The organism is Paenibacillus solani (assembly GCF_001277345.1).
GTDB lineage: Bacteria > Bacillota > Bacilli > Paenibacillales > Paenibacillaceae > Paenibacillus_AQ > Paenibacillus_AQ solani.
The window spans coordinates 181,826-239,496 of record NZ_LIUT01000008.1 but is presented as its reverse complement, the minus strand read 5'-3'; the positions used below and the strand labels follow the sequence as shown (position 1 = coordinate 239,496).

The 57,671-nt window shown below is 45.1% G+C and carries 59 protein-coding genes (2 of these 59 running past the window's edge); 20 read left to right on the top strand and 39 right to left on the bottom strand.

Going from position 1 to position 57,671, the window contains the following annotated elements; genetic code table 11:
• Both AM231_RS28440 and AM231_RS28435 read left to right on the top strand, forming a co-directional pair.
• Positions 1-162: the 3' portion of a sigma-70 family RNA polymerase sigma factor gene (locus AM231_RS28440; protein ID WP_082341799.1), read on the top strand. 120 nt of this gene lie to the left of the window's left edge; only the last 162 of its 282 coding nucleotides appear in the window; the start codon falls outside the window, past its left edge; its stop codon occupies positions 160-162.
• A 15-nt stretch (positions 163-177) separates the two neighbouring features.
• On the top strand, positions 178-375 hold the full coding sequence (locus AM231_RS28435; protein WP_106406126.1) for a sigma factor-like helix-turn-helix DNA-binding protein: 198 nt from the start codon (positions 178-180) through the stop codon (positions 373-375).
• Positions 376-571: 196 nt separating this feature from the next.
• Here the strand turns inward: AM231_RS28435 and AM231_RS25210 are convergent, their stop codons facing one another.
• Together AM231_RS25210 and AM231_RS25205 are read right to left on the bottom strand one after the other, a co-directional pair.
• Positions 572-1,456: an alpha/beta fold hydrolase gene (locus AM231_RS25210; protein WP_054405133.1), complete on the bottom strand. Its 885-nt coding sequence runs from the start codon at positions 1,454-1,456 to the stop codon at positions 572-574.
• Positions 1,457-1,745: 289 nt separating this feature from the next.
• Positions 1,746-2,639 (bottom strand): TraB/GumN family protein, encoded by an 894-nt coding sequence (locus AM231_RS25205; protein ID WP_341271630.1) that lies wholly within the window; start codon positions 2,637-2,639, stop codon positions 1,746-1,748.
• Positions 2,640-2,943: 304 nt separating this feature from the next.
• Here AM231_RS25205 and AM231_RS25200 point away from each other — a divergent pair, with 304 nt between their 5' ends.
• Both AM231_RS25200 and AM231_RS25195 read left to right on the top strand, forming a co-directional pair.
• The gene (locus AM231_RS25200) at positions 2,944-3,477 is read left to right on the top strand and encodes a sigma-70 family RNA polymerase sigma factor (RefSeq protein ID WP_242615306.1); all 534 of its coding nucleotides are present in this window, start codon (positions 2,944-2,946) and stop codon (positions 3,475-3,477) included.
• Entirely contained in the window at positions 3,467-4,789 is a 1,323-nt protein-coding gene (locus AM231_RS25195) for a hypothetical protein (protein ID WP_054405131.1), read from the top strand. The genes AM231_RS25200 and AM231_RS25195 overlap by 11 nt, the downstream gene beginning before the upstream one ends.
• Before the next feature lie 246 nt (positions 4,790-5,035).
• Here AM231_RS25195 and AM231_RS25190 read toward each other — a convergent pair whose 3' ends face one another.
• A complete protein-coding gene (locus AM231_RS25190) occupies positions 5,036-5,524 on the bottom strand; it encodes an imm68 putative immunity domain-containing protein (RefSeq protein WP_054405130.1) in 489 nt (162 codons plus the stop codon).
• A gap of 139 nt (positions 5,525-5,663) precedes the next feature.
• Positions 5,664-7,337, bottom strand: coding sequence for a DUF6138 family protein (locus AM231_RS25185; protein WP_054405129.1), 1,674 nt, complete (start codon positions 7,335-7,337; stop codon positions 5,664-5,666).
• Between the two features lie 204 nt (positions 7,338-7,541).
• On the opposite strand from AM231_RS25185, the gene AM231_RS25180 reads away from it, so the two are divergent.
• On the top strand, positions 7,542-7,988 hold the full coding sequence (locus AM231_RS25180) for a DUF1579 family protein (RefSeq protein WP_054405128.1): 447 nt from the start codon (positions 7,542-7,544) through the stop codon (positions 7,986-7,988).
• Between the two features lie 71 nt (positions 7,989-8,059).
• On the opposite strand, the gene AM231_RS25175 is transcribed toward AM231_RS25180, so the two are convergent.
• Complete coding sequence (locus tag AM231_RS25175) at positions 8,060-10,192, bottom strand: sensor domain-containing diguanylate cyclase (RefSeq protein WP_054405127.1); 2,133 nt, start codon at positions 10,190-10,192, stop codon at positions 8,060-8,062.
• Positions 10,193-10,521: 329 nt separating this feature from the next.
• On the opposite strand from AM231_RS25175, the gene AM231_RS25170 reads away from it, so the two are divergent.
• A complete protein-coding gene (locus AM231_RS25170; RefSeq protein ID WP_054405126.1) occupies positions 10,522-11,631 on the top strand; it encodes a PRK06851 family protein in 1,110 nt (369 codons plus the stop codon).
• A 14-nt stretch (positions 11,632-11,645) separates the two neighbouring features.
• On the opposite strand, the gene AM231_RS25165 is transcribed toward AM231_RS25170, so the two are convergent.
• The 7 genes from AM231_RS25165 to AM231_RS25140 form a co-directional block, all read right to left on the bottom strand.
• Complete coding sequence (locus AM231_RS25165) at positions 11,646-11,867, bottom strand: hypothetical protein (protein WP_131724797.1); 222 nt, start codon at positions 11,865-11,867, stop codon at positions 11,646-11,648.
• Positions 11,868-12,150: 283 nt separating this feature from the next.
• On the bottom strand, positions 12,151-12,306 hold the full coding sequence (locus tag AM231_RS29310; RefSeq protein ID WP_165593470.1) for a hypothetical protein: 156 nt from the start codon (positions 12,304-12,306) through the stop codon (positions 12,151-12,153).
• Positions 12,307-12,443: 137 nt separating this feature from the next.
• Positions 12,444-13,070: a type 1 glutamine amidotransferase family protein gene (locus AM231_RS25160; RefSeq protein WP_054405124.1), complete on the bottom strand. Its 627-nt coding sequence runs from the start codon at positions 13,068-13,070 to the stop codon at positions 12,444-12,446.
• Between the two features lie 110 nt (positions 13,071-13,180).
• Complete coding sequence (locus AM231_RS25155; RefSeq protein ID WP_054405123.1) at positions 13,181-14,143, bottom strand: helix-turn-helix transcriptional regulator; 963 nt, start codon at positions 14,141-14,143, stop codon at positions 13,181-13,183.
• Positions 14,144-14,651: 508 nt separating this feature from the next.
• Complete coding sequence (gene splB / locus AM231_RS25150) at positions 14,652-15,680, bottom strand: spore photoproduct lyase (protein ID WP_054405122.1); 1,029 nt, start codon at positions 15,678-15,680, stop codon at positions 14,652-14,654.
• On the bottom strand, positions 15,673-15,921 hold the full coding sequence (locus tag AM231_RS25145) for a transcriptional regulator SplA domain-containing protein (protein ID WP_053490808.1): 249 nt from the start codon (positions 15,919-15,921) through the stop codon (positions 15,673-15,675). Before AM231_RS25145 ends, splB begins: the two co-directional genes overlap by 8 nt.
• Before the next feature lie 82 nt (positions 15,922-16,003).
• Positions 16,004-16,888, bottom strand: a complete 885-nt coding sequence (locus AM231_RS25140; RefSeq protein ID WP_054405121.1) for a LysR family transcriptional regulator — start codon at positions 16,886-16,888, stop codon at positions 16,004-16,006.
• A gap of 135 nt (positions 16,889-17,023) precedes the next feature.
• On the opposite strand from AM231_RS25140, the gene AM231_RS25135 reads away from it, so the two are divergent.
• Positions 17,024-18,214, top strand: coding sequence for a coenzyme F420-0:L-glutamate ligase (locus tag AM231_RS25135; RefSeq protein ID WP_054405120.1), 1,191 nt, complete (start codon positions 17,024-17,026; stop codon positions 18,212-18,214).
• A 289-nt stretch (positions 18,215-18,503) separates the two neighbouring features.
• On the opposite strand, the gene AM231_RS25130 is transcribed toward AM231_RS25135, so the two are convergent.
• The 3 genes from AM231_RS25130 to AM231_RS25120 form a co-directional block, all read right to left on the bottom strand.
• Positions 18,504-19,520 carry a carbohydrate-binding protein gene (locus tag AM231_RS25130; protein WP_054405119.1) on the bottom strand — a complete coding sequence of 339 codons (1,017 nt, stop codon included), beginning with the start codon at positions 19,518-19,520 and terminating at the stop codon, positions 18,504-18,506.
• Positions 19,521-20,034: 514 nt separating this feature from the next.
• Positions 20,035-20,646 carry a hypothetical protein gene (locus AM231_RS25125; RefSeq protein WP_106406124.1) on the bottom strand — a complete coding sequence of 204 codons (612 nt, stop codon included), beginning with the start codon at positions 20,644-20,646 and terminating at the stop codon, positions 20,035-20,037.
• Positions 20,647-21,132: 486 nt separating this feature from the next.
• Complete coding sequence (locus tag AM231_RS25120; RefSeq protein WP_054405118.1) at positions 21,133-22,326, bottom strand: MFS transporter; 1,194 nt, start codon at positions 22,324-22,326, stop codon at positions 21,133-21,135.
• Positions 22,327-22,506: 180 nt separating this feature from the next.
• Here AM231_RS25120 and AM231_RS25115 point away from each other — a divergent pair, with 180 nt between their 5' ends.
• Positions 22,507-23,106: a TetR/AcrR family transcriptional regulator gene (locus AM231_RS25115; RefSeq protein WP_054405117.1), complete on the top strand. Its 600-nt coding sequence runs from the start codon at positions 22,507-22,509 to the stop codon at positions 23,104-23,106.
• Positions 23,107-23,337: 231 nt separating this feature from the next.
• Here AM231_RS25115 and AM231_RS25110 read toward each other — a convergent pair whose 3' ends face one another.
• The 5 genes from AM231_RS25110 to AM231_RS25090 form a co-directional block, all read right to left on the bottom strand.
• Positions 23,338-23,754, bottom strand: a complete 417-nt coding sequence (locus tag AM231_RS25110) for a hypothetical protein (RefSeq protein WP_054405116.1) — start codon at positions 23,752-23,754, stop codon at positions 23,338-23,340.
• Between the two features lie 175 nt (positions 23,755-23,929).
• Entirely contained in the window at positions 23,930-24,508 is a 579-nt protein-coding gene (locus tag AM231_RS25105; protein WP_054405115.1) for a TMEM175 family protein, read from the bottom strand.
• A 152-nt stretch (positions 24,509-24,660) separates the two neighbouring features.
• Positions 24,661-26,022 (bottom strand): sodium-dependent transporter, encoded by a 1,362-nt coding sequence (locus tag AM231_RS25100; RefSeq protein ID WP_054405114.1) that lies wholly within the window; start codon positions 26,020-26,022, stop codon positions 24,661-24,663.
• 444 nt (positions 26,023-26,466) lie between these two features.
• Positions 26,467-27,102, bottom strand: coding sequence for a hypothetical protein (locus tag AM231_RS25095; RefSeq protein WP_054405113.1), 636 nt, complete (start codon positions 27,100-27,102; stop codon positions 26,467-26,469).
• Positions 27,103-27,144: 42 nt separating this feature from the next.
• Positions 27,145-27,504 carry a MerR family DNA-binding transcriptional regulator gene (locus tag AM231_RS25090; RefSeq protein WP_054405112.1) on the bottom strand — a complete coding sequence of 120 codons (360 nt, stop codon included), beginning with the start codon at positions 27,502-27,504 and terminating at the stop codon, positions 27,145-27,147.
• Between the two features lie 118 nt (positions 27,505-27,622).
• Here AM231_RS25090 and AM231_RS25085 point away from each other — a divergent pair, with 118 nt between their 5' ends.
• Positions 27,623-28,261 (top strand): nitroreductase family protein, encoded by a 639-nt coding sequence (locus tag AM231_RS25085; protein ID WP_054405111.1) that lies wholly within the window; start codon positions 27,623-27,625, stop codon positions 28,259-28,261.
• Between the two features lie 199 nt (positions 28,262-28,460).
• Here AM231_RS25085 and AM231_RS25080 read toward each other — a convergent pair whose 3' ends face one another.
• Positions 28,461-28,682 carry a hypothetical protein gene (locus AM231_RS25080; RefSeq protein WP_054405110.1) on the bottom strand — a complete coding sequence of 74 codons (222 nt, stop codon included), beginning with the start codon at positions 28,680-28,682 and terminating at the stop codon, positions 28,461-28,463.
• Positions 28,683-28,962: 280 nt separating this feature from the next.
• A complete protein-coding gene (locus AM231_RS25075; protein ID WP_054405109.1) occupies positions 28,963-29,535 on the bottom strand; it encodes a TetR/AcrR family transcriptional regulator in 573 nt (190 codons plus the stop codon).
• A gap of 199 nt (positions 29,536-29,734) precedes the next feature.
• On the opposite strand from AM231_RS25075, the gene AM231_RS25070 reads away from it, so the two are divergent.
• The 4 genes from AM231_RS25070 to AM231_RS25055 all read left to right on the top strand — a co-directional run bounded on the left by AM231_RS25070 (position 29,735) and on the right by AM231_RS25055 (position 34,043).
• Positions 29,735-30,670 (top strand): ketopantoate reductase family protein, encoded by a 936-nt coding sequence (locus AM231_RS25070; protein ID WP_054405108.1) that lies wholly within the window; start codon positions 29,735-29,737, stop codon positions 30,668-30,670.
• 710 nt (positions 30,671-31,380) lie between these two features.
• Positions 31,381-31,662, top strand: a complete 282-nt coding sequence (locus AM231_RS25065; protein WP_054405107.1) for an ArsR/SmtB family transcription factor — start codon at positions 31,381-31,383, stop codon at positions 31,660-31,662.
• A 58-nt stretch (positions 31,663-31,720) separates the two neighbouring features.
• Complete coding sequence (locus AM231_RS25060; protein ID WP_423212951.1) at positions 31,721-32,770, top strand: LLM class flavin-dependent oxidoreductase; 1,050 nt, start codon at positions 31,721-31,723, stop codon at positions 32,768-32,770.
• 88 nt (positions 32,771-32,858) lie between these two features.
• A complete protein-coding gene (locus tag AM231_RS25055) occupies positions 32,859-34,043 on the top strand; it encodes an MFS transporter (protein ID WP_054405105.1) in 1,185 nt (394 codons plus the stop codon).
• A 290-nt stretch (positions 34,044-34,333) separates the two neighbouring features.
• On the opposite strand, the gene rlmH is transcribed toward AM231_RS25055, so the two are convergent.
• From rlmH to AM231_RS25040, 3 genes are all read right to left on the bottom strand, one after another.
• Positions 34,334-34,813: a 23S rRNA (pseudouridine(1915)-N(3))-methyltransferase RlmH gene (rlmH, locus tag AM231_RS25050; RefSeq protein WP_054405508.1), complete on the bottom strand. Its 480-nt coding sequence runs from the start codon at positions 34,811-34,813 to the stop codon at positions 34,334-34,336.
• Between the two features lie 210 nt (positions 34,814-35,023).
• Positions 35,024-36,148 carry a cytochrome P450 gene (locus tag AM231_RS25045; RefSeq protein ID WP_242615305.1) on the bottom strand — a complete coding sequence of 375 codons (1,125 nt, stop codon included), beginning with the start codon at positions 36,146-36,148 and terminating at the stop codon, positions 35,024-35,026.
• A gap of 75 nt (positions 36,149-36,223) precedes the next feature.
• Positions 36,224-36,805, bottom strand: coding sequence for a TetR/AcrR family transcriptional regulator (locus AM231_RS25040; RefSeq protein WP_242615304.1), 582 nt, complete (start codon positions 36,803-36,805; stop codon positions 36,224-36,226).
• A 292-nt stretch (positions 36,806-37,097) separates the two neighbouring features.
• Here AM231_RS25040 and AM231_RS28430 point away from each other — a divergent pair, with 292 nt between their 5' ends.
• The 3 genes from AM231_RS28430 (at position 37,098) to AM231_RS25030 (ending at position 38,170) form a co-directional block, all read left to right on the top strand.
• Complete coding sequence (locus AM231_RS28430) at positions 37,098-37,271, top strand: DUF3934 family protein (RefSeq protein ID WP_082341798.1); 174 nt, start codon at positions 37,098-37,100, stop codon at positions 37,269-37,271.
• Positions 37,272-37,321: 50 nt separating this feature from the next.
• Entirely contained in the window at positions 37,322-37,765 is a 444-nt protein-coding gene (locus AM231_RS25035; protein WP_054405103.1) for a HEAT repeat domain-containing protein, read from the top strand.
• Between the two features lie 111 nt (positions 37,766-37,876).
• Positions 37,877-38,170: a hypothetical protein gene (locus AM231_RS25030; protein ID WP_054405102.1), complete on the top strand. Its 294-nt coding sequence runs from the start codon at positions 37,877-37,879 to the stop codon at positions 38,168-38,170.
• A 95-nt stretch (positions 38,171-38,265) separates the two neighbouring features.
• Here AM231_RS25030 and AM231_RS25025 read toward each other — a convergent pair whose 3' ends face one another.
• The 7 genes from AM231_RS25025 to AM231_RS25000 form a co-directional block, all read right to left on the bottom strand.
• A complete protein-coding gene (locus tag AM231_RS25025; RefSeq protein ID WP_054405101.1) occupies positions 38,266-39,306 on the bottom strand; it encodes a GTPase in 1,041 nt (346 codons plus the stop codon).
• Between the two features lie 186 nt (positions 39,307-39,492).
• The gene (locus AM231_RS28425; protein WP_007129186.1) at positions 39,493-39,660 is read right to left on the bottom strand and encodes a CxxH/CxxC protein; all 168 of its coding nucleotides are present in this window, start codon (positions 39,658-39,660) and stop codon (positions 39,493-39,495) included.
• Positions 39,661-40,114: 454 nt separating this feature from the next.
• A complete protein-coding gene (locus tag AM231_RS25020; RefSeq protein WP_054405506.1) occupies positions 40,115-41,479 on the bottom strand; it encodes a S1C family serine protease in 1,365 nt (454 codons plus the stop codon).
• An 886-nt stretch (positions 41,480-42,365) separates the two neighbouring features.
• Positions 42,366-43,313: a nucleoside hydrolase gene (locus AM231_RS25015; RefSeq protein ID WP_054405100.1), complete on the bottom strand. Its 948-nt coding sequence runs from the start codon at positions 43,311-43,313 to the stop codon at positions 42,366-42,368.
• Between the two features lie 33 nt (positions 43,314-43,346).
• On the bottom strand, positions 43,347-44,180 hold the full coding sequence (locus AM231_RS25010; protein ID WP_054405099.1) for a carbohydrate ABC transporter permease: 834 nt from the start codon (positions 44,178-44,180) through the stop codon (positions 43,347-43,349).
• Positions 44,177-45,058 (bottom strand): carbohydrate ABC transporter permease, encoded by an 882-nt coding sequence (locus AM231_RS25005; protein WP_054405098.1) that lies wholly within the window; start codon positions 45,056-45,058, stop codon positions 44,177-44,179. Before AM231_RS25005 ends, AM231_RS25010 begins: the two co-directional genes overlap by 4 nt.
• 98 nt (positions 45,059-45,156) lie before the next feature.
• Positions 45,157-46,365 (bottom strand): ABC transporter substrate-binding protein, encoded by a 1,209-nt coding sequence (locus AM231_RS25000; RefSeq protein ID WP_242615303.1) that lies wholly within the window; start codon positions 46,363-46,365, stop codon positions 45,157-45,159.
• A gap of 392 nt (positions 46,366-46,757) precedes the next feature.
• Here AM231_RS25000 and AM231_RS24995 point away from each other — a divergent pair, with 392 nt between their 5' ends.
• Both AM231_RS24995 and AM231_RS24990 read left to right on the top strand, forming a co-directional pair.
• Positions 46,758-47,513 carry a helix-turn-helix domain-containing protein gene (locus AM231_RS24995; RefSeq protein WP_054405096.1) on the top strand — a complete coding sequence of 252 codons (756 nt, stop codon included), beginning with the start codon at positions 46,758-46,760 and terminating at the stop codon, positions 47,511-47,513.
• A gap of 284 nt (positions 47,514-47,797) precedes the next feature.
• Positions 47,798-48,061 (top strand): alpha/beta-type small acid-soluble spore protein, encoded by a 264-nt coding sequence (locus tag AM231_RS24990; protein WP_207383688.1) that lies wholly within the window; start codon positions 47,798-47,800, stop codon positions 48,059-48,061.
• A gap of 130 nt (positions 48,062-48,191) precedes the next feature.
• Here AM231_RS24990 and AM231_RS24985 read toward each other — a convergent pair whose 3' ends face one another.
• The 5 genes from AM231_RS24985 to yycF are packed head-to-tail and all read right to left on the bottom strand — an operon-like array spanning position 48,192 to position 53,633.
• Complete coding sequence (locus AM231_RS24985) at positions 48,192-48,995, bottom strand: MBL fold metallo-hydrolase (RefSeq protein WP_053490784.1); 804 nt, start codon at positions 48,993-48,995, stop codon at positions 48,192-48,194.
• Positions 48,996-49,002: 7 nt separating this feature from the next.
• Positions 49,003-49,752: a two-component system regulatory protein YycI gene (gene yycI / locus AM231_RS24980; RefSeq protein WP_053490783.1), complete on the bottom strand. Its 750-nt coding sequence runs from the start codon at positions 49,750-49,752 to the stop codon at positions 49,003-49,005.
• A gap of 46 nt (positions 49,753-49,798) precedes the next feature.
• Complete coding sequence (locus AM231_RS24975) at positions 49,799-51,076, bottom strand: YycH family regulatory protein (RefSeq protein WP_054405095.1); 1,278 nt, start codon at positions 51,074-51,076, stop codon at positions 49,799-49,801.
• The gene (gene walK, locus AM231_RS24970; protein ID WP_054405094.1) at positions 51,073-52,902 is read right to left on the bottom strand and encodes a cell wall metabolism sensor histidine kinase WalK; all 1,830 of its coding nucleotides are present in this window, start codon (positions 52,900-52,902) and stop codon (positions 51,073-51,075) included. Before walK ends, AM231_RS24975 begins: the two co-directional genes overlap by 4 nt.
• Entirely contained in the window at positions 52,902-53,633 is a 732-nt protein-coding gene (yycF, locus tag AM231_RS24965; protein WP_054405093.1) for a response regulator YycF, read from the bottom strand. The genes walK and yycF overlap by 1 nt, the downstream gene beginning before the upstream one ends.
• Positions 53,634-54,086: 453 nt before the next feature.
• On the opposite strand from yycF, the gene AM231_RS24960 reads away from it, so the two are divergent.
• Positions 54,087-54,383, top strand: a complete 297-nt coding sequence (locus tag AM231_RS24960) for a hypothetical protein (protein WP_054405092.1) — start codon at positions 54,087-54,089, stop codon at positions 54,381-54,383.
• A gap of 203 nt (positions 54,384-54,586) precedes the next feature.
• On the opposite strand, the gene AM231_RS24955 is transcribed toward AM231_RS24960, so the two are convergent.
• Both AM231_RS24955 and AM231_RS24950 read right to left on the bottom strand, forming a co-directional pair.
• Positions 54,587-56,161, bottom strand: a complete 1,575-nt coding sequence (locus AM231_RS24955; RefSeq protein WP_054405091.1) for a peptidoglycan DD-metalloendopeptidase family protein — start codon at positions 56,159-56,161, stop codon at positions 54,587-54,589.
• Between the two features lie 267 nt (positions 56,162-56,428).
• Positions 56,429-57,103, bottom strand: coding sequence for a hypothetical protein (locus tag AM231_RS24950; protein ID WP_054405090.1), 675 nt, complete (start codon positions 57,101-57,103; stop codon positions 56,429-56,431).
• 256 nt (positions 57,104-57,359) lie between these two features.
• On the opposite strand from AM231_RS24950, the gene AM231_RS24945 reads away from it, so the two are divergent.
• A protein-coding gene (locus tag AM231_RS24945; protein WP_054405088.1) for a response regulator transcription factor crosses the window boundary here: on the top strand, positions 57,360-57,671 show its start. 366 nt of this gene lie beyond the right edge of the window; only the first 312 of its 678 coding nucleotides appear in the window; its start codon is at positions 57,360-57,362; the stop codon falls past the right edge of the window.

Sequence of the window (57,671 nt, the reverse complement as noted above, 5' to 3'; positions counted from 1 at the left end):
GAAGGGATGGCCCGTCTGCAGGATGAGGAAAAGAGACGCGCATGGATTTTTCAAATCGCAAGAAATAGCATTATTGATCATTTTCGAAAGGAAAAAAAGACGGAGATACTCCCGGATAACGTGAACATAGCCCGGGAAGAACCAGTCGCAGATTGTAATTAGGAGGCCGCTGAAGGGATGATGAGCATCCTGACTCGAATGCCTGATAAATATCGGGAGGCGCTTGAACTTTCTGAGCTGCAGGGCATGTCGCAGAAGCAGTTAAGCGAACATCTGAATATCTCCTATTCGGGAGCGAAATCCAGAGTGGAGCGAGGCCGCGAGCTGGTAAAAGAGATGATGACAAGCTGCTGCGCTATCGAAGCAGATCATTAAGGGAATATCGTAGAATACTCCGTCATCCATGATGAACCAAAACCAAAGAAGAAGTCCGATTAATATCAAATCCGGCATGTGATGAGCTCCCTGAGAGAACTTATTACATGTCGGATTTGCTTGTTCCGTATAACAGTTTTATTTATTTTCGCTCTATTTGTGGTACGGCTCTCCGCGCTGTCGGTAACGGCAAGTTTTAGCCCATTGTAATGTCATTCTCCTTTTGTAAGAAGAGAAGTGTTAGTTCATTCACAACATCCGCATGCTCCATAGTCAGGGAATGACTTGCTCCAGCAATTAAATGGGTCTTAAGATTAGGAATTAATCGTTTAGCATTTGCTATTGCCTTCTCCGCCGGGTATATTACTTCTTTATCTCCTATAAGGAGCAGAGTAGGAATATTGAAACTTTGGAATTCACCTTCATCAAATACAGAGGGCATCACCTGCAAAAGTGGTTTCGCATGGCGGTAACCCGTGATGACTTGAGAGCGAAATACAGGGTGTAATGTCTCACCTTTGCCTGAGAACCATAAAAAAGCATTGTCGATCCACTTCTCTGTATGAAACAATAATGCAGGGTATATCTTTAAAAAGAATTTAAAACTTATCCTATGGAAAGTTCCAGCAGGTGCATAAAGCAACAGCTTTGACACGCGATCCGGGCAATCAAGAGCGAAATTTAAAGATAAAAAACCGCCCATCGAATGGCCTGCCAAATCTATCCTCTTGAGCTGCATTGCGTCCAAAACTTCAAGAATCCATTGGCTAGCGGCCTGCCGATTTTTTATGGCAACGTTAGGTTTACTTTTACCGAAATCCCCTATAACATCAACCGCATAAACACAACGCTCTTTAATCAGCTGTTTCATATTGGGAAACCACATCGTACTGCTCATTGTCATTCCATGGAGGAGAATTAATGCTTCCTTACTCGGATCACCGAAGCTTAATACATGAGTATCTCCGAACGTTGTCGAGATATAACATGACGTCCCTTCCAATTCAAATTCTTTTAAACTATTTTCATAGCAAAGATAATATTCTTCTTCGGCTGCTCTGCTCTTAAAGATAGATCTCACAAGACACCTCCCAATATGAAAAACTTGCCTTACTTATGATACGGTTAAACATAATGTATCTAAGCACAGAGTAAAATATGACCACAAGGTATACATCATTATATAAGACAAAACCACTCCAAATAATGGGGTGGCTTCTTTTAGTTTTAGCATGTTACTTCATTATGATCTTGTAGCTTCATAAACGAATTGTTGATTTCATCGGTGGGTATCTTCCCGAAATCAAATCATGTTTGATATCTAAGAGTTGTTGATCCTATTAACTTTATGATATCTTACTGCTATCAATTTATTTACGAACGACGGTATAACCTTTATCTTGAAGCAATTTAACGATCCCATGCTCACCCGGATAGTGTAAAGCACCAACCACGATGAAATACACTTCTTCCTTATTGCTGTTCAGGTAACCTTCAATCTTATCAACCATTGCGATATTACGATCAGTATGCATGGCCTTGTGGAACTCTGAATCGGTTACTATATCATGCATTTTGAGCAACGCTTGGTCATCGCCTTTCTTCCACGTATCCAACAGCTCGTCCACTTCATCATTGATGAAGCCAGAATTATATTTGTCTAGTGTAGCAGTGAGACTCTTCTCCTGAAGTTCCTTAGAAAGGCTAGCAAGCACTCCCATTTGGGATGCATGCGTTTCAAGTTCTATTACTGAAACCTTGCGTTCATGGGCTTTCTGAAGAAAGTACAGATCAACTCCTTTTTCGGTGTTGTCGCCAGCCTCTAATGCCATTCTAGAAATATCTCCATCCACCCACCAAGGCTTAAGCGTATCATATGCGTTAGACTTCAGACCGTTCTTTATCAAAAAGTCTTCTACTTTCGCGTACGTTTCTTTGGATACATGTTCCTTTAATGTAGTGCCGTCCTTATATTTCATCATATCCTTCATTATCTTCTGCTGCTCTTTATCAGGCGCTTTGGTAACATCGACTTCAACACCCAAATAATCTGCTTCTGCAAAGGCTTTTTCATATTTCGAATGCAGTGGGTAGAAGTTGCCATCCGTAACATGTACCGATCCTACGAGATATACCCTGGTCCCGTTATGGCTCACTTCCCACATGAAGCCACGAGCACCTTCTTGGGTGATCATAGGCTTGTTTGATGCATATTCGATTTCTTGATTATTTGTCTTCGATATCGATTTCTGTGGAGCATCCATAGTACAGGCCCCTAATCCGAGCATACTTACCGAGAGAATAAGCGATAAGAGCGACTTCCTCCAATGTTTCATGTCAACCTCCCCCTTATAATATGTAATGAAAGTAAAAATAAGGATACCAATAGTTAGTATACTATATATACATTCGATTTGCTTTTGAGCATCGGCTCAGAGTCGTAGGGTTCCGGGCAGATAGTAGTGCCTTCACCACCATACCTCTAAACCATTTCCCTGAATTATTTTTGGATAATAAAGCCAATCCCTAGTGTGATACGTCTAATTAGATATATGAACTAAAAAGTGGGTGAGGAGAATCGAAGATCTCGTACATAAAGCACGATCAGGTGATCACCATGCGTACATCACGCTTTTTCAGGAATATGAGCAGCAATTATACCGAACAGCCTACGTGTACGTGAACAATCAACAGGACGCTTTGGATGTCATCCAGGAAACGGCCTATCGTTCATTCAAGCTAATTGCGACCCTGAGGGAACCCAAATATTTTAAAACGTGGTTAATCGGAATTTGTATAACTTGTGCAATCGATCTGCTTCGTAAGCGGAAAAGAGTCGTTCATCTAAAGCCCGAACACTTGGAGTTCGCTGTCAGTAATGAGGATTATGATGTGCCGCTTTCGATTTCACTGAAACAATTAATTGAACAATTAGATGAGGATGAACGAAGCGTAATCCTACTGAGGTTTTATCATGACTTCACGATCAAGGAGATTACCGAAGTTCTGCAAATCCCTCTCGGTACCGGCAAAACGATACTATACCGAGCCTTGCATAAGCTCAGGAAAGTTGTTAAGGAGGAGTCTGTGTATGAACAATAAAATAAAACAAGCCATTGAGGATATTCCTATACCTGCAATGCTTCATGAACGAAGTTTAATGGGCATTCACCAAGCGAAAGAAGAATGGGATGCGGCATTAGCTGCCCCGAAGCGAAGGAAGCGGATGATGAATCGAGTGGTTGCAGCTTCTTTGATCGGTGTACTCTCCATTGGTGCAGCAGCTACATTCAATCCGCATCTTTCAGCAGCCATTCAAAGGGCACTACAGTTCATTCCAGGAATCGGTGTTGTTCAGAAGGCAGATAATAGCACAGATTCTTATATGCTAACAGAACCCATTGATATTAAAAATAGCAATCAGAGCGCCGCTACCGTAACTGCTGTGTTGGTTCAAAAGGATTTGACTATGATTGAAATAAACGATTATTCGAACAATTATGGTATTCAAATCAAGGACGAATCTGGTAAGGTCCACAAAGCCTCATCTTCTCACACTTACGGTGGTGATGATTTTTCACATGTCATATTGAAGTTCGCTGGTCAGGTTGATGTTAAAGATCATGTACAGTTGTTTTTTTTAGATAGTCCCAATGAAGTCTTTACGATTCCGCTCAGCAAGGTGGATAGCATTGACACTTTAAACGCAATTGGACAATCCTCGGAAAACCATGATCTAGAGATTACTGCTATTCCAACACCTGCAGGTCATAAAGGCAGAATATTTTTAAGTACGGAAAACTCGCATCCATTCAGGTATTATGATAGTTTTCCAGAGAAAGGAGATCTCATTATACTGAATGAAAACATCAGCGTTACAGATGAATTGGGTAACGACTATCCCATTGATAACAAGGGTATGCGGATGCCTTTTAAGGACATTTATTTCAACTTGGGAAGCTCAGATGTTAAGAATTACACGTTATTGATCCCACAATTGATTAGTGTCGGGCGAGAGGAAGTGAAGTTATCGATCAACATTCCGGATGGGGAAGAAGGTCTATTAAACCAATCTTTTGACATAGCTGGTTACCCAGTAGAACTGACTAAATTTAAGAAGCTCAAATCGAGGTTTAACGAAGACTACATAGCTATCTATGTAGAGATGCCAAATCCTCTTCAGCTAAGTCGTTCTTTAAAGTATTTCTATGTTTCCACAGATACCTCAATTGAAAATGGTGGTGCATATGATTCAACAACTGGCGTGATGAAATTTTTCGAGGTTAAATATGATCCTAACTCGACGAGACTGGATGTTAAAGTATCCAAGCCGATGATTGATATGAAGGGGCCATGGAAATTTGAAATAGCAGCTGATAAATTTAAGAGTCAGCTAGTTGCTGAGCGTAGATAGTATAGCGTCTCTGGTCTGAATAATTGCGGCAACTGCATGTATAAAATTTGGATTCCCGTCGTTAAGAAGTCTGGTGCTTAGAAAAGAGAGCAACACGAGTGACTGCCACTGCGTGTTGCTCTCTTAAGGGCTTCCTTATAAAGCAAGTCTTGGTATAGCTCTGTGCAGAAATCGCTAGATCTTTCTCCATGTTTAATCATCAGGGACGCTCTGTTACCATTGCAATAATAGATGAACCACAGTATTTTATACCAGCTCATCTGCGATCATTTTTGCCTTTTCCGCAAGGTCTCTCATATCATCAGCCGGAACAAGCTCGGCTAATTCGTAAGCTAGCGGATTACGGGAAAACTTGTACAATTCATCCCGAAGCAAGTTCCTTTTTTCTTGGGATGAGTCTATATAAAACTTACACGGCTGCCTAGCCTCATCTAAATCATGTAAATCAACATAGCCTGATTTATAAGACTCCAACACAATGGCCGAAAGATCAATTAGAGCTGAACAGGCAATATCAATTTCTGCTCGAAACGTGCCGTTAGCATTTTTTATATCAAACCCAATACTTCCTCCTTTTTCCAGATCCCCCTCAGAAAGCAGGACATCGAAGCCTAAATTTTCTAAAATCTGATTGAGCGTCACATTCGTTGAGTCCAATTGTTCCAAATAGTCTATTAATGCCAGCGAATCATCGGAACCGCCAATTAATTCTCCCCACCATTTGCTTATGTACATCTTCTTCTCCCGCTTTCTTTAAGCATTGTAATTATCAAAATAAGATAGTTTCCTTATATAAAGGGTTTAGGCTTTAACTACGCTTAATCCCTCAAAAGCATACTTATATACTTATCAATGCCGTTTTCACGAGCCACCGTCAGCCTATACCCGCTGCCTTTAGCAGACGAAGCAGCAGCTCCTTGCGCGATTCCTGTGCCTTGCGAGCCAATGCAGCCAGCTTCTCCAATTTCCCCCAAATCGGGTACAGTACTCGCTCGGCTTCGTCATCCGATAAAGTCTCTATTTGCTGGACGAATATCGACAGCTTGTCTCCGCTTTCCAGCTCCGGCTGAATCTTCAGCTTTAGCGAATCGTGGGAGCGCAGTAGACAAGCGATCAAAGTGGGCGTCGAGCGTTCCGTTATGCCATAGGTTTCGGCAAAAACGGCTGTGAACTTGTCGTGCATCAGCTGATGCTCATCATCCACAAGGTCCATGTAAGCTTCAACAAGCGGAAAATACCGCTCGGATGAAAGTCCCAGCCCGAACACAGCATAACTGCCCGGCATGACGCTTTTTTCATCCTCTGTATCTTCATACCATTCAAACTCTACCATCGCCTCACGAGCATATTCCTCCAATAACGGATGCAGCTCGGAATAAGCCAGAGCATTCGCAAACAAACGGTGCGTGTCCGATTTAGCAAGCCCCTTGATAGGCAAATACTCTCTTACTTTGGATTTTAACTTGATTTTATAGCTTTTCGGGAAGCCCTTTCGGAGCAGAGAGAGAATAAACGAAATCGCCCCTTCATACGCTCCGGCTTCCTCCTTGCGAATCACGATGGTGAAGAGAGAAAAAACATCATTAGCCTTGCATTCAACCAACTCATTGCGCATATGGACTTCGTCAGTCGAGAAGCTGTCGCTGCCCTCCTTCAGCATACGTGCGGCTTTACCGCTGCCAAGCTGCTCCGCCAGCGCCAGAAAAGTCTGCCCCCTAGATTTGCTGTAGTTCGGCTCATAACGGATAATCATTACCGCGCCGTACAACAGAAGGTCAATCGGCTGATTCGGCTCATCCTTATTCTCAAGAACTGCATCCGGCTTGAGCACATACTCATTGGTCTGATATTCGGAACGGGTGACGTCAAAGTAACGTGGCAAGAATACAACCTCGGCCCAACCGGTTAAAGCCCTTATGATATCTCTTCGATGTTCTGCAAGAGCCTCGACCCGTTCTTTATTCAACTCCTGAATTCGGTCAAATAAAGCGATCGTCTTAGCGGCTTCCGGTTCAGGAAACAAATACGGATCCAGCAGATGACGCGCCAAAAAGAAGGTTTCCAGTGGCTTTGTTGGATAAGTGCCCTTCTCCAATTTTTTCTCGATATAGGACTCAATTCGCTCCAGAAGCTGCCGTCTTTTCTCTTCATATACAGTATCCAGTACCGTTAATTCCACAAGCCCGTCTGTCGTAGCGAGGCTTCCCTGGAAGGTAAAACGGTAGTTGATCAACGGCGTTGTTTCCACCTTGTCCAGCCTCTCCCTTACGATCTCTACCAGCAGTGGCTGAACCTCATGCAATATCTGCTCCCGGGTAAATGGTGAGACTTTCATGGACTTTTTGCCTGATGTACTCCCCATAGATTTCGAACTGTCAACGCTAGTCCTGCCCGGCCGATAATCCAGCATGACAAAGTCAAAGATGCCTACTTGCAGCGTGGTACGTAGGACCACTTCCTCTAAGTTCGTTCGATTCTCCTGTTCGTCAAACCATTTATGAATGGCGGTTCTCATCTCTTCCAACGCTTCATTCTGCAACTCGTTCATTGTCTCTCACCTTTCACGTGTTCCATCTTTTCTCAACCTAATCATACTATGAAAATGGAAAACCCTGAATGACTAGGGAGACCCAATTAGTAACAGTAGAGAGGCTCATATAATGACAGGGGCCGCATTTGACGAAACACAAAACCATAAATATCCAGAAGTATGTTATGCTGGGATTATTCTGATGAGAAGGGGGAGGGGCATATGAAGGATAAACCGTTGACTGCCCTGTCAGCGATGGAACGTCTGCAGCCGTTCGTTGGTAAGTGGAAAACGGAAGGTACGATCCAAGCGCCGAATGGAATGGGCATGAGGTTGGATGCTATAGATACTTACGAGTGGCTTCCGGGAGGGTTCTTCCTCATCCACCATGTGGATGGCCGCATGGGAGAAGACGAAGTGAAGGCTATCGAGATTATCGGATTTGACGAAAAAGATGGCATGTATGTGACGACATCCTACGACAATCAGGGGATCGTTACAAATTATAAGGCACAGCTTCATAAACTCGAATGGACCATAATTGGATCGACCGAACGGTTTCAGGGTAGTCTTGGGGAAGACGGGCGGACATTGACGGGCGTTTGGGAACTTGCGGAAGATGGTGTCGAGTGGAAAAAGTGGATGGAAATTCAGTTGACGAAATATTAACGCTCAGCTCAACCTAGTCAACGAATACTCCAAGCATTATTGCAAAAGGCACTCTAATTAGAGTGCCCGATCTAAACGCCCAAACTTTCTTTATGATGATATATACTTACTTTATTCTTTCCTGAGTTTTTAGCTATGAATAATTCTTTATCAGCACAATTAATCATTTGCTCTAAGGCATATTCCCTTGTATTTAGGGTGGCTCCCCCTATACTCACGGTAATAGGAATGGGTATCCCTAGAGCTGACGTTATAACTGCCTTCTCAACATTTTTTCGGATAAGCTCTGCTTTTTGAACACATTGCTCCAAGGTTCCATCGGGAATTGCCACCATGAACTCTTCCCCGCCATATCTGCCCACCCTGTCCTCTTCTCCTATACTAGCTTGAATCAGATCTGCCACACGCTCTAGCACCTTATCTCCTTCCTGATGACCGTAGACGTCATTTATTCTCTTAAAATCATCCACATCAATCATCAGAATACATAGTGCCCTATTGGCGTTCTTGCTTTCTCTAAGTTGCTCGTACATGTGAGTTGTTTGTTTAAATAACTCTTTTCGATTAAAGACTTTGGTTAACACATCATACTTGGATGCATATTCAACTTCCATATACAGTCTGGCATTCTCTAACCCAATCCCTAGAAAATTAGATAGCGTCTTTAATGTACTCAAATCTTTTAAGTTAAACGAATCTTTCTTATAAGCCTGGGTACTTATCACTCCTATTACCTTATCTTTCAAAATAATAGGTACAAATATAAGAGAATAAGGTATTGTCTCTACTACATACTCCTTTTTCTCCCTTATCTTCTCTAGGTATTCCTTAAAATTTTCAAAATAACGGCTATATTCCTTTTCGATGTCCATAACAAGGATATCCTGCTTGTGCTTAACACTATATGCCCAAAAGCTATCTTCAAATATAGATCTAGGTCCTATGACCAAACGTTGTCCCTTTTCGATGGACAGCTCATTATAGAGGATCCCTTCCTCTTCGTTATAGATGCCAATTTGAATAATATCCGCTTGGATCAAACCTTGTATTTCTTTGGCAACAATATTAAAGATACCTTCCTTGTCCAAGTTAGACAGGATCGTGTGACCCACGCCATTCAATGCTTCAGTTTGTTTGTAGAGAAACTTGTAGATTTTCCCCTCTTCCTCTTCTCTTTTTCGATTCAGCAATTCCATGCTCTCAGCACTGCGAATCGCCTGCATTTGCTTTTCTAATTCCATATGTTTTTCTAAATATGCATAGGCTTGTTCATAATCACCAAGTCCTTTATAACCTTTGCTCATATTCAAATACACTTTATTTAAATTCCTTATCGATTTGGCCTTTTCTATCCCTTCTTCTACTTGCTGTAGCTTATCGACAGTCTCCTTATATCGACCTTGTTTCAAATCCAGCTCAGTCCAGTACAATAGTGCATCTTGGAGATACAGCTGCGCGCCTACTGCTTTCGCCAATTCTACGCTCTTGATGAAGTATTCTTCTGCTTTATGGTAGCACCCTCTAGTCGCGTAAATATGAGCCATTTCTTTTAACACATTGGGCACCATTTTGGGTATGTATTCTTCTGCTAACTCAAGAGCCTTCGTTATATACACAATCGCCTGATCTGGATTTCCCAAATGGTTGCAGCACTCCGCTTGATTCGTGTAACAAACCACTTTAAAAGCATTAGTATAAACACGAGGTGTGTTTTCGATCTGATCTAACAGCTCTTTAGCCTTTTTATACTCATCGATCTCCATATACAGCGCCGCGAGGTTCCCTTTGATTTGAGTTAGTCGCTCATAGTTGCCCACCTGTTCTGCTAGCTCTATACCCTCCATACCATGCTCAATGGCTTTGGACAGTTTCTGTTGTACCGAATAACCACTTACAAGAGCAGCGCTAGTGGCCAATTGGCCATCTATATTGTTATTTTCTTTAAAAATTTGGTAAGCGTCTTCATAAAGAGTGGTAGCAGCTTCAAAATCTGTAGCATCAAAGTATGCCCAGCCTTTATTATAAAGAATCCATGGGTAAGCACAGGTTAACATATTATGTTCGATTACAAATTTAGTAGCTACCTCATAGGACTCTATTGCAATCCTAGACTCAGTTCCCCGTATTTTTTCACAAATTTTGATGATGTAATTTTCATCGTATCTCAACTTGTCCAATTCTTCGTTTAACTCCTCCAGCCACATTTCACTATCACCTATTCTCTCAATTGTATTCTTATTAAGCAGCTTTACTCACTTGGAGAAACGAGGAGGTACAAATAAAAAGATAACGTTCAATGTCATGAACTGAACTTGACTTAGTTTACTCTATTATAGTGAATAATTGGGGCGCGTTATAGTATTTTCCTGTAGGGAGGAGCGATATTTTTAGATAATCGTTACTTCGGTATTTTCGCCCTATTTACTGGAACATTTTTCACAATGCGGAATATACAAATAAATAGGCACTTATCCCAATCATGCTTATTCTGTGTAGTTTGCGAATCGGAATAGGCACAAAGGAGTGTTTCAGGTTGGTAGTAAAATCATCTCATTATTTTGCCCACGGCAACACGGCGCACGGAGCTCATTTCTTATATACATCCGCTTTTGATGGGCTGAACAAGATATTTGTCCTTACGGGGCCCCAAGGTACGGGAAAATCGACAGTCATTCAAAGCTTGGCGGATAGCCTGCTGGATCAAGGCTTGCACGTGCAGTCCTTCCACTCCCCTCTCCGTCCCGACGAGCTGGATGGTATCATTTTAACGGAATTGAAGGTTGGTATTGTCGACGGGCGAGTCTGTAAGGGGATTTCGGATAGCGGGGCTGGGGAGATCGTCTTTATCGATTTCGGGGAAGCGTTTGATAACAGCCTTATTTTACCGGAACACTTCATAACGATAGAAGCTCTTAGAGGCGAGCTTGAGAGAGCCTATTCAAATGCGTATGAAACGTTCGCGTCTGCATTGCGGATTCATGACGAGTGGGAGAAATATTATATCGAAAATATGGATTTCTCGAAGGCTAACCAGATTGCGGAGGATTTGATTCAAGAATTATACGCTGGTCATGAAAGCGATACGCCAACTACTGCGCGTCACTTATTTTTCGGTGCTGCGACTCCGAAGGGGGCATTCGATTTTATTCAAAGTTTGACCGCTCAGCTGGAAAGACGGATTTTCATCAAAGGAAGGGCAGGATCTGGCAAATCGACTCTGTTGAAGAAGCTTGCCTCGGCTGCCGAAGAGAAAGGAATCGAAGTTCAAGTGTTTCATTGCGGCTTTGATCCGAACAGTTTGGATATGTTGATATTCCCGGAGATTCAAACAGCTATTTTCGACAGTACCGCTCCGCATGAATACTTTCCCGATCGGGACGAGGATGAGATTCTAGATATGTATACACGGACTATAGCTCCTGGAACAGATGAAGCCCATGCGGCCGAAATAGCCGGTATTAAAGCACGCTATTCAGCAAAAATGAAAGAGGCCACCTCTTATCTAGTCGAAGCCGAAGCCATCGATTCTCAAATTAAGGCCTACTATGTTGCAGCCACAGATTTTTCGATCGCAGAGAAACTCCATCTGCAATTACAGTCTGAATTGAATGAACTGATCAGCTCCATTCAGCTTCAAAAATAAAGGTAGGCCGTTACTTATGATGCGACTCTCTGCACGTCACTCACTGGTACAGCAAAATGGCTAAGGGAATCGCCTTCTGTGAACCAGAAGACGATATTTTTAATGCTCTTGCGATCCGCTTCCATATGGATCTCGTTAATCAGCGCCCGTAGCAGTGTCCGCTTTCCATCGTTAGATGCTTCAGCAAACAGGACATCGAAGTTCTTCAAAGCCTCTAACGTTTTTCTTACAAGCAAACTGCATGAAAGTTAGCGCTTTTGCATAAATTGACTGCCTTTTCCCATAGCTAACTGTTCGACACCATGAAAATATAACCCCGGCACAATCTAACTCACCGTTTTATGATATTATCCGATCAATGCATATTAACTGTAATTATTTTACACTTTATTGACTTTACAGCACTTCAACCCGACAAACAAAAGAGCGGGATGCACGGCTCGATTAGCCTGCGTACCGCTCCTATTTTGGACATTAATCCCGATAAAAGATTCGCGTCATTTGCATGCCGTCCCGAAGTCAAGCATTGTATAGCCACTCCAAGATCAGCGTCCGCCGATAGTTCATAATTTCCTCCCATTCAAGAACAAGTTGGAAATGTCTCGGCGCTAGCTCTTGCTTTATCTGCTGCTCGATTGCGATCTGCTTATCTATCGTACAGTACTGCAACTTCATCTAGTTTACTTCCAATCTGCGCTAACTCGTTGAAGCGATTAGCACCTAAGCTTCGTCTTATAGGTAAATGTGGTTCCAATAAACTATTTCCTGATAAGCGACACACAGCATTAAACATGCCTTGTATTCCTATACTGTCATTGGATTGAATTCATTAACTCGTAGAAATATTTAGGTTCATGAGTTTTATTAAGACGATACCAAGCGTCTAAAGTTTTTGGAGAAAATACATCTAGCGCTTTTAAAACATGAACAGAAAATTCTAATGGAGCTACTCCGGATGCGGTGATCAATTTCCCATCGGTGACAGCAGATTCCACTTTGTAATATTCTTCGCCCGTGTAAGAGTGGCAAACCATTTTAAGGTAGGCCAAATCATTGCTTGTGTGCCAACGTGAATCTAACAATCCTGCTTGAGCAAGTCCTAAGGTAGCACCGCAAATTGCTCCAACTACTATCCCTTCCTTTAAACACATCTCGGCAATTTTTAATATGGGCATGTGAATAGCTTCTGTCCATGTATTTCCACCAGGTAAAATCAGTGCATCTACGCTTTTAATGCTGCACTCATCCACTTTAATGTCAGGCATTATTTTCAATCCGCCCATTGTAGTTACTGGAGTCTTTTCTATCCCAACGGTGACTATTTTTGCTGGAGCCAGCCCCTGTCTGAAGTATCTTCCAGAGTTCAGTTCGGCGGCTAAATAACCTATTTCCCAATCGGACATGGTATCAAACACATAAAGATATACTGTATTATTCATTTCTAAGTGCTCCTCATAAAGTTTATTAGGTAACAGCAACCATTCATCTTTAACGAGTGGTTATCATTATAATAAAACAACTTCACTGACAACTGCTGTCAGTGAAGTTGTTAAACTTGATAATATTCCATTAACTCTGAAGCAACCGCCACAAGTTTATTCTTTAGATTCTGTGGCTCTATAACTTGAATGGATTTCCCATAGGGAAGAATTATATACGGAACATGTGTATACAGTGATTCTTCCTCAAGTAAAAAAATTACTTGCGTTGATGTCCGCTGCTGCAAATGATGCTCCAAAAACCAATGTATGCATAAATCATCCAACGCCTCTGCCCTGCCACCTATAATTAAAGAAATTAATCCGGATTTACCTACTACATCTGGTAACAGATTTTTCATAAAAAAAGTACGCGCTGAAAAATCATTGGGACGACTAAATGAGAATGGCGTGCGTGTGATGTTCAGAATTCGTTCTACCCGAAAGCTGCGGATCTCATTCCGCAGGTGGCAAAATGCAATTGTGTACCACTTATTGTTCCAATTAACCACGCCATAGGGGTCTATTAGCCTATTTGGCGACTGCTCTTCATGACTGTTACGATAAGAAATTTCTACAGACCATTCATTTGCTACAGCGTGCTCCAATTCCTGCAATACCGGCTGAACAGCGGGGTATCCCCTGCGGTTTATTACTTCAAATCCGGCTAAATGATGGCTTAGTAAACTTTCCTGCTCCTGATTCGAATACATTTTCAACTTGGATGTTGCATTCTCTAATGCCTCACTCAAAGGATATCCGGCTTCTTTTGCAAATAGGGCAGCATGAAGCAGTGTCTTTTTTTCATCAATACTAAATAGCAGAGGAGATTTGATAAAATTGTGCAGCAAGCTATACCCGCCATTGTGCCCTGTGTCAGATATGATAGGGACGCCACTGGCACATAGTGCATCAATATACCGATAAACTGTTCTTATATTTATCTCTAACTTTTCAGATATTTGCTTTGCAGTCAATTTCTCTCCCGAATTCAACATCCATAGAATTGTTAACATATTATCATTTTTTGGCATAACATAACCCTCACCTTTGATTACCACTATACTTAACTTTTTTAACAAGCACTTTAAGTGATTTGTCTGCTAATCCACTGTATTCCTTTATTCTGATCCTAGTAGTGTTGATACACTCCTGAATTCCTTGTTATTAGTAATCAAGTCCGTTAGTGTTACCGGAGTCAAGGACATGGTGCTTTTTCCTCTAAGTTTGCTCCATCCTTTCTCAGCTGTTATTTTAACATGTCTTATATTAAGTCCATTATACATTTCATATAACAAGGAGCGCAGCCTATTTAGGCACGCTCCCCCATTCCATCAATATGACTGATTCACATGTGCCGCATGCTTAAGCCCTTCTTTGGGCATTTAGCATCGCCGCATCCACCTTCAACTCAATCCTCTGCTTTACCACTATCGATGATACGGTTCACTGTAACATCGATAGAAAATCAAAAGGCACTCCGTCGGGTGCCCTTCTTCTTTAGTACGTCTATACTCATTCCTCTTACTCCAACCTCAATGATTACGTGAAATATTCAATTTTTGCATTAGGGAAATAAGTATGGATATACCTGCCTAGCGTATCTTTAATATCCTCCTGCTCTTGATCTGTGTACACGTATTTTCCAATCCCATAACGCCCCCACTTCCATTTCCTCTTGGTTTCATCAAGCTCCAGCTTCGTCATCGGATAGTTCTTCTCAATGACATTCTTCGCTGGTTTAGTAAAGCGATGCTGGATGAGCTCGAAGGTCAAATCTTTAGTGGCAGAAGGGGGAAGTGCAGATTCTAATTTCTCGAACATATCTTTGTAGCCCTCTTTCCATCCGTCATGCAAATAGATAGGGGCAATAATGAAACCTAATGGATATCCGGCCTCCCCGACTTTCCTGGCGGCTTCGATCCTCTCTGCCTGCCTGGATGTACCCGGTTCAAAATTTTTAATAATATAATCGTCATTCATACTAAATCGAAAACGAGTCCGCCCATTATGCTTGGCATCAAGTAAATGATCAATATGAGCAAACTTCGTTACGAAGCGTAATTTCCCCAGCTCAGACTCACCAAAATATTCAATAGCCTTCTTGAGCGTATGGGTTAAGTGATCAATACCGGCTATATCCGATGTACATGATGCTTCAAACCTTGTAATCTCAGGAGCTCTTTCTTTCATGTATTGGTCCGCAGCTTCAAAGATATCGTCAATATTGACATAAGTCCGAATGTACGGCTTACTTCCCATCGTCGTTTGTAAATAACAATAATGACAATGGCCCATGCATCCTGTGGCAAACGGAATCGCAAACTCTGCCGAAGGCTTTGAGGTATCGAACTTTAGGGTTTTCCTAACCCCGACGACTAAAGTGGACTTGGCTATTCTGTATTTTTGAAAGTCGTTGTCTCCAGGCAGGTTTCGGATTTGGTTATGTGAGGTTGTCTCGCGAATTTCTATGCCCATTTTCTCAAACTTGGATACTAATTCTTGTCCCAACGGATAATCTAATGCTCTTGGCTCTACATAGACGAGTTGAGGTACAAATGGCTTAACCATAATACGTCCCCATGTCGGATAAACCGAATGCCTCACTATAGGCGTGTTCAGCTTCACTTGCTGTCGGGTACACCGCGACCTCATCGTTCAATGGATAATACGTCTCATATATAAAGAGCGCAACTTTTCCCGGCGAATTAGGATCATTCACTACTGCAGCTTCCTGAACATTCGCGACTCCCTGAACATGCGGGTTACGAATGATTACATACACAATCTGTCCCGGTTGATATTCGTTCATCACTTCATCGACCTCTATCCTTCATGTTTCGGTTAGTATCACACAAAACAATCTGGAATATGCCGACTAGGAATGGGCCTATTCAGACATTATTTATACGTTCCACAAACTTCTTCGCAGCACGTGATAACGGAATATTCTTTAAATAGCATATGCCAATACTCCTCTTTGGAATTTCCTCTTCAAGCTTTATCTCGTATACATCTCCTCGTTCTAAATAATGCCTTGAAAACTCTTTTATGACACACGAAATACCTAAGTTTATTTTGGCGAATTCTAAAACTAAATCATATGACCCAAGTTCGAACACAGGTGAAATATGAAAGCCCCTCTTTGTAAAGAAATTTTCCACAAACATTCGTGAATTCGATTTTTTTTCTAAAAAAATTAATGGCATTTCCATTAAATACTCTAAACGAATCGGTTTTTCCGTTATCTTTTTATATTGTTCTCCGCACACAAAAACATCTTGAATCTCCTTACAGGGGATGACTTGAAGATGTTCGTCATGGACTGGTAAATTACATATCCCCATATCTGCCTTTCCCGATTTAATAAAATCACATATTTCTGTTGTGGTTCCATTTAATATATTTAATTTGATTTCAGGGTATCTTTTATGGAATTTCTCCAAATAAGGTAATAAAAAATAACGAGAGATGGTATCTCCAACCCCGATACGTAGTTCTCCAGTTTTTAATGTTTTAAATTCTAATATTTTATCTTCTGCGACGTTAATTATTCCTAAAGCTGAGTTAATATGCTCATTTAATAGTTTTCCTTCATTGGTCAATACTACTCCCCTTGATGTTCGATAGAAGAGCAGTATTTCTAATTCTTTCTCCAACTTTGAAATGGCTTGACTAACAGCAGATTGTGTCATATATAATTCCTGGGCTGCTTTCGAAAAACTTTTATTCTGGCTAACAATGTTAAATATACGGTATAAGTCCAAATTTCCTATCATATAAGCTCTCCTAATATCAGATATAATAAATATTAATTTCACTTATATCACTTTAAGAAGGTATAGTAAACTTATAGTGTTTGAACATTAGTACTTAATTCTATATAAATGTACTCGATAAGAGGAGCGATTATATTGACAAGAGCAGTTGGTACAGTAGTACGTGGGCTTCGCGGTCCAATTATCAACCAAGGAGATCATATCGAACAAATTGTAGTTGATACGGTATTAAATGCAGCAAAAAGTGAAGGATTTTCGATTGAGGATCGTGACATTGTAACCATAACGGAATCCATTGTCGCTCGTGCACAAGGAAACTATGCGTCCATTGACGATATAGCAACAGATATACAAGCAAAATTCGGTGATGAAACAGTTGGTGTCATTTTCCCAATTCTTAGCCGTAATCGTTTTGCAAACTGCCTACGAGGAATTGCCAAAGGGGCAAAGCATATCGTCTTAATGTTGAGCTATCCATCTGATGAAGTGGGGAACCACCTTGTAGACATCGACGAACTAGATGTTAAAGGCATAAATCCATGGACGGATGTATTAACAGAAGCTCAGTTCCGTGAACATTTCGGTTATATCGAGCATCCATTTACAGGTGTTGATTACATCGAATACTATAAATCTCTGATTGAGGCTGAGGGTGTAACTTGCGATGTTATTTTCTCAAACAATCCAAAAACTATTTTAGACTATACAAAGTCTGTATTAACTTGTGATATTCACTCACGTTTCAGAACCAAACGCATTTTAACAAATAGCGGTGCTGAAAAAGTATATGGACTTGATGATATTCTTTCAGAATCAATCAATGGCAGCGGCTTTAATGAAGCTTATGGTCTACTTGGATCAAATAAAGCAACTGAAGACAGTGTGAAGTTATTTCCAAACAACTGTCAACCTATCGTTGATGGGATTCAAGCAAAAATCAAAGAAGTAACAGGTAAGACCGTTGAAGTCATGGTTTATGGCGATGGGGCATTCAAAGATCCAGTCGGGAAAATTTGGGAGCTTGCGGACCCAGTAGTATCACCTGCTTACACCCAAGGACTTAATGGCACGCCAAACGAAGTGAAATTAAAATACTTGGCAGATAACAACTTTTCTCATCTTCGCGGGGAAGAGTTAAAACAAGCTATTTCTGAATACATCCAGAATAAGAACGATGACCTCGTTGGTGCGATGGAAGCACAAGGTACTACACCTCGTAGATTAACGGATCTCATTGGATCATTATCTGATTTGACTTCTGGTAGCGGGGACAAGGGAACACCAATGGTCTACATCCAAGGTTACTTTGATAACTATACAAAATAAGATCAGTACAAACAGGATGTCTCTTAATCGAGACATCCTTTTTTTCCATTTACTTGTGATAAGGCTCATCGTAACATTATAAAGCGAAATCAAGAGAATTGCCAAAAACCTGCTACAGGGTTTTGTATCTCGGTCGCCCCTATTATGGCGAAGATATATAGTGATCCAAAACCAAAAGGATAATCGTAATCGTGTTAAACCAACGTTTCAGGGTAACCATCTTCATCTACTTGAAATAAAAAGGACGCTGATCCGCTCAGCGTCTTCCCAGGGCATTTCCCTATTCGACTTAATTCTTACCTCCATAGCCCTTATATGTTGCGTAAACTGCATCTGCATATTGATTTGCCAAAATAGGACGGCCATAAGAATCAGTTGCGCCCGGATACCAGTTATCTCCTCCGTTATAGTGTAGTAAGCCGTTATATATGTTGCCGAATTTAACAATCTTTTCATTTAGAATCAATGCGCCCAAGTATACCTGATCTTGTTCACTGCTGTGATTATAGGTACGGCCAAATTTTGAGTTGAATTGAGATAAATAAGCACTACGTGTGTTTGGTTCTACCTGCATCAATCCGTCGCCGGCCGATGGACTACCTGGTAAACCTGCTCCAAAACTGCTTTCCTTTTTGATAACCGCACTGAGCAATAAAGCAAAATCCCCGCCTTTACCGTAGGCATTGTCCGCATTCATGACATAGGTCCATATATGACTCGGCACCTCGGCAGGCTTTGTTACTCCTGGTGATGGTGAGCCCGTATAAATCTTAACCGATGACATTTTATCATTGACCGTATTGCCGACCCAGGAGGAATCCGAGGTATAGGTCCACTTTGTCCCTCCAAAATTATCATTCTCATATACTTCAACCGTCCAACCGCTAGGAACCTTAAGAGAGGACATCCAGTCATTCGGAATTCCATTTGCGTTCAACTGATTCAATGTATAATTACCTACTCCGAGTGTTACTGCTTTTCCACCATAGTTTATATCTGCATAGAATATCGCTCCGTTTGTTGCCGGTGGCGTAGTTGGAGGAGGTGTAGTTCCACCGCCACCGCCTTTCTGCCATAAAGCAGGAACATTGGACGGTTCCCAACCTACAAGGGAAGTATGTGCCTGAAGACAGGTATAAGTGCTTCCGCTATACGTTACCGTATCATTTATTGCATATGCAGTATTAGGAGTCCATGCCCCTCTAGCAGCTGCACTTGCCGGCAAGACCGCGTAAAATGTGGATATAATAAATGCAAAAACCATCATAAGTGATAGGGCTTTAAAAGAAAACTTTTTATTAGTCATCTTAAAACCTCCATATATTTTATTTATCTGCGGTTTATCCTGAGACGAGCCATACTTAAAGTGAAGCTTGAACAGGGTCTTGCCGTGATATCTTTATTGCTGCAATCAGATTTACTGTGGAGCATTTATGATATTATATCCCCCCTTTATTTTAATTTGTTCAAAAAGATTCTAGTACTCTAATAGCGTAGTTGTCTGTTATACCCGGATATAAAATTAATACTAACTTATTCAACAGATTATTTTTTATTCCCTTTTAAAAGATCCACTCTATTAAATCACTGAAGATACAGTTGCAATTGATACGATTCAAATGAGTTTCACCATAATTTCATCCATATTTGGATAGTTTAGTAATCCTATTCATCGGAAAACTCTTGTCTCCGAGGGTCATCGTTCCCATCGGCAAACTGTTTTAACTAGGTCGCCCGTCTGCGTAACAGAACCCCTTTTCCGTCCTCGCGCGGCTCGTCTTATTTGTGATACGGCTCATCGTAACATCTATTGAGCAAAATCAAGAGAATTGCCAAAAACCTGCTACAGGGTGTTGTATCTCGGTCGCCCCTATTATAGCGAAAATATAGAGTGATCCAAAACCAAAAGGATAATCGTAATCGTGTTGAACCAACGTTTCAGGGTAACCATCTTCATCTACTTGAAATAAAAAGGAAAATGACTCCTCCCTCAGCTTCGTGAAATAATAGTCTTCATGTTGAATAAGTCTCGGGTTTCCCCCTACTTTGATCAAAAAAGACTGATCCATCGATTTCTCGTCATCGCTTAGTGTCCCATCTGAAATAGTGTGTTTTATAAGGCCTGGGTTAGTAAACATCTCTTTGGTGCTTTCAGTTGAAATGGGATGCTCAATCACCTTGATAGAGCAATTAGGATAGATATTGTTTTCCAAATACTCCTCATAGTCCTCAGGGATGAAGATCGAAATCATGCTCTCCAGTTTAAAGGGATGGACGAGGGTCAAGTAAAAAACATATTTCTGGTCACCTTCATGGATGAGGTCATCTTGATCATCAAAAAAGTCGGGTGCATTTCCACCGATCCAGCCTGCCCCCTGATCTTTCGATAGGTCAGATTCGGCATAATAAAGTATACTGTCTGTCCAACTCAACTAAAACTTTTGTTTCATTGTCCAAAGGCATTCTACAACTCTCCTCCAAGAAACTTAATGAGGTACCTCTCAGGCCGCGCAAGGAACTCTTCCACGTTTTCACATCATATTAAGCCACTACTATCCAAATTAAAAAATCTATTGATTCGGATTCTTCAGCGACTACCTCAGTAGGTCCTAGATTACTTTTTCTCTTCTTCTTGTAAGGTGGCTGCCCCGCCTATTAAACAGGAAATTTCAATATCATCAATGTCCATCATCTTATCTTTCTCGTGTACAATCCCCGATTCAGTGATAACCAACAATTCGTTGTGTTCAATAACATGAATGCAGCGTCAAGGACATTGAATGGTTCTTTGACGTTTCAATTAGCGGAGATTTTCTTTTCGCCTTACTTTTGATACGGTTCACCATAACATCTATAGAGCGAAATCCCTACTCTTCATGTTTCGGTTAGTTTGTAAGGGAATCCTGTACTTTTTAAAATTACTTCTTCTCTGTCGCAAAATAAAGGAGGGCTGCGATCGGGAAAGCCATTCCAACCCATAACACGGCACTCCATCCTCCTGTAGCATACGTCCATCCCCCAATTGCGGATCCGATGGCACCGCCAAAAAAGAAGATAGCCATAAAAAGGCCATTCAACCGACTACGAATTTCCGGACTCAGCGAGAAGAGCGCACGTTGTCCAAGCACAAGATTTGCGGATACGCCAGCGTCCAATAAAATAGCTGAAACGACGAGAATAACTATGCCGGTAATTGAACCCGTACGGATCATAAGCGGCAGCAACATCGAACTGACGACAGTGGCGAGTGCAATCCACGTTGCTGGTTTAGTCCAGCCGCGGTCGGCCAGCCGTCCAGCCAAAGGTGCCGCTATTGCACCTGCGACTCCAACAAGCGCGAACAACGCGATGTCTATCTGAGAAAAGTGAAAGACCGGGCCGGATAACAGTAACGGGACTGTTGTCCAAAATAAACTGAACGTTGCAAACACAAATGCATGATAAGCAGCCCGGCGGCGTAAGATTGGGGTTGTGCGCAGCAAGTGCCACATCGAACCAAGCAGAGCGGTATAACGCGTGTCCGTCATAGGCTTTCTTGCAGGCAACACCTTTGACAGTACAATTGCCAAAATAATTACCGCTACGGCAGACAAGGCGAATACGGTATGCCAGCCCAGGAAGTCGGCCACCAGGCTCGACAACGGACGCGAGAGCATGATGCCAAGCAACAGACCACTCATGACATTGCCGACAACGCGACCGCGTGAAGAATCAGATGCAAGGTATGACGCAAAAGGCACAAGTACCTGCGCGGCGACCGACCCTATGCCGATAACAAACGAAGCCGCCAAGAATGGCGCTGCCTGTTTCGACACTGACGTGATTGCAAGAGCAACACCTGTGAGAAGTAAAGATGCGACAACCAACCTCCGATTATCAACGATATCTCCCAGGGGTACTATAAATAACAAGCCGACTACATAACCGATCTGTGTTAAGGTCACGATCAAACCGGAACTGTTTGCGGATAGCCCAATGGAAGAGCTGATGACTCCAACCAAGGGCTGCGCATAGTAAAGATTTGCTACAATGATGCCGCATGCGGCAGCCAGAAGCAGAGTTAACCATTTCGAAATATTTGTCTCGGTCGTTTGCTTTTTTAAAGTAGTCATTTTAAGCAGCTCCTTCTTTCTTATAAATACTGTACGTACAGTTTAGTAATTACATGATAGAATAATATACTGAACGTGTAGTTTTGTAAATAGGCAGACGCAATTTATTTTTTTATGTATGATTGATATACTGAACGTATAGTTTGTTTTTTATTGATCAGATAGGTAAAACGAAAGAGGATGATGACGATGAATGGAAAAAGAGGCAGGCCGCGTAATATAGAAGCTCAAAAGTCTATTCTTTCCGCATCTTACGAGTTATTACTGGAAAATGGCTTTCAAGCCGTCACAGTGGATAAAATCGCCGATCGTGCCCAAGTTAGTAAAGCCACAATATATAAATGGTGGCCTAACAAGGCTTCCGTGGTCATGGATGGTTTCTTGCATGCCGCCACAGACAGATTACCCGTGCCTGATACAGGTACAACATTTAATGATATTTTAATTCACGCCACAAATTTAACCGGGTTTTTGACAAGCCGGGAGGGGACCATCATTAAGGAGTTATTAGGTGAAGGACAGTTTGATTCAGGATTGGCGGAGGCCTACCGTGCTCGGTTTTTCCGTCCCCGCCGACTTGAGGCCAGAGGTCTATTGGAAAAAGGGATTCAACGCGGGGAATTGAAAAACAATCTCGACATTGGCATATGCATTGATCTCATTTACGGGCCGATATTCTATCGTTTGCTTGTGACAGGCGAAATCTTGGACGACCTCTATGTGGAGAATTTAGTTAGAAACGCATTTGAAGGAATTGGTTCAACACTTTCAAGCCATTAGCCGGGTGCTGAACATCCATCGGATCAAACACGGCATCGATCGCATCGTTCCTAACATAAGAAGTTGTTTTCCATTCTTTTAGCCGAATAGAGGATGAATTCTTTTCGGAGTGGAAATTCGCGGAATAAGCCCATCTGGTAGTTTTTTGTTTCGTGCCTTTCACCCACCACCGGCTAAAGCCCATAAACAAAGAGAGAACAGCCTGTAGGCTGTTCTCTTTCGCTGTCTGCCTTAAAAACACGCGAACGAGCTAATCCGGTTCAAATCGATGCCAAAGTACCCCCAGAAGAAACCGAACCATCTGAACCCTGCAACAGAATTACGCCCGACAAATACCGGGAAGAACCAGAATTGCTCGCCATTGTTGAGCCAAATATATGTGTTGCGAAACATGCAGCGTCTGATCCCGCCGGGATCAATGGCAAATGTGGTAGCCTGCATTTGTGGTATGAATTGCGGTGGAGGGGCCGTCGGCGCTTGAACGCCTCCCGGTGCACCCCCCGGACTTCCCGGAGCTCCCGGAAAACCTCCGGGACCTCCACCCGGAAAACCCGGTCCTCCTGGTACGCCAGGTCCGCCCGGCACGCTAGGCCCCCCCGGAAACCCCGGAAATCCTCCGCCGGTTCCCGGCACTGGAAAAAATCCCATATGTGATCGCTCCTTTCAATGAATAGGTAGAATCATCATATGCATTCGCGGAGAGGGTGCTTGGGCAGTTGCCCAAAAAATAACCGCCCAGCCGAAGCTGAACGGTAGTCGTTTAAGGCAAATTTCGAATCCTACGTAGATATTCTGATCAATGTATTTTCATATTGCACATCTTTTAGCGGCCTTTCAAAGCATGCTCGATTCGTTTATCAGGCATGAACCAGATTACGGCAACGAGTACAAAGAAGAAGCCTGCAATCCAAGGACTCACATATGCGGTCAAGGCTGCAGCTAAGTAGAGTATGGGGGATACTTTCCCCTTCCAGTCTTTACCCATCGCCAAAAAGAAAGAGGAATCGCTAGAATGCTGCTTAACAATCACCCGCTGAAGCAACCAGTACGACAATGCTGCCAGTAATAGTATAAAACCATACAGCGCAGTAGGTGTGGCTGCAAAATGGCTTTCTCCCATCCAAGCTGTCGTAAACGGGATCAGGGATAACCAGAAAAGAAGCAGCAAATTGAGCCACATTAACGGTCCGTTCATCGTTCGAACCATGTGCAGCAGATGATGATGATTGTTCCAGTAGATGCCAACATATACGAAACTAAAAATGTAGCTAAGAATCTTGGGGCCGAGCTCGATCAGCGCATGCCAGTCATGGCCTGCCGGCACTTTAAATTCCAGTACCATGATTGTAATGATAATCGCCAGTACGCCATCGCTGAATGCCTCCATCCGATTCGCTTTCATGGTGTCTCACACTCTCTCTCGCTTCTTACTTTATTATCTTTTCGACATTAGTAACGTTGCATAAAATTCTTCCTCTCGTCAAGCAAAGCCTTCTTCTACCCTCAGTTACCGACTAGAAAAAGGCACCCGAGCGGGTGCCTTGGTATTCTATTTTAGAAAGCATTCGCTATCTTATCAAGTATTCCCGTCATATTAAGAAATACGATGATAATGACTAAAGGGATAATGAACCTCATTATAAAAAACCATATTTCAAACACAGAGGCCCCTAACCGAGAATGCTTTAATAATTCCTCTCGCAAAGTGCTTTTCTTAATCTTATTCGTTACGAAAATAGAGATTAAAAATACTCCAAGCGGCATTAAAATATTACTCACTAAATAATCGGCGGAATCAAATAAGTTTTTGGAGAAAATTAAAATATCAGCAAAGACACTATAAGATAAGGCAGAGGGAACTCCTACTACAAAAATTAGAACACCAACAATACATGCATATTTGATTCTCTTCTCCGCCTTGCCTTTAAGTACAGATGCTACAATAATTTCTAACATGGAGAAGGCCGAGGTTAATGTAGCAAATAAAAATAATGCTAAAAAGGCTAGTAAGAACGCTTCTCCAAAAATAATTTGATCAAACACAGCCGGCAATACTACAAACAGCAAACCAGGTCCTTCCGTTGGTTCTAATCCCAATGAGAATACAGCTGGAAAGATTGCTAATCCTGCTAATAGAGCAATCAATAAATTCATTGAGACGATGGAGATGGCTGGTTGAATTAAGCTTTCCTTTTTTGAAAGATAGGAACTATACGTCACCATTACGGATACTCCGACACTTAAGGAGAAAAAAGCTTGGCCCATCGCAAACAAAATACTTTGAGGAGTAATATTCGAGAAATCGGGTGCTAGAAAAAATTTTACCCCTTCCATGGCGTTATCCAGTGTAAGTGAACGAATGATGAGAAGAATAAATAGTATAAATAAAGCGGGCATCAAAATTTTACTTGCTCTTTCAATTCCATTTTGAACCCCTTTTGCAACAACGGCAACGGTAATGGCCAAAAATACAAACTGTGCTGCAACAACCAATACTGGATTTTCAATCGTCGCGTTAAAGACGGAACTATAATCTGCACCCTCACTAATGATTCCACCAAATAAACCTTTTGCAAAATAAATAACAATCCAACCACCAATTACACTATAAAAAGATAACAAGAGAAAGCAGGTAAATACCCCTATCCTCCCAATCCAATGCCAACTGCTATTAGGAGCTAAACTACGATAAGCGCTAATGGCTTCCTTTTGCGTGCTTCTGCCAATAACAAACTCCGCTAATAACAATGGGAGACCCATAAACAAAGAAAATAAAATAAACAGAAGAAAAAAGGCTCCTCCCCCACTGATACCGGTGACATAAGGGAGCTTCCATATTGCACCTATTCCTATCGCTGATCCTGCTGCAGATAAAATAAAACCAATCTTCGATGACCATTGTTCTGATGCTTGCATGTGATTCAATCCAATCTACTGTAATTATGTCCTCTATACAATAACGTAAAAAAATAAAAAAGTCATTTCGCTATATTTAACAACACTAAGTTGGCTCAGACTAGATAGAAAAGCTCCAAATCCACCAAATGATTGGAATGGGTTTGGAGCTTTTGTTGATAGTATTCTACACTTTGACCGACTCTAAGATCAGCTAATTAGTGCTGGCTATAGCCTTTTTAAATTTCGCCCCTACTTATGATACGGTTCATCGTAACGGGCCTATCGGCGAAAAATACGAAAGGAGCTGCTGCGGCGCATGATTTCCAATCTCTTACCCGATCCAACGACTATGATTCAAACTTACATAAGATGCATATACTCGGCGGCTTGGAAGTAGGTAAGTTAAACTATCACTCCCGTTAGCGGTATGAACTAGCATATACGGCTGGCACAACCAGCCCTTCATTTAATTAATCTCATTGACTCCAACTCCCGATAAACTTCCTCTACAGCACAGTCGGGGTTTAGCATTTGAATCATCTCTATAGTAATAGGGACACCTTCGTAAACTTTTTCAACAACTTCTACTGGCATGGCCAATTCATAATAATCTTTCGCAAATTGCACGAACTCTTCGGGTGTCCGGTAAATCGCACCTATTAAAAAAGCAGACCCATCGTCTGCTCCTTTTGGCATTTTAACCTTTCCCTTCTGCCAGCTCGAATCACTATTTTTACGCCATATACAAAAAGTCACATCTTCTTTTTCAATTCCTTCATGCTCCAGAGGAGATAATAATTCGCTTGGAACGTTATCATAGATGCCTGGCCATACTCTATGTTCGTCTTGTGCATACGGGCTTAATTGGGATTCATGATCAAAACCCTTGATGATGGAGCCTTCAACGGAAAACAACATGATAAGATGATCCCCTGCCCCATTATCTATTTTTGCCATACAAACTCCTTCATCCCATTCTTGAACAAAGCTATGATAACGAAGCCATTCCGTCTCACAAAGAATCGCATTCAGAGCTGCTTGAACGATCATTAGCTTTTTTAAGCTTTCCGGTTCTGGTAAGTGTTCTAACGCATTCATAATCTTACACCTCGTCTTTCTAATTTAGCCAGCAAACTTAGCTTAACACTTGGTTTGGAAATTCACTTTTCCTTCCAAGATGGCCTTCAGGAATTTTTTCGACTTTCTCAACTGCTTCTGAATATCTTCAATTTCTTTAATTTTCTGCTCCACTATCTTCTTTTTTTCCTCATAGGTTAAATGAAGTTGTTGATTGACCAGCAAACTTAGCTCTTCAATAGAGAATTCTACGAACAAAAGTGCCTTCACATCATTTAGATATTCAACAACTTCTTCAGAGTAAATCCGATAATTATTCGCATCTCTTTGAACAAATATGTCTGGAATGAGGTTTTTGCGTTCATAGAATCTCAAGGTGGATATTGGCAAACCCGTTAATTTTGAAACGTCATTTATTTTCATTATGAGACCTCTTTTTATTTGTTGCTATAAACCTAAGTTCATAGTTCATAATAAAAATAAGATAACGAATGACATAAGCCATGTCAAAAATATTAAGGTTATCTAAAGGAGAGATTCTATGTTCAACTCTATCCAAAATAACGATTTCACCCATATCGTCAAGGGACGACGTTCCGTTCGTCATTATGATGAGAACTTTAAAATATCGAAAGAAGAGATTCACGAGATGATCTCGGAAGCCAGCTTGGCTCCGTCCTCAGCCAATCTGCAGCCTTGGCGCGTAGTCGTGGTCGACACTCCGGAAGGAAAAGAAAAGCTAAGGCCACTTGTGCGGTTCAATACGTTACAAAACGACACTTCATCTGCCATGTTGTTAATTTTCGGGGATACCCAAAGCTACTTAAATGTTGAAGAAATCTATAATACAGCAGTGGAACAAGGGAAAATGCCGGCTGAAGTGCGAGACAGCCAACTTAAAACCATCCTATCGATGTACCCGACTCTCCCTCAAGAAATAAAAGTTGAAGTTGCAAAAATCGATAGCAGCCTGTTTGCCATGCAGTTCATGCTGGTAGCTCGTGCGCATGGGTATGATACGAACCCAATGGCAGGCTTTGAAGTCGATCAGGTAGCCAAAGCGTTTGATTTGGATGAAGAACGCTATGCTCCGGTAATGATGATCTCTATAGGAAAAGCCAAGGAAGACGGGTATGAATCCGTTCGATTAAGCTCGGACAAGATTACATTTTGGAGATAATCTCCAAACATAACGCGAGGTTGTGAAGACCTTAATCATTGATGAATCCAGAAAAGCCAGAACTGCCAACAACTAGAGAAGGTGTTGGTGGTTCTGGCTTACCGACATTTCGCTTGTCCGCTGTTTAACCCTACAATGAGAAAAAGTATTTTCTAATTTCGGAATAAATATAACCTAAATCCCATTGCTCATAATTGAATCAAACCATACCTCTTACAATACTGCCGTAGTCAACAGTACTTTCAAACGAGGCAAATACGCTTCGTGCCGCCTCATCCACCGGCAAAAACACGCCGATTCCTGGAAACATGCCTCTCCCCACCAAAAGATAAATTTGGCTGTAACGAATAGGCACAAAATCGCTTGAATTCTTCTTTCTGACATCGATTGCGGATGCCAGCAAGTTATCCCATTTCGCCATCGGAATCACCTTCTATCCTCACGAATATAAGTTCCCCCCAAAAAATTGAATAGCAACTTACTGAGACTAGTAAGCACTTTTAGTGTAATTTCGCCGATCACTTATGGTAGGGTTCACCGTATCATCTATAGAGCGAAATCGAAAAGCACTCCGTCTTTTCCGTGAAGTTACCCAGCGATTCCGCCAAGCGAGAAGTGTCGAAATCTCTAGAGATCCATAAATAACCTCATCCCACTCCCACACATCCAATACATACCCACTTAACGCAATCGGCCAGTCATTAACCATTGCCAATCAACCCGAATAACAACAGACGGTTCATCTCAGCCATCTTTTCTTTATAGTTTCCTGATTTTGCCCAAGATAATTGAATGGTTCCAATCGCGTTTAACAATTCAAGAACAGTTTCCAGAGAAACTGAAGAGTGAATAGCTCCTTCCTTTTTCGCAAGTTCAATAAGCTCCTGAAGCATTTGAATTCTAATTTCATTCGTATTTTCACTATAAAGACTTGATAACACATGATCCTTTACGGCACCAGGCGAACCAATCAATTGATAGTCCTGATCGGCGCAAATATCCATTATTTGAATGATTTTATCCTTGAAATCGATGTCTTGGTTCATGATCTCTTGAGCCATATGAAGGGTATTTTGCATCAAAACGTTCGCGCATTCCTTGACAATCCCTTCTTTGTTTTCGAAATAGTTATATAGCGATACAGATGATACGCCGGACTCAGCGGCAATATCCTTTATGCTGACATGAACGAAACCTTTTTCTTTAAAGAGCTTTAATGCCGCATTAACAACTGCCTTCTTCTTTTTCTGAGTCCTTATTTCGAATTTATTCATTACACATTCCTCCATCCCGCATCCCAAATTAAAATCAATGTAGCACAATTCGAAAGGTTTTTAAATTTAATGGTCATAAATTAAAAAAATATTGACGAAACAATTTGATCGGGGATAAAATCAAATAGAATATTTTTAAATATAACACCTTTGTATTTAAAAACTTTTTTTTGCGAAACAACCAAAATGGAGGAATAATATGAGAATACTGGTCTACGGAGCAGGGGTATTGGGAAGTTATTTAGCTCACGAGTTAGTGCGCGGGAGCAACGAAGTCACAATGTTAGCCAGAGGGCGGCGGGCGGATGAGTTACAGCAGAACGGTAATGTGATCCGCCATTACTTACAGCTCCGAACAACGGTCGATAAAGTAAACGTGATTCGTGAGTTACAGCCGGAGGATGTTTATGATCTTATCTTCGTAGTGATGAAATATCCGGATTTCGAGGCAGTCCTTCCTGCCCTTGCAGCGAATCAAAGCAAACATATTGTTATTATGGGCAATAATGCAAGTCCCATTGAAATGCGGCATTATTTGCAATCCAATAGCCCCGTAGAGAAAAAGGTTGCCTTTGCTTTTCAGTCGTTTGCCGGATGGAGAGAGAACGGTCGGGTAAATTGCTTGCGCGGTCCAAAGGTGACCTTGGTTTTCGGCGGCTTGGGAGAGCAACTAAATTGGCGATCGGTCATTGACCAAGCTTTAAAGAACACAAGGTATAATACGATCACCTTTACAAATATGGATGAATGGCTGAAAAGCCACTTCGTTATGATCTTGCCTTTGAATCGCATTGCCGTTTCATATAATGGGAATCTGCGCAAAGCGGCCAGGGACAAAATCCTGCTTAACTACGTCATTGACGCAATAGATGAAGGCCATCAAGTGTTGATAAAAAATGGTTACTCAATTACGCCTGCGAATCAACAACAGTTAGTCCGAAAATATCGCAAGGTGGTTTTTACCGTGCTGAAAATTTTATTAGCAACCCCAATCGGCAGAACCACGCTAAGCGATAAGGCGGTATCTGCCAACGAAATGACTTCGTTGTACCAAGCTTTTTCTGACTTAAAGAAAAGAGCGAACATAGCCACACCAAATTGGGATAAGCTTTACAATTACATCCCTTTGCAATAATGGGAATTACCTTGTCTCTAATCGATATGGATGTAGCTCTTGTCCTTTGTCCAGAACAAGAGATACATCCATTAATTGATTCTAAGTCAGATGTGGGATGAGAATTGAATTCAGCAGACCGTAATCCTGTTCGTCCCTAGGTCGTAGGGGGATAACCTATTTCTTGAGCATCCCTACTTATTAACGAACCTATACGCCCCCTTCACGATACCCTAAATTTCGCCCTACTTGTGATACGGTTCACCTTAACGGGTCTATCGGCGAAAACAATGGCGGCCCTGTGGAAGCCAGACTTCGCTATGCCTGCTCACTTTGGCAGACTCATTCAATTAATACCGGTGCTTGGCCAGCAATGTGTCGACGTTACGCAACAAGCGATTGTATTAAAATTACGCTTGCCTTAAAGTGTACTTTAAGTCTTCTTAAGCTTATTGCTTGATGGTTAAGCCATAATCTGGTTGGCCACGGTCAGGTCCATATTTAGCTGTAAAATCCCTCTGACCTCGTCGCTTCGGCAATCGTATAGCTATGCCGAAGCGCTTTGGTGAGCGCTTCGGCCAAACTTGAAAGTGGCATTTTCTCGGACGAGTTAAGGTTTCACAGACGATTGACAAACAGCCAAATTTTTTACTTTACACCGCAGTCATTAGGTGGTAATATCATTTCTATAATTCCTTAAATATAGAAATGATGGCGGAAAGGAGAATTTAATGGCTGATGTCGATCACGATCTAGTGCAAGCTGTCAAAGTATACAAGGCTCTAGGTGAGCCTACACGACTAAAAATTGCCTTAATGCTAATAAAGCAAAAGAATCAATGCGTTACCGCGATCAGTGAACAGCTTGGACACGTAGCCGGTTCAACGTTATCCCATCATCTCAAGCAGCTGACGGAATCGGGTTTAATCCAGTCGCAAAAGAACGGTTCGTTTATTCACTACAGTGTTGATCAAGAAGTGGCAATGAAGTTTGCGCCATATTTACTGGCGTAAATTTTTTAAGCATCATTTCTATATCTTTAGAATTGTAGAAAAGATAAGGAGGGAAACCATTTTGGAAAATCGCGTGCCATTGGAACTTGGAATCTCTACATTTCTTCACACGAACCCCAAAGGAGGGGGCGTTCTGCCAGGCGAACGACTGCGACAAGCGATGGAAGAAATTCAGCTGGCTGATCAGGCCGGTCTTGATGTCTATGCGATCGGTGAACATCATCGCATGGACTACACAAGCTCATCGCCGGCAATTATTTTGGCTTCGGCTGCAGCTACTACAAACCATATTCGGTTATCCAGTGCCGTTACGGTATTGTCTTCGTCGGATCCAGTCCGTGTTTATCAGGATTTCGCCACTCTGGATAACTTAACAAATGGGCGGGCCGAGATCATGGCCGGACGCGGTTCTTTTGTCGAATCTTTTCCGCTCTTCGGATATAACCTGCAAAATTATGAGGAATTATTCGATGAGAAATTGGAGCTTTTACTCAAAATACGATCTTCAGAGAACGTAACATGGAATGGCAAGCACCGTGCACCGCTGCACAATATGGGCGTATACCCGCGAGCGCAACAAATCCCGCTTCCTGTATGGATTGCTACTGGCGGCAGTCCGGGGTCGGCCATTCGTGCCGGTCAGCTTGGTCTTCCTGTCATTTTCTCCATTATAGGCGGCATGCCGGAGCGTTTCGCTCCCTTAGTGCAGTTATATCTTAAAGCAGCCCAACAAGCAGGGCACGATCCTAATCAATTGCAAATCGCCTGTCATTCGCATGGTTTTATTGCCAACTCGTTTGAAGCAGCCAAAGAAAAGTATTATCCCATTATGGCCGAACAAATGAATCAAATTGGAAGGGAACGCGGTTGGGCGACTTATACACGAAGTGTATATGAAGAAGCACTGAGCCCTCGCGGCGCTCTTTATGTTGGAGATTCAGAATATGTAGCAGAAAAGATCGTGCGTGTAACCAAACAACTGGGCTTGACTCGTTTTCTTTTGTACGTTGACTTTAGTACGCTTCCGCATCGTGATTTGTTAAGAACGATCGAACGATTTGGAACGGATGTCGCCCCCCTTGTCCGCAAGGAGCTAGCTAGGCATTAAAGAAAGTAAGATGCTAAGAAATTGCAATCCTTCATTGTTATCATTTCTGTATTTTTAGATATATAGAATTATAAAGGAGAATAATCAAATGATTAAATCGTGGAAAGTTTATATTTTAGCGATTATAAGTTTTTTAGTGGGAACTTCGGAATTTGTAATTGCCGGGATACTGGATCTAGTTTCCAAAGATGTAGGCGTAACCATTGCTGCTGCTGGCCAACTCATTTCGGTTTATTCCATATCTTACGCGGTGGGTACTCCAATTCTCATTGCGGCTACCTCTAAACTAAGCCGGAGAACACTTATGCTGGCTGCTTTGGCGCTCTTTTTTATAGGGAATTTAATTACGGTGGTCTCGACGGGCTATCCAATGCTTGTTGGTGCGAGAGTGATCTTAGCTCTTAGTACAGGTGTCTTTACCGTGGTTGCCTTAACTGTTTCTGCTCAAATTGCCGGACCTGGAAAACAAGGCACCGCCATAGCAACTATCATGATGGGATTTAATCTATCGCTTATTTTAGGTGTTCCTGTGGGAAGAGTCATTGCCAGCACCTACGACTGGAAAATGATTTTTTATGGAATCGGCCTTCTTAGTTTTATCGCGATGCTGGTCATTTTAATGGCGTTGCCAAAGTCGCAGGGAGAGGCAAATGTGCCTCTTAAAGAACAACTTGCCCTGTTGAAAAGACCGCAGCTATTATTAACCTTGTCGATTAGCTTCTTTTGGATGGTCGGTTATACGATCATTTACACGTTTATTACACCATTTCTGATGAACATTACGGGTATGAGCAATGGGGTGGTGAGCATCGCGCTATTTTCATTCGGTATAGCAAGTTTGTTGGGCGCCCAGGCTGGAGGTTATGGTGCAGATAAATTAGGTATTCCGCGTACGCTGAATGGAAGCTTAATGATCCACGCTGCTATTTTGATCCTTATGTCCCTCTTTGCCCATACATCTATAGCTGTCTTTCCGTTGCTGCTGTTATGGTCGTTTTTTGCTTGGTCTACGGGTCCCATTCAACAAGTATATATGATTAGCTTGGCACCAAACGCAGCGGGAATCCTTCTGAGCTTGAATACATCCTTCATCCAGTTGGGAATTGCTGTCGGAGCTGCCATTGGCGGTATTGTGGTGGAAAGCTTCTCCTTACAGTCAATCGGCGTGGCTGGCGCAATTGGTGTTGCAATCGCACTCCTTCCGGCTATATTATCGTTCTCGATGCGAAGTCAGTCTGCGAATGGCATACAATCCGTCACAAGCAAAGAATGAAACCATGCGTAAAATTACAAGAACAAGTCGCGGTATGTCGCTGCTTGTTCTTGTTTTCTATTTCCATTTCCACTTCCTCCATCCAATGGACGCTTTGTAGAGCAAACGACTTCCCGTCTGTTGCGAAAACCAAATTGCATAGCTTTATAGCGGTTAGCTTGAGCGTATTGAATTGAGAGCCGAATGTCACTTATAACCGCAACCAGGCAGACCGGTTATACAAGAGTACGAATAACATCGACTCTAGCCTTATGTTCTGCTCCGATCTCAAAATGCACCTGAACTTCGCCCTACTTATGATACGGTTCCCCCCGATTAATCTTCACCGCCCGGTACACTTGCTCCACCAGCACCAGCCGCATCAGCTGGTGCGGCAGGGTCATGCGCCCGAAGCTCAGCTTCGTCTGGGCGCGCTTCAGCACGTCCTCGGAGAGGCCGTTCGAGCCGCCGATGACAAAGGCGACGGTGCTGGTCCCGTAGGTGCCCAGCTTGTCGATATGGGCCGCCAGGTCCTCGCTGGACCATAGCTGGCCGCCGATCGCGAGGGCGATGACCTGGGCGTCCTGCTTGATGTGGCCGAGAATGCCCGCCCCCTCCTTCTCCTGCACCTGACGCATCTCCGCCTCGCTCATGTTCTCGGGTGCCTTCTCGTCCGGCACCTCGTGCACGGACAAGCGCACATACGGCGCAAGACGCTTGCTGTACTCCGCTATGCCCTGTACCAGATATTTCTCCTTCAACTTTCCTACGCATACGATCTGTATATTCATAGCGATGATTCGCTCCTTATCTGTTGCTATTCTGCCGTCCATTCTATCATGGTAACCCCCGCACGGAAAGGCAAACCCCTAGGCGAAGCATATCTGCACAGGTCCTTTCCGATTCGTCTCCATCGTCCTCCATGCATGAAAAAAGGAACCGTATACCACGGCTCCCATTCATCTATGCTACCAAGCTAACTGAATTTTATTCCTGTTACCTCATCGCAGAATGATCGGCAGCTCCTTCAGCGCGAACATCATCCTGCTATCCATCCGCTCCAGTTCTACGGAACGGTCGCGCCGGTACTCAGGGAAGCGATCCAGCAGCGTCTCGATTGCGATTCGGGACTCCATCCGTGCCAGCTGAGATCCCAAACAATAGTGAATTCCGCTTCCCAGCCCCAAGTGGGGATTCGGATTCCGATGGATGTTGAAGACATCCGGCTGCTCGAATATGTCCTCGTCATGATTGGCCGAAACCATCCAGATATTGACGATCTGTCCCTGCTTCAGTTCCTGCCCTCGCAGCACGGTGTCTTCCTTCACACGGCGGAACATCGTCTGCACGGGCGAGAAGTAGCGGAATACCTCCTCGAGTGCGCCTGGTATGAGCGACCGGTCTGCGAGAAGCTCAGAACGCACCTCCGACAGGCTGTCGATAGCCAATACGGCCGATGAGATCAGATTCGTTGTCGTTTCATTGCCGGCGACGAGAAGCAGAATGCAGAACCCGATAATCTCTATGTCAGTCAGGTGCTCATTGTCGATGCGCGCTTCCACCAGCTTCGTAATCAGATCATCCTGCGGATGTTGACGGCGGTCTTCCGCGATCTCGGCGAAGTATTCGCTCATCTCCCGCTGACACTGATAATAAGCATCTCCATCGTCACCGACCAGTGCGTCCGACCACGCCTTGAAGCGTTCCCGATCCTCCATCGATACGCCCAGCATCTCCGCAATGACTGTGATCGGAAGCGGACTTGCGAGATCAGCTACGATATCTATTCTTCCCTTCTTCTCAGCCTCATCCAGCAGCGATGACGTGATCTCCTGAATCTTCGGGGCAAGCGACTCGATCATACGGGGTGTAAAAGCATGGGATACCAGCTTCCGCAGCTGGCGGTGCTTCGGCGGATCCTGCCGCAGAATGCTGGATTCAATCGGTTCCTCACTAGATGAAGAGCCCTGGGAAGAGAATACCTCATAATTCGTAAAGACGGCTTTGACATCCTCGTATTTAAAAACATGCCATGCCTCATTGCCTTCCGTAGCAACCACCGGCGATTCCGTCCGCATCTTGCGAAACCATTCCAGCGGGAGTAATCCGTTTGTATTCCACTCCATGCTTAACACCTTCCCTTTCCATCGTAATTTGAAACTGACTGGTCAGTACTACACATATAGAAAAGAAGGCCTTATCTAATCCAGCGATATAAACAGGCCTTGGGTAATCATCGTGAATGCAAACCGCTCCAGATCCTCGCGTGAATACATATCGTGGTGGCTCAGATAATAATTGCAGGTGCTCTCCAGCGTACCGACGATACTGGCCGCAGCCAGATTAGGATCAACGTCACGACAAAGATTCTCCTCGCATTGCCCTTCCTCAATCATCCTTGCCAAAAAGCTGATATACGTCCGTTTCAATTCCTTTAACTCATCCAGAACATCCTGCTCGATCCCATTCGAAATCTCATTAAATACGATATGCGAGAAGTGGCGCGATTCGAGGAATAAATTCAGATGATGGCCAATGACCCGCTCCATCTTCTCCTTCATCGGCAGGGAGGAATTCAGCTCCACCTCCGTCCGCTGCATGATTTCCTCGATCCCTTGCTTCACAACCGTCTTGAAGAGCTGGGATTTGCCCGGAAAGTTGTAATAGAGAGTCCCCTTGGCAACCTGCGCCCGCGCGGCAATCTCATCCATGCTTGCACGGTGATACCCATTCTCGGAGAATACTTCAATGGCTGCCTGGAGAATTTTATCTTTACTCACCATCCGATAATCAGCCCCTTTCATCAATATATTTTCAATTCACCATTCTTGTTCTGACTGGTCAGCACAAAAATAACATACCATGCCGGGAACAGTTAAATCAACTGTGGACACGTCGTGTACCTCATTATCCATAAATATCTCTCCATTAAGCCGAAATCGGCCTTAACCATATCGATTTTATGTTAATTTCCGTAGTATCCTATACATATGGACAAATACAGTGTATATTTCAACAGTGCTGGTAAAGAATCAGCATATAGAGATAACAATTTAGCGTAACGGAGTGATAGGCTTGAGTAAATCCAAAAAAGGCGGGACAGGCAGAGGCACAGGCAAGAAGGGCTGGAGCCGCTGGGATGCAAGCGCGAGAAGAGCCAAGAGTAAACCCAAGCCTTATACCAGCAAAGGAACTAAGCAGGCGGATAGCACAAAGAACGCCAGCAGTCATAAAAACACCCCCGAATGAACATAGGGTACAAGCAGGACCTAGCACAACCTATAGAGGAGATGAACAGAATGGACAATCAAGAGGTTTTGGCGGATATGCCGTCTAATTATGAGGAACTCAGAAGCTCCGCTAACCGGAACGCCAACTGGAGAGAACGCTTAAGCGCCGTAGAAGAATTGGGAAAATGGAAAAATGAGAAATCCATTGATATTTTGAAGCATAGACTGAATACGGATGCGGTTCATCAAGTGCGGGAAGCCGCTTATCGCAGCCTCCTGGCTTTAGGCGAAGATGTACAAATGCCCGAAAGACACAAGGGCGAGCTGATGAAGGATGTTACCAAGGTCATGGTGCGCATCAAAAAAAGCCTTCCCCGTGATCATACGTTCGAAGACTTCAAAGAGAAATTGAAAAAGATGAGAATCGATATCTATGACACGTACGAAGGTGACAAAGGCGAAGAATTTGATCAATGGCTGGAGCAAAAGTGGGCTTCCTTATCCAAAAGATAAGATAGTCCCATGCCCCTTCTTGGATGCTGTTATGCATATGAGAAAACGGGTTATGTTATACTGAAAACAAATCTTAGTTATAGGAGTGGTACTCTGAGAAAGCAAAAACCTATGTCATTTGACGATCTGTTGAAAGAATTACAAGGCCAAAAATCGGTCCAGGAGGATCCGGACAACGTCTCCCTGGAGAAGCTGTTTAATGAGTCGTTTATGCGTAAACATTCATCTCATCACAGCTTTGGAGATTTTGTAACCAAAGGGAACTTCCAGGTTGAGACGCATGAGGATATCAACAACATTCCCGATGAACTGTTCGATCGTCATGTATCCAGAGAAACTGATTTTCCAGATTGGAAATCGATGCTGGAGCAAGCCAAAGCTGATCACGCTGCGGCCACGAAGTAATTGAGGATATATTTCGCTGCCAATAACGCAGCTATGATCAGGGGCCAGCGGCCCCTTTTTCTATCCCCTTATCATCCGCTAGCGTCACCATACCCCTACTTCAGTTCCGACTTGGAGTCCGATTCACTCTCCCCTTTATCCCTGAACTTCTTGTAGAGCTTCGTGATATTCGCCGCATTGATCTCGATGTTATGCTCATAGGCATATTTCATCGCGTATCCCAGCGCCAGTGTCGTGGCCCCGGCTACAGTCGCTCCGGCTACTGATCCCGCTCCAGGGAACGCCTTCACAATCTGCCGAAAAATATTCTTGCCGATATTCCCAAATATCGTGGCAATGACGAGCTCCTTGGCCGTCTCCTTACTGATCGGCTTATTGTACAACACGGCAAGCCGGGTCAACAGACTCACCTGAATGCCGGTTATCGGAATGATATCCGAACCCGGGATGGGTGACGCGCCTACGGCTCCAGCGGAGATGGAGGCCCCGATAATCCATCCGTTCGCCGTCGCTGACTTGGCCTTAATGCTTTTGGCAAAGAGAATGTCTTTAGACTTTTTTTTAAGCATCTCCAGAATGCTGCTCCGCAGCCGGTCGATGTTCTCACCGGTACGTGAAGATACCGGCACTACCTCGTAGCGTCCACCAGTCTCCTTCTTGATGCGTGCCACCAGGCGGTCAATTTCGTCTGCGGCGTCGATTTTATTCAGTACGATCAGAAGATTATGATTCACACTTTCAATCTTCTCAAGCGACTTCTTCTCAGCCTCAGAGAACACGGTACCGGCAGCATTCAAGAAGAACAGCACGATGTCCGCTTGCTTATAGTAATTCATGGTCACTTCCGAGTTGGCTGTGTTCACATCATTGAGCCCAGGTGTATCCATGAAGTAAATATGCTCCTTGTACTTGTGCGGCCGGATCTCCGTCGTTTCTCCAGGTTCGGCTCCGACTCCGGCAACCTCTTCACCCACGATCTGGTTCATCGTAGAGGACTTGCCTGTATTTACGTCACCAATCAGAGCAATGAGAATCTCTTGCTTCAGCTGACGGTTAATTTCATCCATTTCCTGCTCATAAGCCTCATCGGCTGCCCGCTTGATCTCCTCTTCCCATGCTCTTCCGTAATCATCCATTCGTATCGTCTCCAATCACGATAGGTTACCCGCGCTTTGATATCCTTTATACACTCATCATACACGATTCAGGATTGTCTATCGAAGCTGTTGCTTCCTCATCCTCTCATGTTCTTTATAAACAAAAAAAGCGTGAATTCATCACGCTTTCCATTGGCAATTATCTATTTCATCAAAAAGTCCATATTACACAATTAAAAACTCAGCATGCTTCTCGCACTCCGCGCACTTCACCGGTGGATCCCAGTCCGAAAACTCGGTCTCCTTCAGATCAACAATATCCGGGGCATCCTCATATTCATCCACGAAATTTTCGATCGCTAGTTCCACATGTTCCTTGCATACGACGTACATTCTAAGCATCCTTTCTATCTTTCGCCTCATGTTGTGTTGATCTTCATCTCTTCAAACAAGTATAGCCACTCTTCTGTTCTACCACACTCTAAGCGAAAAAGAAATGTTTTTAGGCCATTTGCCCGATTCCACGGTTAACTCATCCCTAATAGGCTTCCTGCCTTTCCATGATTTTCACTATCAATCCTTTGTCGATTTCAAAAGGCCACTTTTGTATCAAACAGAAGCCAAACAAAAAAGAGCGCGGATATGCACGCTCTCTTTTGCGGCCGTTTCACGGCTCGTATCTAACCTTTTTCAAATCTCTCTATAATGTATCCTATTCAACTTGAACGATAATATATACCCGCTGCATGAACAGCAAAACAGTGGACAGGCAGCATCCTTCTGTTGGTCTGGGATGCCGCGTTAAATGAAAAAGACAAGACCCGAGTTTAAACGGGTCAGCCCTCGATTATTCTTCAGGCTTCTCTTCCAGCTTAACCTTCAGCGATTGCAGCTTGCCCCCGCGATAGAAGGTTACATTCAGGTCATTGCCCACCTTCGTATTACGATAGAGATGCTTGCGCAGCTCCAGCGTTGTGTTGATGGGTTTGCCATCCAGCTTGACGATCACGTCGTTCAGCTTCAGCCCGGCATCCAGTGCAGGGCCCAGCGCATCGAGCACAACCACGCCTTCGGTGATCGACTTCGGCAGCTTGAGATCCTCCTTCTCCTTCTTGCTCAGCGGCGCATACGGATTACTCAAATCGACGGTATATACGCCAAGATATGGACGGGCAATATGACCTTTCAGCATCAGCTCGGTCACAACCTCCGTAATCTCATTGACAGGAATGGCAAATCCAAGTCCTTCTACACCCGTATCCGCGATCTTCATCGTGTTAATGCCGATGACTCTGCCGTTCAGGTCAACCAGGGCACCGCCGCTGTTGCCTTCGTTAATGGCAGCATCGGTCTGAATCACTTCCTGCTCCCAATCATAGATGCCATCCTGATTGAGCGACACCGGAATGTTCCGATTGGTATAGCTGACAATGCCGGAGGTGAGCGTATCGCCCAGTCCCAGCGGATTGCCTATAGCAATCACGGTTTCTCCGAGGCGGAGCTTGGAGGAATCACCGAATTCCGCAACCTCGCCAATCCCTTTGCTGTCGATAGACAAGACTGCGATATCGCTGACATTATCCGTTCCGACGAGGGTCGCTTTCTTCTTCTCTCCCCCGACCAGCACAACCTCCAGGGAATCGGCGCCTTCCACCACATGATTATTGGTAATAACATAGGCTTTGCCTTCGAGCTTCTTGAAGATTACACCGGAGCCTAGTGCATCCTCCTGCGAGCTGCCGAAATCGTTGCCGAAATCAAAGTCCTCGCCAAAATCGAAACCTTCCGGAAGTTCGAAATCTTCCTCTCCCGGCTCAATACCCGGTCCCTCATCCATTCCCTCGCCGTCAGAGCTTTCTGCATCAGGCTGCGCCGCCTCTTTATGTGTCAGCACGCTGACCACAGCAGGACGCACCTTCTGGGCAGCGCTAATAATGCGTTCATAAGGGTCACCATCGGACGTGGACAGCTGGTGACTGCCATTGATTAAAGTCACCCGCGACGATGTTGAAGGATGCCCTGTAATGAGACTAAACAACATGACCGCAATCAGGGCACTGCATAACGAACTAATTGCGGAGATTTGGAATGTGGATAATCCTCTCTTGCGGCGGGTCGTACGCCACTTCGTTCGCTCAGATCGGTCCTCGCTGGTATTTTTGCTCTGCCTGGAAATTTTAGTTGAATAGAAATCATCGTCAAACAATCCCATTGCGATCCCTCTCTCCCCTTGGTTGCTACGCGTCAAGACACTTACCAGCTTCAGACCTTCCGTCATTACCGACTAATCCATTACATCTTGTCGTCATAACAACCCGCTCTTGCAGCGCTATATCTGTCTCTATGAATCGGCAGCGTGCCACCTGTTAAATTAATCTCTCTATGTAATAACTCTTTTGAAGCCCAAAAAGTTGCATCCTTGAGCATTCTCTTTGCTATAAGAACCTCTATCACCCAATAGAGGGCGTATCACTCCTTATATTTTGAAATTAAAACCCATATCGTGCAGAGATTGGTACTGGTCCATTCAAAAAAAACCCTGTATCCTTCTATTACCACAAACAGGGCATTTTAAGCGCGAGATATCCGATTTATCTAAAAGAATAAGGAAATAAATGGTCGCGTTTCATCCTCAGCATGAAATCTCTTGGCCGCAAGCTGAAAGCTTTCGCTCAGAACAAGCATTCGGAATTATCAGTGCTCCTATTGTACCACACGAACAGAGGTTCACGTGAGCCATCTTTGTTAAAAATAAATGCCAAATTGATGGATTTTCAACTCGATTTTCAAGCCCGGGTAAACACGTTAATGTTATATACGTGACAGAAGCCAAATGGTTCCATATTTGCGGGGAGTACGTCTCCTGTCCCTGACCATTCCGGCATAAAAGCAAATCCAAACAGCCCCAGCACCTCGGGCATTCTCCATATCCTATTTGATTTCTCAACAGCTTATTCTTCTTTAAGCGGCCTTGGTATAAATACTTTCAGTTCCCTATTAAAAAGCCAGACCCCCCAACACTTGTGATAGGGGGTCTGGCTGACTGAGATGAAGCTATTAGAATGATATCGGCTTATGGTAATAGGCTTTTCTGTAAATTAAGCGAGCACGGTATCCATTACGAGGCGCAGGAAACGGCGATAGTCCGCTTCATAGGCGATATTAACCTCGGGTAAATGGTCCCAAGTATGATGATGCCGCGTATCCAGAATCGTCATGCCCAGAGTCAATTTCCCCTTCGTCTCGATTCCGACCTTGCCTGTAAGGTATTGAATCAATGAAGGATCAATCACAGCTGCGACAGCCATCGAATCGATGAGCACGCAATAGGATTCAAAGCCGCGTCCCAGTACGAATTGAATCATGTTGTGCAGAAAGTCGGCTTCACGGTTTGGCGACTGCTTCAGCTCGTTCAGCTCCGACTCCGTAAAGTTCACGTCAAAATGGGTTGCCACATCCAGTCCAATGGCATGCAGAGGCACGCCTGAGTTGAATACAATCTCTGCTGCTTCAGGGTCCACGTACACGTTCCACTCGCTCTGCGGATTATCACCGGTAGCGTTGGCTGTTGCATATTTATTGAGACCATAGGAGCCGGCAATAGCGGTGATCGAGCTGATCATCGGCTTGATTTCAGGCGCAATCATCAGGGCCAGTGCCACATTGGTCAGCGGCCCGAGCGCCAAGATATGAATATCTCCCGCGTTCTTCTTGACCGTCTCGATGATCATGTCAGCGCCATGTATGCTCGACAGTTCCAGCTTTGGCGCCGGCAGATGGTATTCCGCCTGTCCGTCAGACCCGTGGCTGAACGGATCAGGCGCCAGTGCCCGCACCAGCGGCTTCCCCATGCCCTTGGACACAGGGATGTCGCTTTCCCCAAGCAGCTCCAGCACCTTCAGCGCATTCATGCTGGTCACATCGATCGGATAGTTACCGGCTACCGTCGTAATAGCCTCCACCTTTAATGCAGGCGACTTGATCGCCAATATGAGGGCCAGGGAATCGTCCATCCCCGGATCGCAGTCAATAATTACTTTTTTCATATAAAATTCTCCCTCTCTTCATACGACAAAATATTACTTCACGCTTCCCTGGGTGAGTCCGCTCACCAGATAGCGCTGGAACACAATCGTCAAAACAATCACCGGCAAGCTGGATACCAAACCGCTGGCCGACATTAACCCCCGGTCCAGGCCGCGCTCGCTCACGAAAGTGCTGGTCAGTACCGGCATCGTCTTCGTATGGGAGCCTGTCAGCGTCACTGCAAACAGGAACTCATTCCAGCAGAAGATGAAGCAGATCAGGCCTGCTGCCGCAATGCCCGGCATGACCACCGGCAGCACGATGCGGAAGAATAACCCGATGCGGGAACAGCCGTCTATCATCGCCGCTTCCTCCATCTCCACAGGAAGCTGGGCGAAGAAGGAACGGAGCAGCCATATAATTAGCGCCATATTTAGCGCAGAATAGGTAATGATAAGCAGAACATACGTATCCAGCAGATTTACGCGGTAAGCCAGCAGGAAGATCGGCACAATCACGACCACGGGCGGAATCATCCGCGTCATCAAGAGCAGATTTGGCAGCATCCGGCCTCCGGTACGGAAGCGTTCAATTGAATAGGCTGCAATGGCCCCGATGACGATGGTGATTAGCGTGGCCACGCCCGATATCAGCAGGCTGTTTACCAAGCTTGTCGCGAAATCCGGGTTCTGAAACAACGTCAGATAACTGTCAAAGACCGGCTGCTCCGGGAACCAGATCGGCGGAATGGCCATTTGCTCAACCGGGCGTTTAATCGATGTCAGTGCCACCCATACGATCGGCAGCATGAAGAAGATGAAAAACAGAAGAAGTATCCCTGTTTTAAATCCCGTAAACAGATGAATCTTCAGTTTTCGGCTGTTCATCGCTTCTTCCCTCCCCGGCTAAGCATATAGAGCGCACCGAATATAACCACAGCCAGCACGATCATCACCGCGGTGGAGACTGCCGATGCATAGCCCATGTCATAACGGCTAAACGCAATTTTGTAATTATATACGGATACCATCTCGGTTGCCGTACCCGGTCCACCGCTGGTCAAAATGTAGACCAAATCGAAGGTCCGTACAGCATCCATTGCCCGCAGTACCGCTACAGACAGCAGGGCTGGAGCAACCAAAGGCAAGGTCATCGTCCAGAAGGTCTTCCATCTGGAAGCCCCGTCCATCTGAGCAGCCTCATACACATCGTCCGGAATCCCTTGCAGGTTCGCGAGCATCATAATCATGACAAACGGACTCCACTGCCACACATCCGCCAGAATGACCGAGAACATCGCCCAGCCCGGATCGGTCAACAGCTTTGATGTATCAAACGGAATGTGTAAAAATTGAAATATCGGACCTAGCGGCGTAAAATCCGGCAGCAGGAACAATCTCCATGCTACCCCGACGACAACGGGAACCATCATCATCGGAACCATAAAAGCAACTTTGAAAAATGACTTCCCCCACACATGACTCTTCAGCAACAGGGCAAGTATGGTACCCACGATCATTTCGGAAGCAACAGCGCCCACCGTAAACTGAACGCTTCTCCATAGCGAATTCATGAAGGTGGTGTCTGCCAAAAGTCTTTTGAAATTATCGAGTCCAATGAAATGGATGCCCAGATCCGGTCGCTGCAGCGGGTAGGAGAAGAAACTGAGTCCCAGTGCTGCCAATATTGGAATCAGCAGAACCAGAACGATGATCAGAACGCCCGGCAAAACGAACCATAGTCTTTCACGTGGTTGAGATGGCATTGTTCATTAACCGCCCTTACGTTAGAGAATATAGAGAAAAGGAAGGGTGCCCCTTCCTTTTCTCATAGCAGCAAGCTGCTGTCATACATGTAAGATCCTTAGTATCCTCGCGATTTCATCAATTCATCAAATTCGGTTGCCGCTTCTTTCAGCGCATCCTCAGCGGAACGCTCGCCGAACATATATTTCACGACGGCATTCGGCAGAATTTCGCCTGTAATTGTCGATCCTTCCGGAATCAGCGGCAGCGTCTCCAGACGGAAAGAATTCATGATGTCCGCATGCGGCTTATAGAAGCTGTATTCCGAAGCCAGTTTTCCAGTCAGTGCCGAAGTACGGGCAGGAATGTTTCCTACTGGCGCTGCCTTCTCCATCATTTCCTGGCTCGTTGCAAACTCCAGCCATTGGAACGCAGCTTCCTGATTGTCGGAATTCTTCGTCATGACAAAGCCGTATGGCAGATAGAAACGTTTAATGTCGCTCGTATTGGCGTCATTTGCCGGAATAGCCGTAAATCCGACTTTACCAACAATGGTGGACTGATTCGGATCCTGTGCCATTTGAGCAACCGTGGTAGCCATTTCTGCCATCGCGCTGCGCCCTTGCAGGAACTCGGAGGAAGCATCCGACCAACCGTATTGTTTAGCAGCAGGAGACGCATACTGGAACAACTCCTTGAAGTCATTCAGCGCATTCAGACCTGCTTCATTATTGAATTGCTGCTTATAATTGCTATCATATAAGTCTCCGCCATAGTTAAACAGACGGTTATAGAATCCAAATCCGGACAGGATGCTGTTCTCGCCCATCAGGGTCACGCCATACAGATTCTCATCCGGACGGGTAAAGAACTCTGCGATGTCCTTATACTGCTGCATCGTTTGTGGCGGCTGCAGTTCATAACCATATTTGTCCTGGAACGCTTTCTTCTCAGCCGCATCCTCAAACAGATCGGTCCGATACAGAATGCCGTGCGTTTCATTCATATAAGGAAGGAAATAGAGCTGCTTGTCCGCTCCAAAGTAGGCATTGTCGATCCCTGGAAAGTCATCCAGCTCGAGCTCATCCAGCTTGGCCTGCTCTGTGGCAATCGGAGTGATATAGTCAGCAAGCTGAAATTCAGGTACCCAGCCGATCGGTACATAAGCCAAATCGAACTCGGCCTGATCCGAGATAAATTTTAATTTAAGATGTTGTTGATACTGGTCGTAAGGCATTTCCACGACATTCACTTTCACGCCGTACTTTTCCTCGAAGTCAGGAATGATGCTCTTGAATGCATCGGCATGCGAACTGGTTTCCGCCATAATTGTCAAAGTCTTCGAATCTGAAGCCTTATCCGTTTCAGCCGCTGTGCTGCTGTCCGTTTTAGACCCGGAACATGCGGAGAGCAATAGTGAAACCATGAGTAAGGCCGCTAACATTGTAAAGCTTCTCTTTTTAGAAAATACCATGATAAGCTGATCCCCCGTTTTTCTCTTTTGTGGTTGGTCCCTAAGCTGAAGCAAGTAACGAAAATCACAAAAAATACCGACAATACATATAGAGACGTATCCTCATGCTTAAGCTGACACGCCTTGTGAATTGTCATAATAGGAACTAACTGATAGGATAATACCAATAATACGGACGGGATATTACCCGTTTTCGGTCGTCTTTTTACAATAATCGGCTAATGTTAGCCACAAGGAGGGGAACAATGGACCGATTGCTGTTTCTTTTTCATACTCACCATCCAAAAGACACCTACATTCACCTTCATCAGCATAAATGCTATGAACTTGTTTACTATTTCGGCGGAAGCGGAAATACGCGGATCGGGACAACTAATTTCACCTTCAAACCGCATACGTTTGCCCTTATTTCTCCGCATACTCTGCACGATGAGAAGCATACCTCCGATTCGGAGCTGCTCTTCATCGGCTTTCTCTGCGAACAGGAAGAGGCCATCCGCAACATAAACAAAGTCATTGAGGATGACGATAAACATACAATTCAGCAGCTGATTCTTCGCATGGAATATGAGTTTACCTCCCAGCAGGAGGGATATTACGAAATGCTCAATCTGCTCGTAAGCGAATTGACCACGCAAATCCAGCGCCTCGTTGGACTGAACAAGCATCTCCAGCCTGATGAAGGACGGCTGAAATACGCCATCAATTATATGGACGAGCATTTTCAGCAAAAAATAGCCGGCGAAACGTTGGCCAGCATGTCCGGATACAGTTATGAGCGCTTCCGCCATTTGTTTAAGGAAACAACCGGCGTCTCTCCCCAGCATTATTTGCTGCGCAAACGGCTGAATCATGCCAAGTCCCTGCTGCTGCATACCGAAATGACCATCTCACAAGTGGCTAGTGAATCAGGATTCGCCAAGGACTCCCAATTCTGCGCTGTATTCAAGCGGGAAACCGGGGTTACTCCAATGACCTTCCGCAAACAACCCAGCCTCTGAATACAATTGAGGTTCAAAGGATCTATCGTCAGTTCGAGATTCAAGCGCTGTCCAACATTCTACTACTATGGCCGACAGCCATCCAAGCGTGCCGAACCGCGCATCTTACTCACAGGAAGCAGTGCGCACGCCTATCATCCTATCAGTACATGAAGCGCGAACGCTGATCACTCCTACTCATCTTCTCCTGGTATTGTTTAGTTGGTCAGGTTATCCATACATTTGCGGTTTACCCGCAGGGAATGTTATGTAGGGGAAACCAAACTGCAAGGAGGGTGATCGATATGGCAAGAAGATCAAGGCGGCACCGCAGTCCCGAGATGCAGCAATTTATGACGAATGTGATGCGTAACGAAGGCTATCAAGTGGACCCGCAGAGACAACAGGACCTCAAATACGAGGTTGCCCGAACTCTCGGTGTTCCATTGAAGCCGGGCGACAACAGCGACCTCACTACCGGACAGGCTGGTAAAGTCGGCGGCGCGATTGGCGGTTCCATGGTCCGGGAGATGGTGCGTATGGCGCAAGAGAGTCTCAGCAAGCGTTAAGCCTTAAAACAACCCAAGCTCCCACAGCTCCACGGCATTGCACAAAGACGGAATAACAGCCCCATAATCATAGATCCATGATTACGGGGCTGTTCTATTAAGATAGTTTTGATATATGATGGCTGAACTATTATTCCCCCACCTTATCCCAAGGCGTCGGGCGGTTATAATACGTATCGCATAATTTGAACTCACTATCCTTGAAGAAGCAGCCGCGGTCCTCCATCGTATCGCGGACAGTCATTTTCGCCAAATCCATCATATTGTGATCGAGGCTGAGATGAGCAAGATAAGTCCGCTTGGTATCCCCTGTCAGCAGCTCGCTTAACGCATCGCCTGCCGAGTTATTGGACAAATGCCCCATGTCGCCGAGAATCCGGCGTTTGGTATTCCAAGGATACCGCCCCATTCGGAGCATCTCGATATCATGATTGGCTTCGAGCACCAGCACATCGGACCCTTCTAGCGCTTTCTTCACTTTATCGCTGACATAGCCCAGGTCTGTAGCTACACCCAGTTTCTCGTCGCCATCATAGAAACAATAACCCATTGGTGCTGCTGCATCGTGAGAGATTTCAAACGGCTCCACCCGCAGCGTGCCAAAATCCTTGACTTCATGACTCTCCAGCACAATCTGGTTCTCCTCTGCGATCTTTCCCAGCGACTTACTCATCGCTTCCCATGTCTTCTCATTCGCATATATCGGCAGATTGTATTTGCGCGCCACGGCGCCAAGTCCCCGAATATGGTCAGAATGCTCATGCGTGACCAGAATACCGTCGATCTCTTCCCCCATCATTTCGCGTTCTTTCAGCAGTTCATCAATGCGACGCGCACTCAGTCCCGCATCAATCAGCAGTGTCGTATCCTCATTGCGGACAATGGTTGCATTGCCCGTTGAGCCGCTCGACAGCACGGAAAATGATATCCCCATAGTCTTGTTACTCCTTTGTTGTATCGCTTTTTGGCGTAAGCACATCCCCGCTGATGCCCTGCACATAGATCATCTCGCCATGATCTAGTGTAAACCGCCAGGTTGGTGCTGCCAACTGATCCTCCGTATTAAACAATTGCCCATAGTAGCCAAGCTGAATATCGCGTACCGCCGAATCCGGCGGAATAAAGTTACGTTCAATAAGTGTTTCCAATGCCTTCGATGCGGGCAGAACCTTCTGTTCCTCCATATCGCTGCTCTGCAGAATCTCAAACACAGGGGCGCGAAATGCATGAATTTTCTGAGATTCATGAATAAACTCCAACTGTACATTAAACATTGGCCACTCTTTCTGCACCAGCGGACGGAAAATGAAGATATTCTCCTTGTCCGATGGCTCATCATGGCGATAGTTCCCCATGTCAGCGATCTTGCCCTCCAGCGCAGTCCTGAATTCTTTCTCGTCCGAATAGACGAGTTTCGTGTCAACAGGCTGCTCTAAACTAACCGGCTCTCCCTGAGCCTCGGCGCTGTAAATATAATTGATTTTGGGCAGCTGCGGCGTATCCGTGGGAATGGGACTTAACACTTGTATCCCATTCTCCTCCATCAACTGCTGCGTACTCTCGGAAAGCGAGGTAACATCGAGATTGGAGCCGACCTGCTCCCGGTAATCCATCCACAGCTGATATCCCAGCACCAGATTCAGCAGCAAAAACGCGTATATCAGTACATTTTTGGCACGGCCCCAATCCACGATTCTTCCTCCTTTACGACGATTTTAGTGAACGGTGGTCCGTTTTTTATTCGATGGTTATGACGGTTCCGTTCCGAAGTTCAATGGCCCACACAGGCTTCAGCCTTAAGCGACCCTCCGTCTGCACTGGCAAATACGCCGGATTCAGGTCAGCAACTGAATTATTCTTAATATATGGCATCAGCTTCGTCTCCAAAGTCTCGCCTCCTGACAGCTTTGCCATCCGTTTTTGGATGGTCCCTGATTCCAGGTAGAACAATGAGCGCTCATAGGACGTTACCGTTCCTTGCTGCAGGTCCAATTCCATCATGCCATAATGGAAGCCTGGTGTATTAAGAATAGGGAACCCGCCATAGTACTGCTGGAATTTGACCAGGGTCCGATCCTCGGATTTGCCGGCCTTCCACAGCCTATACATACCGTTCCAGCCTCCATGCTGGTTCACAAAATCGATAGCGGCCAGCACATCCTTGCCGGGGCTGTTTTCGCCCGATGGCGGTGCAGCCGGATCGGTATAGCTGATCCATTTCTGCCCTTGATCCACCTGCAGACTCCGCTTGCTGTCCGTATAAATTTCGGATCCGTCTTTTTCCCGGATATTACGGGTGATGCTAGGGTCAAAAAACAGGCTCCGCTGCATTTGCTCCACCGTATACTCGCCAATCGGCAGCTCAACACTGAGCAGGCTCAGTTCCTTCACCGGAATATAATAGCGGCCATCCACCATCTTATACGGCGTCCAGTTTAACCCGAAATCCACCAACTGGTCTACGTCCTGCACGGTCAAATCGGCCTGTGCCGCTTCATAAACGACATCACCCTCCGTACTGAAGAACATGACATGGATCTTACCCTCGCCCTCGACGCTGTACAGCCACATCTTGTTGATGCTTTCCCCTTCAAACAGGGGATCCGGCACGATCTGCATGATCTTTTGCAGCAAGGTAACCGGAATTCCTGAATCAAAGCTCAGTTCAATCCCCCGATTTTCCGACCGAACCTTGGGCCAATCGATATTGCTGACCATCCGCCGCTGAAAATGATCAAATGTCCGGCCTTTAAGCCGGTTAAATACGAGATTGTAGAAAGTGTCATTGGGATAGAACACCGTATGCTGGTCTTCGCCCAGATGAATGATCATCTTATCGGGGAAGAGCAAATTCTCAGGTTTCTCCTCCGGCCCCATCTCTTCAGTTCGAATATAAGCGTTCTTCGATTGGACAACCGAATCACTGCCCGGAAAGCGGAAGATCAATACATAACTCTGCAGCAAACTGCCAACCACTAGCACGACCAGAAGTACCGTTTTCATGCGTTCCTTCACGTCAAAGCCCTCCCCTCATCATTCAGGGGTATCGTAAAGGCTACGGTGGTCCCTTTCTCCAGCTCCGATTGCAGCGTTATAAACCCTCCGTGTGCCCTGACAATTTCCCGGGCAATGGACAGACCGAGACCGGTCCCACCTAAATTGCGAGTCCTTGCCTTATCAACCCGGTAGAAGCGCTCAAAGATTCGATCCAGGTCCTTCTTCGGTATACCAATCCCGGTATCCTTCACCGATAAGGACAGCATGCCATCCTCTGTAATGCTTGCATCCAAGGTGATGGTGCCCCCGTCCGGCGTATATTTCAAGGCATTGGATATCAAGTTATCCAGTACCTGATCGATTCCGTCCCGGTCCAGCATAGCCGTAGAAACGCCCGGTCTTACCTCAATAATCGTACGAATATGCTTCTGCTTCATTTGGAAAGAGAAACGGTCCTCTACATCTTCCAGCATCTCCACAATATCCGTCCGTTCCTTATGGAGTGCTGCCTCCTTGGAGTCGAGACGTGATAGATGGAGCAGATCTGTAACAAGACGGATCATCCGGCCCGTCTCGTTCTGTATGACACCGACAAACCGCGGCCCCATCTGTTTGTCTTCCAGAGCCCCGTCTTCCAGCGCTTCCGTGTAACTCTTGATTGTTGTCAGCGGTGTACGCAGCTCATGCGATACATTCGCTACGAATTCCCGCCGGGAGGCTTCCAGCTTCTCCTGCTCGGTAACATCCTGCAGTACGGCAATCGTTCCAGTGATGCCGATCTCGCGCCGATGTATCGGAGTAAACGTCACGCGCATCATGAAGGGGTCGCCGTCCTCCCGTGGGATAATTTCCAGCAGCTTGGAGTCATGGCCCTCACCGCGAGCCAGAGCTTCCAGCTCAGACTCCTCGAGCCCCAGCAAAGAGCCAATGCCATACCCCGCCAGCTCTTCACCCTCTACGCCTAGCATCTCACTGGCGCGTCGGTTCATCAGGATGACTCTGTCCGCTTCATCAGTTGCAATGACCCCGTCACTCATATTGGTCAGAATCGACGCGAGTTTCTCCTTCTCTTCTTCGTTCTGGGAGAGGGCTTCGCGCAGACGGCTGGTCATATAATTGAACGCCTGGCTGAGCTGGCCGATCTCATCACTGCCGAAGACTGGTGTTGTTTCGGTGAACTTGCCGTCCGCGACAGCCCGGGCATGCTTCGTCAGCTCCTTGATCGGATGGGTAATCGTATGCGACAGAATGACGCCGAGCACCGCAGTCAAGCCGAGTGCGAGCAGAATGCCCGATATAAAAATATTGTTGATCCGCTGCATCGTGCTGTACAGCTCGCTCATGCTGGCCACAATGTAGATGGCACCAACGATTTTCTCGTTATACATGACGGGCTTTGCCACCACTTTTTTGCGGATATTATCATCATCAATAATGTATTCTTCATTATCCTGTATTCCCTGCAAGGCCCGGCTGACAACCGTCTGTGTATTCTTGGTGTTCACGTAGTCCGCATGGGAGGGCAACGAAGTCGTCAGAACCCGCCCCGTGGAATCCAGCACCTGAACCTCGGCTCCGTTCAGATTGAACAGATTGTTCACCATAATACGCAGGCTGTCGTTCGAATCGTCTTCCGAATCATTCTCTCCACCAAGAGTCTTGGCCGCCAGCACCGACATCAGCTCGGCGCGCTCCTGCAAGTCCTTCGTGAAGTTGCTGGTCAGCGAGTTCTTCATCGCACTCACAAAATACACTCCGATCAGCTGCATCGCGATCAGAATGAGAAGGACATAAATAATGATGACCTTCGCCTGGATCGTGCGGAAGAAGGACAGCCACTTCATTACAGGCCTCCGTTTTTAGCGCTGCGCATTAGGTAGCCTAGGCCGCGCCGAGTCAGGATATATTCCGGCTTGCTCGGATTCTCTTCAATCTTCTCGCGAAGGCGGCGGATGGTAACATCCACGGTCCGCACATCGCCAAAATATTCAAAGCCCCATACGGCCTGCAGCAGATGCTCACGCGTCATCACTTTGCCAGCATTGCGGGCCAAATAATAGACCAATTCATATTCGCGGTGCGTAAGATCCAGCGCTTCCCCGCTCTTGTACACCATGTACATATCCGTATCGATAAACAGCTCAAACAGCCGCAGGCCTTGTCCGCCTGCACTTGAGTCGCCTATGTTATCTGCCGGGCTATCCGGCTTTTGCTGACGTCGCAGATGCGCCTTCACACGAGCCAATATTTCTCTTGTGCTGAACGGCTTTGTCACGTAATCATCCGCACCAAGCTCAAGCCCGAGCACCTTGTCAATCTCCCCGTCCTTTGCCGTCAGCATGATGATCGGGATCTGCAGGTTAGCTGCTCGCACCTCGCGGCACACGTCCATTCCGTCTTTGCCGGGCAGCATCAAATCAAGCAGCATTAAATCCGGCCGCTGCGTGAGCGCAATATCCACGGCGCTGATGCCGTCAAAAGCACAGATGACATCATAGCCCTCTTTTTCCAAGTTAAACTTTAAAATATCGGCGATGGGCTGTTCATCATCCACCACCAGAATGGTCCCCTGCATCTTCCTGTTCACCTCATACCTTCACTTAAAGAGGATGTTCAAAAAGTCCCTTTTTGAACTCACACTTAAACGGTCTTCCCTTCATTTTACCACACCTGCCGTCACTACACACCAACCGTTCCTGAACTGCCGCCCTCTATTTCGTATCCCCTATTTATGATCCATTTAGGCGCCGCAAAGCGTGCGTGGAGTTCCAATCCTAAGCGTTATTCTGTCATCCAGTTAGATTGAATAAGATATTAGAGGGGGGACGGAGACTTCCCTCTAAGGATATTCTGTATTGGAATTGATGGAAGCATAGGAGCATGGTATGGTTAGTACTGTGCTCGTTTATGGCAATTATTTACTTTATATGGGGTTTGTTCAATTCCGTTGTTCATTAGCATAATCTGTCGATTTCCATACAGCTGGGATGGGAGCACATTCTAGTCATATCAAGGAGGTTATATTGGGATGGAAAGCACAGATGTCTTCCTTAACTTCAGGCCGATCTATATTCTGTTCATTATGATTCTGATCATCTCGTTGCTTATTCAAACAATCGGAAAGAATCGTAGGTTCTTGATTAATGAGTTTACCGTAGCAGTCATCACACTTAGCAGCGTAGCCGTATCCGCTTATCTGGCCTATCAAATAGGCATACTTTCCGATGAATTGGGGATCGGCGGCGATGCCGTTTCCTTTTACATGTTCATAGCAATCGTGATGCTGTCGCTGGTGAATCTTCTAGTCTATCTGTTCAAAAAGTAACCGTGCTCATCCTCAAAAGCTCAGAAGATTGTACTCACTTCATGGAGCTTATCTCCTCCAAGGGGATGAGAGCGAGTCTCACCAAAGTCCGTTTGCCAAAACGCAAAGATGGCCGCCCCTTTAAGGAGCGGCCATCTTCATGATTATGATATATGAACCAATAATGGCTTATGTCGCATTGGTTTTCCTAGTATAACACAGAACTACAGATATTTCATCGGATTTCTGGCAACTCCATTTTTTTGCACTTCAAAATGCAGATGCTTTCCGGTGGAACGGCCCGTACTACCCATGACACCCAGCTGGGAGCCTTGTCCAACCGACTGTCCGTTACGAACGGAAATCTTGCTCATATGTCCATACAAGGTACGGTAGCCATTGCCATGATCGACAATCACGACGTTGCCGTAACCGTTCTGCCGGCCTGCAAAGACAACTCTTCCGGAGGCAGCTGCCTTAATGGAGCTTCCGCCAACCATATCGATTCCCTCATGGGTTCTTCCCCAGCGATGACCGTATGGGCTTGTAATGCGCGGGCTGCTGACTGGCCATGCGAACATGCGGCCGTCGGACTTCTTGGACGTCACTTTGGCAACAGCCTTTTTCTTAGGCGCTACCTTGGTGCCTTTGTATACAACCTCTGGCAGGGCTTCCTGAACCACCTGCTGACCTGTCCATTGCTTGGAAACAACCTTTCCATTTTCCTTCGTTACAATATAATCCACCGTTTTGACGCCATCCCGTCCGGGACGTACAACCTTTCGCTTGCCGAGCGGAAGCTCGCTGCTCTTGCGGACGATCGTCTCCGGTTTGCTCGGCTGCTTCTCCGATACCGTCTCTACCGTTCTTACCGTCAGCGGTGCTTCCGGCTTCGTCACCTGCAGCTCGGCCCCGATTTGAACGTATTTCTCCTTCAGCTCGGGATTGAGCGCCATGACATCAGCAGACTTCATACCAAAATGCTGTGCGATCGAGGAGATCGTGTCTCCCTCTTTCACTGTGTACACGACCGGCTTCTCTTTCGTACCCGTCAGCGCCTTGACTGCTTCATCCACATTCAGCACCTTGTTAGGGTCCGCCTTGGTGTTGGCCAGTGAGATGTCCTCTTTGATAGCTACGGATTGAAGCCCGCTTTCGTTTTCACCCTTCTTCTTAGATGCCGATGCGGATGTCCTCGTCAGCGCCGCCTTTTGCGTCTTATCCTTCTGGGCAGCAGCGGGAGCAAATTTTAATTTTGCTGCTTCTACGGCAGCCTTGGCTGACTGTTGATCCTTCATGATCGCCACCGTCTCGCCGTTCACCTTCAGCTCCACGCCGCGGGCATAAGCCTTCAGCATGCCGTCCAGTTTATCTAGCGTCTCTTCGCTGTTCACTTCCGGCTTAAAAGAGCGGTCAGCCTTGGTTGTAATCCCTTCCGTTTGAAGCACCATGAGCACATCCGGATATTTCTTCTGATATTCCTTCTGTTTCGCTGTGAGAAGCTGGTCAAGCTGGGCATCATCCTGGATGGCGCCGATCGCTTTCCCATCTACATATACTTGATAGAATGGAATCGTATTCGCATTCACATAAGCTTTACTGCCTGTATAGATCGATCCTGCAATGAGAATCGCTCCGGCCGACAACCAAATCCACCGGCGGGGTGATACCCATCTCGATTGTTCTGGATGCATTGGCTCAGAGGATTCGCGATTGGTGTTGTTATCCGAGGCGGAGTGCTTGACTGCTGGCTTGCTTTTCAGACGGTCTATCCACCGTTTTCCGTTAAAACCTTTCATGTCCCTCTCCTTTAAAGCCTTATCCTATGTAAAAATTTATATAGTCAAGCTAACTGGTTTTCCCTTGCGACAGCATTCGTCAAAAGGTTTCAAAATTTTAACCTTTTCGATCTTTGTATACTTTAACATAGCCATTACAATCATTTCAAGTTTGCGAAAACGACCAAAAACCCGCGCCGGACGCGGGTTTCCCTGTTTTTTCCAATGTATAATTCTAACAAACCATTGATAATATCGTGACAGAACGGCTCTTCGCCCCATATAGCTTTATTCTTTGAGCATGGAGATCAGTTTATCGAATTCTTCGGGATTCAAATATTTGGATATGCCTTGCTCGATCTCTTCAAGCTCCGCCGCCGTTAGCCCATCTTCCATGGCTTCGGATATTTTCTGCATTTCAGATTGGGGCAGCTTATTCATCAATATCGTAAAAATCTCTTCCTTGTCCTCTGTCGACAAACTGCCTTTTCGATCCACGATATCCCCGGGAGTCATTACAATCTGCTGGTCTTCCAGGGAGGGATCGCCAGCCTCTGACGTATTCCTGCCCATCACGGGCAAGGAATTATCCGGTGCCTCGTTCTCTGACGGCTCAATCGTCGTTTCCGATTCCTTCGTACTCGTCTCATCATTCTCGGCTTTGCCAGTATTAGCGTCCTTCCCTGCGCCCGATATCGAATTCTCGGCAGTAGACCCCTTATTTTCTGTCTGACCGCTTTCCTTGACGGAATTTACACTATCCGGCTTTGTACCGGAGCCGATCCCCAGCATCGCCTTCATCATGCCGCCCACACCCATCGACTCCGTCTCCAGCTGAATATTAAAACTGGACAGCACCGATTGAATATAAGCGTTCACTACGAAGCCTGTCGTCACTATCGTAAGCGTGCTCACCAGGAGCGTGGTCAGGCTGACTTTCAGCAGCCATTTCATCCAATTCACTTCCAACTCCTCCTATCACATATCCATATCTCATATACCATGATCATAATTGCTTCCTTCTTCCAGTATTGACCGCACTCTATCACTTCAACCGCCGATTCTATATTTTTTCACTGTTGAATTGATATAGTTCATGATTCGTCCGGTTTTAGGCCACAATACTTCCAGGCTATGGAGTCCGCAATCGACCAGAGAGGGAGATATATGATACATATATAGTCATTGGAACTGCTTATGAAGGAGGTTCATTCCACTCATGATTCATATATTAATCGCCGATGATGATCCGCATATTCGGGAATTGCTGCAATACCATCTTCAATCTGAAGGTTACACAGTGTACACAGCTGCCGACGGAGAGGAAGCTTCTGCCCGCTTAGCGGAAGAACAGATTCACCTCGCTGTCGTGGATGTGATGATGCCGAACAAGGACGGGTATCAGCTTTGCGAAGAAATTCGCCGTTATTATGATTTCCCCGTCATCCTGCTAACGGCCAAGGATCAGCTTGTGGATAAGGAGCGGGGCTTTGCGGTAGGCACCGATGACTACTTGACCAAACCTTTTGAA

What these genes read in the sequence shown, in the direction of transcription:
- yycF (WP_054405093.1), bottom strand. Translation starts at nt 53,633, where the DNA reads ATGCAGGGGACCATTCTGGTGGTGGATGATGAACAGCCCATCGCCGAT.
- AM231_RS25090 (WP_054405112.1), bottom strand. Translation starts at nt 27,504, where the DNA reads ATGAAAATAAATGACGTTTCAAAATTAACGGGTTTGCCAATATCCACC.
- AM231_RS25030 (WP_054405102.1), top strand. Translation starts at nt 37,877, where the DNA reads ATGTCATTTGACGATCTGTTGAAAGAATTACAAGGCCAAAAATCGGTC.
- AM231_RS25145 (WP_053490808.1), bottom strand. Translation starts at nt 15,921, where the DNA reads ATGAACGAATATCAACCGGGACAGATTGTGTATGTAATCATTCGTAAC.
- AM231_RS25105 (WP_054405115.1), bottom strand. Translation starts at nt 24,508, where the DNA reads ATGAAAGCGAATCGGATGGAGGCATTCAGCGATGGCGTACTGGCGATT.
- AM231_RS24985 (WP_053490784.1), bottom strand. Translation starts at nt 48,995, where the DNA reads ATGGGGATATCATTTTCCGTGCTGTCGAGCGGCTCAACGGGCAATGCA.
- AM231_RS25075 (WP_054405109.1), bottom strand. Translation starts at nt 29,535, where the DNA reads ATGAATAAATTCGAAATAAGGACTCAGAAAAAGAAGAAGGCAGTTGTT.
- AM231_RS25055 (WP_054405105.1), top strand. Translation starts at nt 32,859, where the DNA reads ATGATTAAATCGTGGAAAGTTTATATTTTAGCGATTATAAGTTTTTTA.
- AM231_RS24995 (WP_054405096.1), top strand. Translation starts at nt 46,758, where the DNA reads ATGGACCGATTGCTGTTTCTTTTTCATACTCACCATCCAAAAGACACC.
- AM231_RS25070 (WP_054405108.1), top strand. Translation starts at nt 29,735, where the DNA reads ATGAGAATACTGGTCTACGGAGCAGGGGTATTGGGAAGTTATTTAGCT.
- AM231_RS25185 (WP_054405129.1), bottom strand. Translation starts at nt 7,337, where the DNA reads ATGAACGAGTTGCAGAATGAAGCGTTGGAAGAGATGAGAACCGCCATT.
- AM231_RS25205 (WP_341271630.1), bottom strand. Translation starts at nt 2,639, where the DNA reads ATGGATGCTCCACAGAAATCGATATCGAAGACAAATAATCAAGAAATC.
- AM231_RS25180 (WP_054405128.1), top strand. Translation starts at nt 7,542, where the DNA reads ATGAAGGATAAACCGTTGACTGCCCTGTCAGCGATGGAACGTCTGCAG.
- AM231_RS25080 (WP_054405110.1), bottom strand. Translation starts at nt 28,682, where the DNA reads ATGGCGAAATGGGATAACTTGCTGGCATCCGCAATCGATGTCAGAAAG.
- AM231_RS25040 (WP_242615304.1), bottom strand. Translation starts at nt 36,805, where the DNA reads ATGGTGAGTAAAGATAAAATTCTCCAGGCAGCCATTGAAGTATTCTCC.
- AM231_RS25000 (WP_242615303.1), bottom strand. Translation starts at nt 46,365, where the DNA reads ATGGCGGAAACCAGTTCGCATGCCGATGCATTCAAGAGCATCATTCCT.
- AM231_RS25195 (WP_054405131.1), top strand. Translation starts at nt 3,467, where the DNA reads ATGAACAATAAAATAAAACAAGCCATTGAGGATATTCCTATACCTGCA.
- AM231_RS24960 (WP_054405092.1), top strand. Translation starts at nt 54,087, where the DNA reads ATGGAAAGCACAGATGTCTTCCTTAACTTCAGGCCGATCTATATTCTG.
- AM231_RS29310 (WP_165593470.1), bottom strand. Translation starts at nt 12,306, where the DNA reads ATGAAGTTGCAGTACTGTACGATAGATAAGCAGATCGCAATCGAGCAG.
- splB (WP_054405122.1), bottom strand. Translation starts at nt 15,680, where the DNA reads ATGGTTAAGCCATTTGTACCTCAACTCGTCTATGTAGAGCCAAGAGCA.
- AM231_RS25120 (WP_054405118.1), bottom strand. Translation starts at nt 22,326, where the DNA reads ATGACTACTTTAAAAAAGCAAACGACCGAGACAAATATTTCGAAATGG.
- walK (WP_054405094.1), bottom strand. Translation starts at nt 52,902, where the DNA reads ATGAAGTGGCTGTCCTTCTTCCGCACGATCCAGGCGAAGGTCATCATT.
- AM231_RS25130 (WP_054405119.1), bottom strand. Translation starts at nt 19,520, where the DNA reads ATGACTAATAAAAAGTTTTCTTTTAAAGCCCTATCACTTATGATGGTT.
- AM231_RS25140 (WP_054405121.1), bottom strand. Translation starts at nt 16,888, where the DNA reads ATGATAGGAAATTTGGACTTATACCGTATATTTAACATTGTTAGCCAG.
- AM231_RS25065 (WP_054405107.1), top strand. Translation starts at nt 31,381, where the DNA reads ATGGCTGATGTCGATCACGATCTAGTGCAAGCTGTCAAAGTATACAAG.
- AM231_RS24990 (WP_207383688.1), top strand. Translation starts at nt 47,798, where the DNA reads ATGGCAAGAAGATCAAGGCGGCACCGCAGTCCCGAGATGCAGCAATTT.
- AM231_RS28425 (WP_007129186.1), bottom strand. Translation starts at nt 39,660, where the DNA reads ATGTACGTCGTATGCAAGGAACATGTGGAACTAGCGATCGAAAATTTC.
- AM231_RS25110 (WP_054405116.1), bottom strand. Translation starts at nt 23,754, where the DNA reads ATGGGATTTTTTCCAGTGCCGGGAACCGGCGGAGGATTTCCGGGGTTT.
- AM231_RS25085 (WP_054405111.1), top strand. Translation starts at nt 27,623, where the DNA reads ATGTTCAACTCTATCCAAAATAACGATTTCACCCATATCGTCAAGGGA.
- AM231_RS25155 (WP_054405123.1), bottom strand. Translation starts at nt 14,143, where the DNA reads ATGCCAAAAAATGATAATATGTTAACAATTCTATGGATGTTGAATTCG.
- AM231_RS25190 (WP_054405130.1), bottom strand. Translation starts at nt 5,524, where the DNA reads ATGTACATAAGCAAATGGTGGGGAGAATTAATTGGCGGTTCCGATGAT.
- AM231_RS24955 (WP_054405091.1), bottom strand. Translation starts at nt 56,161, where the DNA reads ATGAAAGGTTTTAACGGAAAACGGTGGATAGACCGTCTGAAAAGCAAG.
- AM231_RS25020 (WP_054405506.1), bottom strand. Translation starts at nt 41,479, where the DNA reads ATGGGATTGTTTGACGATGATTTCTATTCAACTAAAATTTCCAGGCAG.
- AM231_RS25095 (WP_054405113.1), bottom strand. Translation starts at nt 27,102, where the DNA reads ATGAATGCGTTAGAACACTTACCAGAACCGGAAAGCTTAAAAAAGCTA.
- AM231_RS28435 (WP_106406126.1), top strand. Translation starts at nt 178, where the DNA reads ATGATGAGCATCCTGACTCGAATGCCTGATAAATATCGGGAGGCGCTT.
- AM231_RS25045 (WP_242615305.1), bottom strand. Translation starts at nt 36,148, where the DNA reads ATGGAGTGGAATACAAACGGATTACTCCCGCTGGAATGGTTTCGCAAG.
- AM231_RS25100 (WP_054405114.1), bottom strand. Translation starts at nt 26,022, where the DNA reads ATGCAAGCATCAGAACAATGGTCATCGAAGATTGGTTTTATTTTATCT.
- AM231_RS25115 (WP_054405117.1), top strand. Translation starts at nt 22,507, where the DNA reads ATGATGACGATGAATGGAAAAAGAGGCAGGCCGCGTAATATAGAAGCT.
- AM231_RS25025 (WP_054405101.1), bottom strand. Translation starts at nt 39,306, where the DNA reads ATGGATGATTACGGAAGAGCATGGGAAGAGGAGATCAAGCGGGCAGCC.
- AM231_RS25160 (WP_054405124.1), bottom strand. Translation starts at nt 13,070, where the DNA reads ATGAATAATACAGTATATCTTTATGTGTTTGATACCATGTCCGATTGG.
- AM231_RS25015 (WP_054405100.1), bottom strand. Translation starts at nt 43,313, where the DNA reads ATGAAAAAAGTAATTATTGACTGCGATCCGGGGATGGACGATTCCCTG.
- rlmH (WP_054405508.1), bottom strand. Translation starts at nt 34,813, where the DNA reads ATGAATATACAGATCGTATGCGTAGGAAAGTTGAAGGAGAAATATCTG.
- AM231_RS25175 (WP_054405127.1), bottom strand. Translation starts at nt 10,192, where the DNA reads ATGTGGCTGGAGGAGTTAAACGAAGAATTGGACAAGTTGAGATACGAT.
- AM231_RS25005 (WP_054405098.1), bottom strand. Translation starts at nt 45,058, where the DNA reads ATGCCATCTCAACCACGTGAAAGACTATGGTTCGTTTTGCCGGGCGTT.
- AM231_RS25035 (WP_054405103.1), top strand. Translation starts at nt 37,322, where the DNA reads ATGGACAATCAAGAGGTTTTGGCGGATATGCCGTCTAATTATGAGGAA.
- AM231_RS25010 (WP_054405099.1), bottom strand. Translation starts at nt 44,180, where the DNA reads ATGAACAGCCGAAAACTGAAGATTCATCTGTTTACGGGATTTAAAACA.